This is a genomic window from Sphingomonas sp. PP-CE-3G-477, from assembly GCF_003050745.1.
In the GTDB taxonomy this organism is placed as follows: Bacteria; Pseudomonadota; Alphaproteobacteria; order Sphingomonadales; family Sphingomonadaceae; genus Sphingomonas.
Genome location: NZ_QAOF01000007.1, coordinates 115,344 through 171,025, shown reverse-complemented (window position 1 = coordinate 171,025; position 55,682 = coordinate 115,344). Strand labels below are relative to the sequence as shown.

Below are 55,682 nucleotides of genomic sequence, written 5' to 3'. Positions count from 1 at the left end.
TCGACGGCGTGACCGATCCGCATAACGTCGGTGCGATTCTGCGCTCGGCGGCGGCGTTCGATGCGCTGGGGATCATCACGCCGGATCGCAATGCGCCGCCGGAATCGGGGACGATCGCTCGGGCGGCTTCCGGTGCGCTCGAGAGCGTGCCTTGGATCCGGGTCGTGAACCTGGCGCGCGCTCTGGAAGAGATTGCCGCGGCGGGGTTCTGGCGGATCGGGCTGACGGGCCACGCGACGCAGACGCTGTCGGAAGCGATGGGCACGCAGCGGATCGCGATCGTGCTCGGCGCCGAGGGCGAGGGCATGCGCCAGAATACCGAGCAGCATTGCGACGAGCTGGCGAAACTGCCGATCTCTGAGAAGGTGGAGAGCCTCAACGTCTCGAACGCGGCGGCGATCGCGCTGTACGCGATAACGACGCGGTGACCTGAACTCCCTCGCCCCTACGGGGAGAGGGAAGGGGCCCGCCGCCCTTGCGGTGGGAAGGGAGAGGGGAGTGAGGCTCGGGACTTGGATCCCAACGCCCCTCTCCCTTCCGGCGCAAGCGCGCCTCCCTCCCTCTCCCCGGAGGGACGAGGGAATTAATCTTCCGCTGCGATCTTTACCTTCAGGCCATCGAGCCCATCAGTCAGCTCGATCTGGCACGACAGGCGTGAAAACTCATCCCGATCACTCGTCGAATCGAGCAAATCATCCTCGTCCGGCCCCATTGGCTTCAGTTTGGCCGCAAAGTCCGGGTCGACATGGACGTGGCAGGTGGCGCATGAGCAGCAGCCGCCGCACAGCGCCAGGATCTCGTCGATCCCGGCGTCGCGGATGACTTCCATCACCGAAAGGCCCGCCTCGCCGATGATCTCGCGTTCTTCCCCTTCGCGCGTCACGACGATAAGCTTGGGCATGTCATTCTCCGAAAAACTTCTGCGCGTTCATGCCGTTGCGCGCGCCAGGGATCAAGCATCATGGGCCTGAGCGCAGAGCAACTCGAAACCGCGATGGCGGCATTGTGCGAAATCGAGCCGGCGTTCGCGGTCGCGACCGGCAATGCCGGCCACCCCGCACCCCGGATCAGCGAGCGCGGCTTCGCGACGTTGCTGCGGACGATCGTCGGGCAGCAGGTGAGCGTCGCCTCTGCGGCTGCAGTGTGGAACAAGCTCGACGCGGTAGTCGGCGGCGCAGGGGATCCGGCGAAGATCGCCGCCGCCAGCGACGAATTGCTGAAGAGCGCAGGCCTGTCGCGCCAGAAGCTCGGCTACGCGCGCAGCCTTGCCGACGAGGTGACGAGCGGCCGGCTCGACCTCACAAACCTGCCCGAGGACGACGAGGAGGCGATCGCCGCGCTGGTTCGCGTGAAGGGGATCGGTCGCTGGTCGGCGGAGATCTACCTCCTGTTCGCGGAAGGGCGGACGGACATCTGGCCGGCGGGCGACCTCGCGATCCAGATCGAGGTCGGACGGATTCTTGGCCACGAGACCCGCCCGAGCGAGAAACTGACGCGAGAGGTGGCGGAGGCCTGGCGCCCGCACCGGGGCGCGGCGGCGATCTTCGCGTGGCATCATTATCAGGCGGACATGAAGGTCATTTGAGGCGGCGATGGTCTGCAACTGCGGACGCGCTCCCCCGTACCGCGTTAACCCGATACTGTAGCCTCGGCCGTATTGCGGCGGAAATCAGGAGTCGCGATCATGAAATTCATCGAACTGAAGTCGCATGGCGGCAACTACTACGTCGTGGCGGCAAACGTCGCCTATCTGCGCAAGGACGAGAACGGGCAGACTAAAGTCGGCCTCGTCGGCGGCGACTCGCTGCTGGTGGTGGGGAGCATGGAGGACGTCGCGGCAAAGCTGCTGGCGGGCTGACCCGACGCCGCTGTCGGGGACACATGTCCGGACGACACGCTTGTTCCCCAAGCGCCCTTCCGGCAAAGCGACCTGCGATGCCAGCACCGACCTCAGCCTTCGCCAACTCGCTCGCCGAGAGCCACCGCACCGTCGTCGTTCCCGAAGGCGCGTCGTTCTGGCGGCGCCTGTTCGCGTTCGTGGGGCCGGGGTATCTCGTCGCGGTCGGCTATATGGACCCCGGCAACTGGGCGACCGACATCGCCGGCGGCTCCGCGTTCGGTTACACATTATTGTCCGTCGTACTGCTGTCGAACCTCATGGCGATGGTCCTGCAAGCGCTCTCCGCCCGCCTCGGTATCGTCGCCGGGCTCGACCTCGCGCAGGCCTGCCGCGCGCATTATTCGAAGCCCGTCTCGGTCGCGCTCTGGTTTCTCTGCGAGATCGCGATCATCGCCTGCGACCTCGCCGAAGTGCTCGGCACCGCGATCGCGCTGAAGCTGCTGTTCGGCCTGCCATTGGTCTATGGCGTCGTGCTCACGGCGCTCGACGTGTTCCTGATTCTTGCGCTGCAACGCTTCGGTTTCCGCAAGCTCGAGGCGTTCGTCGTCGCCTTGCTCGTGATCATCGCAGGCTGTTTCATCTTCGAGCTGTTCCTCGCGCGGCCCGAATGGGCGGGCGTGCTTGGCGGGCTCGTTCCGACGACGCAGATCGTGACCAACCCGGCGATGCTCTACATCGCGATCGGCATCCTCGGCGCGACCGTGATGCCGCACAATCTGTACCTCCACTCGTCTATCGTCCAGACGCGCGCCTTCGCCAAGGACACCGCGGGCAAGCGCGACGCGATCACGATGGCGACGATCGACGGCACCGTCGCGCTGGGTCTCGCCTTCTTCATCAACGCGGCGATCCTGATCCTCGCGGCGGCGACCTTCCACGTCGCCGGGCGGACCGACGTCGCCGAAATCGACCAGGCGTACGAGCTGCTGGCGCCGATGCTCGGCATGGGTGCGGCGAGCGTGTTGTTCGCGGTCGCGCTGCTGGCGTCGGGGCAGAACTCGACGGTGACGGGCACGCTCGCCGGTCAGATCGTGATGGAGGGCTTCCTCAACCTGCGCATACCGGTCTGGGCGCGCCGGCTGGTGACGCGACTGCTCGCGATCGTCCCCGCGGTGTTCGTGGTCGGCGCGTCGGGCGATGCGGGCGCGACCAAATTGCTGGTGTTGAGCCAGGTCGTGCTCAGCCTGCAACTCCCGTTCGCGGTGGTGCCGCTGGTCAAGTTCACTGGCGACCGCACGATCATGGGCGACCTGGTCAGCCCGGCCTGGCTGAAGGTCCTCGCCTGGGTGATCGCCGCGGTGATCATCGGGCTGAACGGCACGCTTCTGTACGGCATGCTCTGAACACAAAAACGGCGGCCGATCGCTCGGCCGCCGTTTCGTCGTATCTAGCTTCGGTTGAAGCTCAGCGGCACTTCACGTTGCCGCGGTCGACCGAGCGGCCGAGCAGGGCACCACCGCCGGCACCCGCCAGCGTGCCGAGCGTGCCGCCGCCGATCAGGTTGGCCAGCGCGCCGCCGCCAAGGGCGCCGATCACGAGGCCGGTCGTGCCGTCGTTGCGCTTGCAATAGGCGCGGCCGTCGCGACCACGATAGATCCGATCGTTACGGCCGAGGCGGCGCTCACGGTACTTGCCGTCACGATAGCTGTTCGACGGATCCCAGTTACGATCATCGCCACGCCAGTTGCGATCGTTGCCGCGGCGGTCGTTGTTGAAACGGCGATCGTCACGATCGCGATGGTCGTTGTTGTCGCGGCGATCGTCGTAACGCTGTGCAGTCGCGGCGGTCGGCAGCATGGCCGGCGCTGCGACGGCGACCGACATCAACGCTGCGATAAGATGCTTCTTCATGGGATAATCTCCTGATGCGTGACACGGTAACCCGTGCCGCACCGGAAAAGTTCAAACGGCCAAGTTTAGACTGTAGCCTTGTCCGCCATCGAGCAGTCATGGCCGCTCCCCGTCTCGACCTGCAACGTCGCGTGGCCGATGCCGAATTTATCATGGAGCATCGTCCTGGCGTCGCTGAGGAACCGGTCGCCGGGATGGCCGGCGGGCATCACCAGGTGCGCGGTGAGGACGGGTTCGGTGGTGCTCATCGGCCAGATGTGGAGATCGTGGATCTCGGTGACGCCGGGCAGGCTGCACAACGCCTCGTCGACATGGTCGAACTCGATCCCGCGGGGGACGGCGGACAGCGACATCTCGACGGTCTCGCGGAGCAGGCCCCAGGTCTGCCAGAAGATCAGGACGGCGATGACGATGCTGACGGCCGGATCGATCCAGGTGAGGCCGGTGCGCCAGATCACGAAACCGGCGATCACCACGCCTGCCGACACCAGCGCGTCGGCGGCCATGTGGAGGTACGCGCCACGGATATTGACGTCGGCCTTGCGCCCACGTGCGAACATCCACGCGGTGAACGCGTTGACGGCGATGCCGATGCCCGCGACCATCGACACGGTCAGGCCGGCGGTCGGGGCGGGATCGGAGAAGCGCTGCGACGCCTCCAGCACGATCGCGCCGAGTGCGACCAGCAGCAGCAGCGCGTTGGCCAGCGCGGCGAGGATCGTCGAGCCCTTCAGCCCGTAGGTGTAGCGCTTGGTCGGTGCCGTGCGCGCGAGCATCGTGCCGCCCCAGGCGACGACGAGGCCGAGCACGTCGCACAGATTGTGGCCAGCGTCGGCGAGCAGCGCGACCGAGTCGATGCGCAGGCCGACGATCGCCTCGACGACGACGAACACGATGTTGAGACCGATGCCGATCGCGAACGCCCGGTCGAACGAGGCCGGGGCGTGGCTATGGCCGCCGTGCGAGTGGCCGTGGCCTCCTCCGTGGCTATGCGAGTGACCATGCGAATGGTCATGTCCGTGATGATGTCCGCCCAAAGCCCGCGCTCCGCTAAATCCGGCCGCCGCCTAGCATCGACGTATCGTGAGATACTAGGACGCGACGGAGCGAATTTCCCGCCACATTCGTCACCATAAATCCCGTCACCCCGGCGGAGGCCGGGCCCACCGGCCCGCACACTCAATTCTCTCGAATGTGCGGAGCAGTGGATGCCAGAACGAGTCCGGCATGACGGGGGCTGTACATCGTTGGAGGGCTAGCCCTCGTTCGCCAACGCCTTCAACCGGTACAGCGCGTCCAGCGCATCCCGCGGGCTCATCGCGTCGATATCCAGTTTCGCCAGATCCTCGCGCAGCACGTCGCACGCCGCCTCCTCGACCTGAGCCGCCGCCGCAAACAACGGCAGGTCGTCCAGCCCCGCCGCGAGCCCCCCCGTCCTCGCACGCCCAGCCTCGAGTTTCGCCAGCACGGCTTTCGCACGCGCCACCGTCACCGGCGACATCCCCGCCAGCCGCGCGACCGCGAGCCCGTAACTCCGATCCGCCGGGCCGTCAGCGAGTTCGTGGAGCAGCACCAGCTCCCCCTTCCACTCGCGCGCGCGGACGTGATGCAGCGACAGCGCCTCGCACCGCTCCGCCAACCGCGTCAGCTCGTGATAATGCGTCGCGAACAGGCAGCGGCAGCGATTGTCCTCGTGGATCGCCTCGACCACCGCCCACGCGATCGCGAGCCCGTCATAGGTCGACGTGCCGCGCCCGACCTCGTCGAGGATCACGAACGACCGCGGCGTCGCCTGCGCGAGGATCGCCGCGGTCTCGACCATCTCGACCATGAACGTCGACCGCCCGCGCGCGAGGTTGTCCGACGCACCGACGCGACTGAACAGGCGGTCGACCAGACCCAGGGTCGCTTTGGTCGCGGGCACGTACGACCCCGCCTGTGCGAGCACCGCGATCAGCGCGTTCTGGCGGAGGAAGGTCGATTTACCGCCCATGTTCGGGCCGGTGACGAGCCACAGCCGCGAGCTTTCCGACAGATTGCAGTCGTTGGCGACGAACCGGTCACCCGACTTGGCGACGGCTGCCTCGACCACCGGATGCCGCCCGCCCTCGATCTCGAAGCAGGCGTGATCGACCAGCGAAGGCCGCGCCCAGGCGCCTTCCGCCGCGCGTTCCGCCAGCCCGGCCGCGACGTCGAGCCGCGCGAGCGCATCGGCCGTCGCCGCGATCGCCTCGCGCCCCGCCAGAGCCTGCGCCGTCAGTTCTTCCAGATGCGCCGCCTCTGCCGCCAGTGCATGCGCGCCGGCCTGCGAAACCTTCGCCGCGACCTCGTGCAGGGCAGGGGTGTTGAACCGCACCACGCCAGCGAGAGTCTGGCGATGCGTGAAGCCGCTCTCGGGCTTCATCAACGGATCCGCGGCCCGCGCTGGCACTTCGACATGATAGCCGAGCACGCCGTTGTGGCGGATTTTCAGCGCGGTGACGCCGGTCGCGGTGCGGAACTCCGCTTCCAGCGCGGCAATCGCCCGCCGCCCGCCAGCCCCCGCGTCACGCAGATCGTCGAGCGCCGCGTCATAGCCCGCCGCGATATACCCGCCGTCCGACGCCTCGATCGGTGGCGACGGCACCAGCGCGCGCTTGAACAGGTCGATCAGCGCGCCGTGTCCGCGCAACCTCGGCGCGATGTCGCGTAACAGCACGGGCGGATCGACGATCGCGTCCATCCGCTCGCCGAGGCTCCACGCCCCGTCGAGTCCGTCGCGCAACTGTCCCAGATCGCGTGGGCCGCCACGCCCTGCCGCCAGCCGCCCGAGCGCGCGGCCGATGTCCGGCAAAGCGCGCAACGTCGAGCGCAACCGCTCGCGCGCCGCCTGGTCGTCATGGAATAGCCGCACCAGATCGAGTCGGGCGTCGATCGCCGCCTTGTCCATCAACGGCGCGCCGAGATCCGCGCCGAGCAACCGCGCGCCCGCCCCCGTCACGGTCCGGTCGACCGCGTCCAGCAGGCTGCCTTTACGTACGCCGCCGGTGGTGCAGGTCAGCTCGAGGCTCTCGCGCGTGGCGGCGTCGATCGCCATCGTCTCCGCCGCGCGGCCGATCCGCGGGGGGCGGAGGAAGGGCATCGTGCCCTTCGCATTATGCTCCAGATACGCGACCAGGCCTCCGGCTGCGGCGAGCCCCGCGCGGCCGAATTGCCCGAACCCGTCGAGCGTCGCCACGCCGTACAATCGCTTGAGCCGCGCCTCGCCCGCGCCGCTGTCGAAATCGATTTTCGGCCGCAGCGTGGTCGCTGCCTCCTCGAACGCGCTCGCCTCCGATGCCACGACCTCGGCCGCGCCAAGCCGCGCGAGTTCCGCCTCGACCGCGTCGCCCGCAACCTCGACGATCTCGAACCGCCCCGTCGAAACGTCCGCCGCGGCAATGGCGACAAACCCACCAGCCTCGCCGATCGCCACGCACCAATTGTCCGACCGCGCGTCTAGCAAAGCCTCCTCGGTCAGCGTCCCCGCCGTTACCACGCGGACGATGGCGCGAGCGACGAGCGCCTTCGATCCGCCGCGCGCCTTGGCTTTCGCCGGGCTCTCGACCTGCTCGGCGATCGCGACGCGGTGGCCGGCCTTGATCAGGCGTTGCAGATACACCGTCGCCGCATGCACGGGCACGCCGCACATCGGGATCGGCTTGCCCTCATGCTCGCCGCGCGCGGTCAGCGCGATGTCGAGCACCCCCGCCGCGATCCGCGCATCGTCCATGAACAGTTCGAAGAAATCGCCCATCCGGTAGAACAACAAGCAATCCTGCGCCTCCGCCTTCAGGCCGAGATACTGCGTCATCATGGGGGTAGGGGCGGGGTGCGACATCGGCGTCGATCTAGCGGGAGTTTGCGAGTTCGTCATGCCGGACGTGGCGGTTCCCGCACAAACGTCGTCATTCCCGCGGAGGCGGGAACCCATATTGGCGAACCTTTGAGGTTATGGATCCCCGCCTGCGCGGGGATGACGGGGTCTACCCGCTAGGTCGAAGTGTCCGGGGTGACGAACGGCGACCACCTGCCTAGAAGGTCCTCCAAACCTAACGACCGCGCGAGGCCCGCCCATGTCCGACGAAACGCTGCAATTCTCCGAACGCGAAGCCTTGCTCTTCCATTCGGAAGGTCGCCCGGGGAAGATCGAGATCATCGCGTCGAAGCCGATGGCGACGCAGCGCGATCTGGCCCTTGCCTATTCGCCCGGCGTCGCGGTGCCGGTGCAGGCGATCTACGACGATCCTGCCACCGTCTACGATTACACCGCGAAGGGAAACCTCGTCGCGGTCATCTCGAACGGCACCGCGATTCTCGGCATGGGCAATCTCGGCCCGCTCGCCTCCAAGCCGGTGATGGAAGGCAAGGCCGTCCTCTTCAAGCGCTTCGCCGACGTCGACGCGATCGACATCGAGCTGAAGACCGAGGACGTGAACCGCTTCATCGACGCGGTCGAGCTGATGGAGCCGACGTTCGGCGGCATCAACCTCGAGGACATCAAGGCGCCCGAATGCTTCATCATCGAGCAGGCCCTGCGCGAGCGGATGAACATCCCCGTCTTCCATGACGACCAGCACGGCACCGCGATCATCACCGCCGCCGGCCTGATCAACGCGTGTCTGCTGACCGGGCGGAAGCTCTCCGAGGTCAAGATCGTCGTCAACGGCGCCGGCGCGGCGGCGATCGCCTGCACCGAACTCGTCAAGGCGATGGGCGTGCGGGGCGATAACGTCATCCTCTGCGACCGCAAGGGCGTGATCTACCAGGGCCGCGACGGCGTCGACCAGTGGAAGTCCGCCCACGCCGCGGTCACCGAGACGCGCACGCTTACCGAGGCACTGGTCGGTGCCGACGTGTTCTTGGGGCTCTCCGCGGCAGGCTCGCTGACGCCGGAGATGGTCAAGGACATGGCCCCTGCGCCGATCATCTTCGCGATGGCCAACCCCGAGCCCGAAATCCGCCCCGAACTGGCGATGGCCGCGCGGCCCGATGCGATCGTCGCGACCGGGCGCTCGGATTATCCGAACCAGGTTAACAACGTGCTTGGTTTCCCGTTCATCTTCCGCGGTGCGCTCGACGTCCGCGCCACGGGCATCAATGACGCGATGAAGATCGCCGCCGCCAACGCGATCGCCGAACTCGCCCGCGAACGCGTGCCGGAGGAAGTCGCCGCGGCGTACGGCGTCAGCCACAGCTTCGGCCCGGCCTACATCATCCCCGCGCCGTTCGATCCGCGGCTGATGGAAGTCGTCCCCGTCGCGGTCGCCAAGGCGGCGATGGCCTCGGGCGTCGCGACCAAGCCGATCCTGGACATCGAAGCGTACCGCCATTCACTCCGCGCACGCCTCAACCCAACTACCTCGGTCCTGTCGATGGCCTATGAAGGCGCGCGCGCGCATCCCAAGCGCGTGATCTTCGCGGAGGGCGAGGAAGAAGTCGTCCTCCGCGCCGCGATCGCCTTCAAGGAAGGGGGATATGGCACGCCCGTCCTGGTCGGCCGCGACGACGTACCCGACCGCTTGCGCGCGCTCGGCGTTACCGATCCCGAGAGCTTCGAACTCCACAACAGCCGCGTCTCGCCGCTCGTCCCCCGGATGGTCGACTTCCTGTATTCGCGGCTCCAGCGTCGCGGTTACCTGCGCCGCGATTGCGAGCGGATGGTCAACCAGGACCGCAACATCTTCGGCGCGCTGCTGCTCCAGCTCGGCGAAGGCGACGCGATGATCACCGGCATCACGCGGACGTACGGCGAGACGATGCGCCAGATCTACCGCGTGATCGATCCGGCTGCGGGGAAGACGCCGTTCGGTATCCATCTGCTGGTCGGGCAGAGCCATACGGTCTTCATCGCCGACACCACGGTGAACGAGCGCCCGACCGCCGAGCAACTCGCCGACTTTGCCGAGCAGACCGCGGCAGTCGCGCGGCGGATGGGGCATGAGCCTCGCGTGGCGTTCCTGAGCTATTCGAACTTCGGCAATCCGAAGGGGGAGTGGCTCGACAATATCCGTGATGCGGTGACGGTGCTCGACGGCCGGAAGGTCGGGTTCGAGTATGAGGGCGAGATGGCGCCGGATGTCGCGCTGAACCCGAAGCAGCTAGCGAACTATCCATTTGCGCGGCTGTCGGGGCCCGCGAACGTGCTGATCATGCCGGGGCTCCAGTCTGCGCATATCTCGGCGAAACTGTTGCGGGAATTGGGTGGGGACTCGGTTATCGGGCCGATGCTGATCGGCATGGAAAAGCCGGTCCAGGTCGCCCCTATGACGTCGACCGCCAGTGAGTTGGTAACCCTGGCCGTCCTCGCAGCAGGCGGAATCGCCCGCTAATCTCCCTCGCCCCTCCGGGGAGAGGGAAGGGGCCCGCGGCGCTTGCCGTGGGAAGGGAGAGGGGCGTGAGGCTCGGGACGGTTCATCCCAACGCCCCTCTCCCTTCCGTCGCAAGTGCTCCTCCCTCCCTCTCCCCGGAGGGGCGAGGGATTGATTCAGGCGTCGATGCTTGTGCCTAGCGACGCATGCACGAGGCCGCCGTCTACCGTGATCGTCTCCCCGATCACGTAATCCCCCGCACGGCTGGCGAGATAGATCGCCGCGCCGGCCATATCTTCATCAACGCCGACCCGTTTCGCCGGAATCCCCTGCGCCACCGCGTCCCCATGATCGCGCGCCGCCTTGTTCATGTCGCTCGCAAACGCCCCCGGCGCGATCGACGTCACGTTGATCGAGTCCGTCACCAGCCGCGCCGCCATCCGCTTCGTCAGGTAGATCAGCGCCGACTTGGATGCGTGATAGCTGTACGTCTCCCACGGGTTCAACCGCTGGCCGTCGATCGACGTGATGTTGATCACCTTCGCAGGCTTCTCGCGCGATCCCGAAGCCTTCAGCGCCGCATGCAAAGCCTGTGTCAGGAAGAACGGCGACTTCACGTTCAGGTCCATGACCTTGTCCCAGCCGACTTCCGAAAACTCCTCGAACGGCACGCCCCACGCCGCCCCCGCATTGTTCACCAGGATATCGAGCTGCGACTCATGCTCGGCGAACTGCGCTGCCAGCGCCTTGCACCCCGCCACCGTCGAGACGTCCTGCGGCAACGCGATGCAGTTCGGCCCGAGTTCCGCCGCCGCCGCTTCGCACACATCGGCTTTCCGCGACGAGATATACACCTTGGCCCCCTGCGCGATGAAGCCCGCGGCGATCATCTTGCCAATCCCGCGGCTGCCGCCGGTGATCAGCGCGACGCGGCCGTCGAGCCGGAACAGGTTGGTCGTATCCATCACGCATCCTCCGAATGTTTGCCCGCTTGGTATCGCCCAGCGCCGCCCGCCGCAAACCCGTTTTTCGAACGAGCGCTCATTGACGACTGCAAAGCCCGTACTATGCTCGCCAAAACTAGGAGAGAGCGTGTGAGGTTTTCAGGCAAGCGGGCCGTCGTGACCGGCGGCGCGTCCGGCATAGGCCGGGCGACCGCGCTCCGACTCGCCGACGAAGGCGCCACCGTGCTGATCGGCGACATCGACGAGACCGGCGGCCACGCGATCGCCGACGCGTCCGGCGGGCGGATCCTGTTCCAGCGTACCGACGTGCTCCAGGCCGGCGATATCGAGGCGCTGATGCAGACCGCCGACGACGCAGGCGGGCTCGGCATCCTGTTCAACAACGCCGGCGCGGGTGGTTCGCGCGACCCGATCGGCGAGATCTCCCCGGAGGACTGGGACCGCACGCAGGCGCTCCTCCTCCGCTCGGTCGCGCTGGGTATCCGCTACGCCGCACCCCTGATGGCCAAACGCGGCGGCGGCGCGATCGTCAACACCTCGTCGGTGTCCGCGCTCGGCACCGGCTACGCGCCGACCGCCTATTCCACCGCCAAGGCCGGCGTCCTCCACCTCACCAAGCAGGCCGCCGCCGATCTCGCGCAGCACAAGATCCGCGTGAACGCGGTCGTCCCCGGCTTCATCGTCACCAACATCTTCACGCGCACGCTCGAAATCGACGCCGCCAAGACGTCGCAGGCGGACGCGATGATCGCGCATATCGCTGCCGACGCACAACCGATCCGCCGCCCCGGCACCAGCGAGGACATCGCCGCCGCGGTCGCGTTCCTCGCCAGCGACGACGCGAGCTTCATCACCGGCACGCACATCCTCGTTGACGGCGGCATGACGATCGGCACGCGGCCAAGCTGGGATCCAGCCCAACCCTCGCTGTTTGCGCTGCTCGACAAACTGAAGTGACGGCACCCGCCCGCCGCCTCTCCAACGGTACGATGGCAAGCTACGGCTTCGGTGCGGTCGCGTACGGGGTGAAGGACGCCGGCTTCGGCACGTTCCTGCTGTTGTTCTATAACCAGGTCGTCGGGCTGCCGTCCGCCACCGTCGGGCTCGTCATCATGATGGCGTTGCTGATCGATGCGTTCGTTGATCCGGCGGTGGGCTTCTTCTCGGATCGCACGCGGACGCGGTGGGGCCGGCGGCACCCGTGGATGTACGCGTCTGCGCTGCCGATCATGGTCGGCTGGCTGCTGCTGTGGAATCCGCCTTCGGTCATGTCCGAGCCGCAGACGCTGATCTGGCTGTTCGCGATGGCGGTGATCGTGCGCAGCGCGGTGAGTTGCTACGAGGTCCCCTCGGTAGCGCTGACGCCCGAACTCACGTCGGGCTACGACGAGCGCACGCGGATCATGGCGTATCGCTATCTGTTCGGCTGGGTCGGCGGGCTGCTGATGCTGTTGTCGGCGTACCAGTATTTCCTCGCGCCGACGGCGGCGTTCCCGAACGGCCTGCTCAACCGCGCTGGTTACGGCGGCTTCGCGCTGGCGGGCGCGGTCTTCATTGGCGTTGCGATCCTCGTCTCTGCGCTCGGCACGCACCACGAGATCAGGCATCTGCCGAACCCGCCGATCGCCAAGCAGACCCTGCGCGAGTCTTTCGCCGAACTCCGCCAGACCGTAAAGAACCGCGCCTTCGCGATCCTGATGGCGGCGGGCGTCTGCGCCTACACGATCCAGGGCATCAGCTATGCAATGTCGAACTACCTCTACACCTATGTCTGGGGCTTCAAGGGTCCGGTGTTCGTCTACCTGACGATCGCGTTGTTCTCCGGCGTGTTCCTCGCGTTCCTCGCCGCGCCCCGGCTCGGGAGGACGGGGAGCAAGCCCAAGGCGGCGATGGGCGCGGTGCTGCTCGGCGCGGCGCTCAACACGTCGCCGTACTGGCTGCGGATGCTCGGGATGTTTCCGGAGGTTGGCGAGTCCTCGCTGCTGCCGATGCTGTTCGGGTTCTTCATCCTCGGCACCGCGTCGAACGTCACCGGGTTCATCCTCGGCGCGTCGATGATGGCCGATGTGGTCGAGGACTCGGAGGCGAAGACGGGGCGGCGGTCCGAAGGCGTGTTCTTCGCGGGCTCGTTCTTCGTCCAGAAATGCACGAGCGGGATCGGGATATTCTTCGCGGGCATGATCCTCGCGGTGGCGGGTTTCCCGGCCAAGGCCACCCCGGGGACCGTGCCGGTTGAGACGATCGATCGGCTGACGTTGATCTACGCCGGCCTTTATATCGTGCTAGCGTGCGTCTCCGCGTTCTTCTTCTCGCGCTTTCCATTCGGTCGCGTCGAGCATGAGGCGCGGTTGGCGCGACTGGCAAAGGCACCGGCGCAATTTCCTCCGTCATCCTGACGAGAGTCAGGATCCAGAGTGAAGGATGGCTGCCCTTCGCGGCTCTGGATCCTGACTTTCGTCAGGATGACGAGGATGATGGAAGGCATTGTGCGAGCCGCCCTTCCAGCAACGAGACCCGCACGGTAGGACCGACGCTTGGCCGTCCCGATATCGAGGAACGGCGACATCGGAGTTCCCATGCGCATCCCCGCACTAGCCACCGCCCTGACGCTCGTCCTCGCATCCCCCGCCGTCGCGCAGACGGTCGCCCCGATCCTCACCACCCCCGACGCGCACGACCCGCATAGCTACGCCCGCCCCGCCGAGGCGCGCGTCACGCACGTCGCGCTCGATCTCGCCGCCGACTTCGACACCCACGTCATCCGCGGCATCGCCACTCTCGACATCCTCGCGGCCCCCGGCGCCAAGCAAATTGTCCTCGACGACAACGGCCTCAAGATCGTCAACATCACCGACGCCGCCGGCAAACCGCTCCCCTACTCGGTTGGCGCGGTCGACAAGATCCACGGCGCGCCGCTGACCGTCACGCTCAACGGGGCCAAGAAAATCCGCATCGCCTACGCCTCGTCGCCCGACGCGAAGGCGCTGCAATGGCTGACCCCTGCGCAGACCGCGGGCAAGAAACAGCCGTTCCTGTTCAGCCAGGGCGAGGCGATCCTCAACCGCAGCTGGATCCCGACGCAGGACTCCCCCGGCATCCGCCAGACCTGGGAGGCCAAGATTGCCGTCCCCAAGCAACTCACCGCGGTGATGAGCGGGCTCGCGACCGGCAAGCCGACCTGCGCTGCCGATCGCTGCACGTTCCAGTACAAGATGGACAGGCCCGTCGCGCCGTATCTGATCGCGCTCGCGGTCGGCGACATCGCGTTCAAGTCGACCGGGCCGCGCACCGGGATCTGGGCCGAGCCCGCGACCCTCCCCAAGGCCGCGTACGAGTTCGGCGAGCTCGAGAAGTTCGTCGCCGCCGCCGAGGGGCTGTACGGCCCGTATCGCTGGGGCCGCTACGACGTGCTGGTCCTGCCGCCGTCGTTCCCGTTCGGCGGCATGGAGAACCCGACGCTCACCTTCGCCACGCCGACCGCGATCGCCGGCGACCGCAGCCTCGTCTCGCTGATCGCGCACGAACTCGCGCACAGCTGGTCGGGCAATCTCGTGACCAACGCGACCTGGGACGATTTCTGGCTCAACGAAGGCTTCACCAGCTATTTCGAGAACCGGATCATGGAGGCGCTCTACGGCAAGCGCCGCGCCGACATGGAGGCCGACCTCGCCTGGACCGACATGCTCGCCGCGGTGAAGGACGCCGGTGGCCCCGCCGCCAAGGACACGCAACTCCACCTCGATCTCGACGCCGCGCGCGATCCCGACGACGGCATGACGCAGATCGCCTACGACAAGGGCGCCGCCTTCCTCCGCACGATCGAGAAACAGGTCGGTCGTGCGCGGTGGGATGCGTATCTGCGCAGCTATTTCGACCGTCACGCCTTCCAGCCGCAGACCAGCGCGGGCTTCCTGACCGACCTCAAGTCGAAGCTGCTGACCCCCGCCGAGGCGAAGACGATCGGCGTCGACACCTGGGTCTACCAACCCGGTATCCCGGCGAACGCAGTCCATGTAACGTCGGCTGCGTTCCCCGCGGTCGATGCTGCGGCCAAGGCATACGCAGCAGGCGGTCCGGTGTCCGCCGTTCCGGGCAATGCAACGACGCAGGAGATCACGCGCTTCATCACGCAGCTTCCGCGGAAACTCCCGGCCGAGCGGCTAAAGACGCTCGACACAGCGTTCGGGTGGAACACCACCGGCAATGCCGAGATCCGCTTCGCCTGGCTGCAACTCGCGCTCGCCAATCACTATGCGCCCGCCGACGCCTCGGCCGAGCAGTTCCTGACCTCGCAGGGTCGGCGTAAATTCGTCGCACCGCTGTTCCAGCAGATGATGGACTCGGGCGACTGGGGCCACAAGCTGGCGATGGAGATCTACGGCAAGGCGCGGCCGGGCTATCACGCGGTCACGCAGGTCACGGTGGACCGCATAACCGGTTGGAAACTCATGAACTGAGCCTGTCTGGACGCCATTTCGGGCGTTGGTCGGCGCGGTAACACGCTTCGTCGGATATGGTTCCCGCACGGGTTCCAATTAAATCGAACCTCCCGTAGCCAGAATGTGACAAACGGGTTTTGGCCGGGGGGTCTCGATGAATTTCAAGGCGTTAGCAGCGCGTTTTGCGCTGGTGGTATCGTGCGGCCTGATGACGGCCACCCCTGCTGCGGCTCAGTTCTGGCAGTGCGTGACGTTCGCTCGCTCGGTGTCGGGCATCGAAATCCGCGGCAACGCCAACACCTGGTGGAGCCAGGCCGAGGGTCGCTACGAGCGTGGCCACACCCCGAAGGCCGGCTCGGTCCTCGCCTTCTCGCCGACCTCGCGGATGCGCGTCGGCCATGTCGCAATGGTCTCGAAGGTCGTCAGCGATCGCGAAGTCCTCCTCACCCACGCCAACTGGTCGCGCCCCGGTGCGATCGAGACCAATGTCCGCGCAGTCGACGTCTCGCCGGCGGGCGACTGGAGCATGGTCAAGGTTTGGTACGGCCCGCAGGGCGACCTCGGCACTTCGGCCTATCCGACCAAGGGTTTCATCTATTCGGGCCACGCGCCTGCTGGCGATACGCTCGACGCGCCTGCGTCTTCGTTCCAGATGGCGAGCGCGACCCACACCGTGTCTGCAACGCAGCGCGCCAACGCTGCGCAGCTTGCCAACATCCAGCATGGCCCAACCGATCCGCGCGGAATCTTCACGCTGGTGAACGAGGCGAACTGAGGTTCGTCTTTGTGAGGTGGCGCAGGGCTCGACCCGCCATCTGCGGCACCGAGTCCCCAACTCGCCAGTCTAGCGTTTCGCTACTGACCGCATTCTGACAATTACGCACTTTAGCTTCGCCAAACTGCACCTCCCCGGCGAAGGCCGGGGCCCAATTGGAAAAGTCGCAGTAACAGAACGCTGCCCTCGATAAGCGGCGTTTCCCAATTGGACCCCGGCCTCCGCCGGGGGGGGCAAAACAAGTCGCCGCTCGGCATACATTCTTGTTCTCCCGCGAAGGCGGGAGCCCAGTCTGGACCCCCGCCTTCGCGGGGGAACACTCTATTTGCTCAGCAGTGTCATGCGTCGAACACGTTCAAATGAAAGCCCTCAAGCAGCCTTGAACGTCAGCGCATCGCCGTTCATGCAATAGCGCTTCCCCGTCGGCTTCGGCCCATCATCGAACACGTGGCCCAGATGCCCGCCGCAGCGCCGACAATGCACCTCGGTTCGCCCCATCCCCATCGTCGAGTCCACCCGCGTCCGCACCGCGTTCGGCAACGGCTGCCAGAAGCTCGGCCACCCCGTCCCGCTCTCGAACTTGGTCTTCGACGAGAAGTTCGGCAACGCACACCCGCCGCACGAGAAGATCCCCGCACGATGCTCGCCGTTGAGCGGGCTCGAATACGGCCGCTCGGTGCCCTCCTTGCGCAGCGTATCATACGCATCCGGCGACAGCTTCTTGCGCCACTGCGCGTCGGTCAGCGTCACCTCGAACCGCTCGGCGGCCTGGGCGGGTTGCGACGTGCATCCCCAGAGCGCGAAGCCGGCGACGCCTGCTCCGGCGAGCGTGAGAAAAGCGCGGCGGTCCTGGGTCATGTTCGTCTCCATGGTTCGGATATAGGTACGTTCGAACCACCCGGTAAGGTTACGCCAAGCCTCAGTATTTGCTGATTTCCACCGGCAGCGTGCGATAGCCGTGGACGAAGCACGCAGCGACCCGCGTCGGTTCGGCGAGCACGTTGATCCGCATCCGGCGGGCGGCCATCTCCTCCAGCAAAATTGCGATCTGCATCTCCGCCAGCCGCGCGCCGACGCAGCGATGGATCCCGTGCCCGAACGCCAGGTGCCGACGCGCATTCGGCCGATCCACCACGATCGCGTCCGCATCGTCGCCGAACACGCTCTCGTCGCGGTTCGCCGAGATGTACCAGAGCGCGAGTTTGTCGCCCGCCTTGATCTGCTGTCCCATCAATTCGGCGTCGGCGGTCGCGGTGCGACGCATGTGCGCGAGCGGCGTCTGCCAGCGCAGGATCTCGCTCACCGCGTTGGGGATCAGCGCCGGATCCGCCTCCAGCTTCGTGCGCGATTCCGGAAACTTGTCGAGGCCGTAGGCGAGCGCGGACATCGAACTGCGCGTCGTGTCGTTGCCGCCGACGATTAGCAGGATGAGATTCCCGATGAACTCGTTGTGATCCATGTGGCTCATCGCGTCCGAATGGATCATCATCGAGATCAGGTCGGGCGTCGGCGCCTTGTCGATCTTCGCGTCCCACAAGCCTTTGAAATACGATCCGCATTCGAACATGTGCACGAGCCGCTGGCCGCGCAGTTCCTCATTCTTCACAATCTCGATATCGCCCGCCCAGTCCGACCACAACGTCAGTTTCCGCCGGTCCGCCCAGGGAAAGTCGAACAGGATCGCCAGCATCTGCGTGGTGAGTTCTATCGCGACGGTATCGACCCAGTCGAACGGCGTGTTCCAAGGCAGGCTGTCGAGCATGTCTGCGGTCCGCCTGCGGATATCGCCCGACATCCGCGTCATCTCGCTCGGGGTAAAGGCGGGTGCGACGGTGCGGCGCTGGCCGGTATGCACGGGCCGGTCGCGCGCGATGAACATCGGCATGCGGACGTCGCGCTCTGGGACGAAATCGGCGATCGTGATTCCGCCCGCCTCGGAGGAGTAGAGATCGGGCAGCGACTCGACCTCGACGATGCCCTTATAGGAAGAGACTGACCAATAAGGGCCGTAGTCGGACTGCTCGACATAGTGGACCGGGGCCTCGGCGCGGAGTTGCGCGAACGGTGCCTGCCAGAGGTCGTCGCGGTAGAGTTCGGCGCGGCTCACGTCGAGCGGATCGGCCGTCTGTTGCACCACGTCTCTTACCAGAGTCGCCATCGTTTCTCTCCCGTGCTTTGCCACAGGAGAGGCTTTGCTGACACTTATGTCAATAGACGCCGTTCTCCTGCGAACGCAGGAGTCCAGGGTAACAAACGCCATCCCTCGCGGTCCTGGGCTCCTGCGTTCGCAGGAGAACGGTTAAGCGACTGCCTTCGCCTTCCGCCTCCAGAACGGCCGCGCGCTTCCGGACTGCAGCACACCCCGCCGGAACAGCCTCGCGCCGACGGCAATGAAAATCGTCACCCACAACGCCTGCCAAGCCAGCGCCGCGACATGCGGCCACAGTTCCGGCGAATTCGCCGCACGCCCGGCCATCGCGAACGGCGACGACAGCGGGAACAGTTCCGCGGCGGTCGCGATCCAGCTTCCAGGATGCGAGACTGCCGCCGACGACAGCCCGAACATCGCGACCTGCAGGATCGTGATCGGCAGCGACAGCATCTGGATTTCGCGCATCGTCGTCGCCTGCGCACCGACGCCGAGGAATACCGAGCCGAGGAGGAGGTACGCCATACTGAAATATGCCGCAAATAGGAGGGCGAACATCGGCGCGCCCACCGCGGGCGTCAGGTCGCCTAGCGCGACCGCGGCGGCGGCGGGCATCAGCGACGTGATCTGCGTGACGACAGTCCCCCAGAACGCGACGAACAGCACCGCGACGCCGAACATCCCGATCAGCTTGCCGAAGAACACCGACTCTAGCGGCACCGCGGCGGCGAGCACCTCGATCACCTTGTTGTTGCGCTCCTCGGCCATCGTGCCGACGACCTGGCCCGACAGGAACAGCGTCAGGAAAAAGATCCCGAACACCGCGAAGAAGGCGGATTGGTGCTGGCCACCGACCGAGGTGGTCGAACGCGTGATCTGCGTCTTGGTCGCGGCGATCACGGGCAGCGTTCCGCCGAGCTTCTGCGCGGCGAGCGTCGTCTGTGCGAGCAGTCCGAGATAGTCCGCCGAGCGCTTCCCGCGCGGCCCGTACAGGATCTGCGGCGTATCGAGCGGGCCGTACAGTACTGCCGACGCATCGACGTCCTTCGTCTCGAACGCAGCGCGGGCTTGCGCCGCGGGATCGGCGGTCGGCGCGACGATCGACAGTTCGGGAGGCGCTTTGTCTCCGCGGAACATGCCACGCAGGCGCGTGTCGGCTTCGTCGATCGGCCGCGCGGTAGTGGCGGGGACAATCGCGATGATCCGCGTCTTGTCCTGCGCGCCGCCGCTGACGCTCGCCGCGCCCATGCCCCCGATCGCGCCGAACGATCCCATGATGACCGGCGCGAACAGGAACAGCAGGAATATCGGCGTGAACACCGTGGCGATGAAGTCGCGGCGCGCGATCGTGAACGTCTGGCGGAGGGTGCGACGGAAACGGCTCATGCTGCCTTCTCCACAGGTACATCACCGTGCTGCCCGACGATCCGGACGAACGCCTCGTGCAAGCCGGGCCGTTCGATCGACAGCCCCGAAATCCCGTATCCCGCGTCGATCAGTCTCACGAGCAAGCTCTCGATTCCTTCGTTCGGCAGCTCGAACCGCCAGCTATTCCCGTCCTGCACCGCATCCCCCGGCAAGACGCCGCGTATCGCCGGATCGGGCCGGTGCGGCGTGTAGTGGACGCGTTGCGGCAATATACCCCGAGCGTCCGCCACCGTGCCTTCGAACCGCCGCTTGCCGCCGGCGATGATTGCCAGCCGGTCGCACAGCCGCTCGGCATGGCTCATGATATGCGTCGAGAACAGGATCGTCGCGCCGCGATCGCGTTCGTTGAGGATCAGCTTTTCGAGCCGCTCCTGGTTGACCGGATCAAGCCCTGAGAACGGCTCGTCGAGCACCAGCAGATCGGGTTGGTGGACCACCGAGCCGAGCAACTGCACCAGCTGCGCCATGCCCTTCGACAGTTTTCGGATCTTTTCGTCGACCGCATGGCCGAGCCCGGCGGCTTCCATCAGCACCACCGCCCGCTCGCGCCCAGTCTTCCAGTCTAGCCCGCGCAACGCCCCCAGGAACGCGATCGCCTCGCGCGCCTTCATCGCCGGATACAGTCCGCGCTCCTCGGGAAGATAGCCGACCCGGTCGCTCGCATCGCGCGGATTGTCGTAGCCGAGCAGCGTGCGCGATCCCTCGTCGGGCTCGATGATCCCGAGCAGCATGCGCAGCGTGGTCGTCTTGCCCGCTCCGTTGGGCCCGAGCACGCCGTACACCGAGCCGCGCGGCACCATCATGTCCACCCCGTCGACCACGCGCCGATCGCCGAACCGCTTCACGATCCCGGTCGCGGTGACCGCCCATTCATCGTTCACGCGCAATCTTCCTCCCGAGGGTGGCGTCGTGGTAGCGGGCGGACGTGGCGCAAGACAAGCTGGAACACAGGCTGAAGGCCAAAGCGGCGGAACTCGGCTTCGTCGCGTGCGGGATCGCGCATGCGGGGGCGGCGCCGCGTGCCGGCGAACGGCTGCACCAGTGGCTCGCGGACGGCCGCCACGGCGACATGATCTGGATGGAGGAGCGCAAGCACCACCGCGAGAGTCCCGCCGGCCTCTGGCCTGAGGTGCGCAGCGTGATCGCGCTCGGCATGAGCTATGCGCCGAAGGACGATCCGTTGCGGCTCGCGGACGAGGGCGGGGTAGGGCGCATATCGGTCTATGCGCAGGGCCCCGATTATCACGACGTCGTGAAGCGGCAGTTGAAGGCGCTGGGGCGGTGGCTGGCGGCGGAGGCAGGGCGCGACTTGCCCCCCTTCGACCTGAAGGTGTTCGTCGACACCGCGCCGGTGATGGAAAAGCCGCTCGCCGAAGCCGCCGGGCTCGGCTGGCAAGGCAAGCACACCAACCTCGTCAGCCGCGAGCATGGTAGCTGGCTGTTCCTCGGCGCGATCTACACGACGCTCGACCTGGAACCGGACCGCGGCGGCGTTGACACCTGCGGCAGTTGCGATGCGTGCCAGACCGCGTGCCCGACCGCGGCGTTCCCTCGGCCGTACCAGCTCGATGCGCGCCGCTGCATCTCCTACCTGACGATCGAGCATGCCGGCCCGATCCCGCACGAGTTCCGCGCGGCGATCGGCAACCGCATCTACGGCTGCGACGATTGCCTGGCGGTGTGCCCCTGGAACAAGTTCGCCGCCGCCGCCAACGCGAACCTGGCCTTTCACCCCCGCGCGGAACTGATCGCGCCCGAACTCGCCGACATCCTCGCGCTTGACGACGCAAGCTTCCGCACTGTCTTCGCGGGCTCCCCGATCAAGCGCATCGGCCGTAGCAAGATGATCCGCAATGCGTTGATCGCCGCGGGCAACAGCGGCGATCCCTTCCTGATCGAACCGGTCGTGCGGCTCTTGGACGATCCCGCTTCGGTCGTCCGCGATTCCGCGATCTGGGCTCTGGCCCGGCTCGATCGCGTACGGTTCCTGGACGAACGCCCCGGCCGTGTTCTGTACGAAGCCGACGACGGCATTCGCGCTGCATGGGCGTCTGCCGACGCTATGCCAGCCGATCGGACGCCGTCGACGCCCGCGGATGCGAAGGACGCTGCCGACCTCGCGGCCGACAGCGTCCTCCCCTTTTAGGCGACGTCCCGGTCGCCCTCGGGCGCACCGATGCGGTCGTTCGCCGCGGCCCCCGAGATCTCGATCCGGCGCGGCTTCATCGCCTCGGGCACTTCACGCTTCAGGGCGATGACGAGCAGCCCGTTGTCGAAGCGCGCGTTCTGCACCTGGACGAAGTCGGCCAGCTGGAACCGGCGCTCGAAGGCGCGGGTCGCGATGCCGCGGTGCAGGAACCGGCTCTCGTCGCGGTCGTCCGGACGTCGGCCGGTCACGGTCAGCTGATTGTTCTGGGCGACGATCTCGATGTCGTCGGGACGGAAGCCCGCCACCGCCAGCGTGATCTGGTAGCTGTCCTCGCTCTCGCGCTCGATATCGAACGGCGGGTAGCCTTCCGGGGCGTCCGTCCGTGCGGTGGTTTCGAGCAGATCGAACAGCCGATCGAAGCCGACCGTCGACCGGCGATAGGGAGCGAAATCGAAGTTGGTCCTCATATCCAAATCCTCCTCATGAGCAATCTGAGCACAAGGAACACCGGAGACCGAGCCGGTGCCCTCAGGTGACGCCGGACCGAAAGATCGCGTCCGGCGGCGGCAAGGTGGTTCGACCGAAATCGCATTCAAGAGGTCGCGTAGATTTCCGCGAAGATTTTTTTGACGTTGGGATCGGACCGCAAATCAGGCGGAACGGGCGCTACCGTCCCCCCTCGCGACGGGTAAGCGCCGCCACGCAACTCGCGCGGTCGATCGCGCTGCCGTCCGGTTCGCGCGCGTCGAGATAGGTGACGCGCGGCGCATCCGATCCCTTGGGATAGAGATATGCGTCGAGCACGCAGATCCCGCTCTGGAACTGCAACTTGCGCGCGCTGCCCTCTCGCACGTCGGCGTCGGGCTGGCCGAACAGCTTGGTCAGGCCGGCGGCATCCTGGCCCAACACGCGCTCGAGCCCGACGCTCGTATACGCGATCGCCGGGCGGCCTACCGCAGGCTTGGGGACGGGGGCCGCGCAGCCCGCCAGTCCGCCGCCGAGCGCCAGCGCGATCCCCATCGTCGTCAATCGCGTCATGATCGGCCTTTGCTCGAATACTGGTGGTGGAAATAATGCGTGGCCATCGCGGCCCCCAGGACGGGCGCTGCGATGTTGACGATCGGAACCACGAACAGCCCGGTGTTCGCAAGTCCCAGCACGAACCGCCCCGGCCGCGTCGTCGCACGCCAGCCCCGCATCGCCGCCGCGTCCATATGCCGCGCCGCGACCATGTCCCCCAGGTCGCGCCCGAGCAGCCAGCCATTGATGATGAAGAACGCCGCGGCGGTGCCGACCCCGGTGACGAGCAGCGCGATATAGACCGGCAGCATCACCAGGTTGACGAGCACGACGCGGGCGGCCGACCGGAGCCCCATTGCCAGGCTGCGCGCGAAGGGGACGGGGCGAGCGGTGCGCAGGGCTTCGGGATAATGCCGCGCCTCGACCGCTTCGACGACCTCGTCCGCGAAGATCCCGACGACCGCGATCGCGACCGCGCGGAACAGCAGCCACAGCGCCAGGATCGTGACGAACAGCGCGAACGCCGCCACCAGTCCGTCTGCGTGCACGTCGAGCCACGCGGCCAGCGCGGCCTGCGTTCCCCACCACGTGGCGATGCCGAGCAACGCGAAGACGAGCAGTGTCACGACCATCGACTTGACGAACACGCGCAAGATCGGCGGATCGGTAAGCTGGCCGAGCGACAGGAGGAGGGCACGGATCATCGAGCCGGGATGCCGCGCGGTCGCGCGAAGGTCAACGCGGCTTTGGATAGCGCGCGCCGCAGGACCTGAGAACTAGAGCGTTCCTCCGTGTTCGCGAGGGAGAGATCGCGAGGACAGACCATCGCATGCGAGCCGCCGGCGGGCAGATCGCGCCGAGCGAGCACGCCAGGCGAACCCTCATCTTCGGTCCTCGGCAGCACCCCGTCCGTCCATGTCTCCCGCGGCCGGATGGACAGCCTGTTCGGCGAATACGGTGAGCGACCGGCTTCGGATAGCGCGGCGGCTAGCAAATATCGTCCCGATCCGGCACCAGTTTCCGCCCGGACCTGCTTTGACGCTGCGCAGGATACCCTGCGTCACGATAGCGACCGAACGGAGAACATCATGCCACGTACGATCGTCGATCTGTCGGTATTCCTCGAGAACGACGTGCTGTCGGACCCTCCCGGTCACGGTCCTCATATCGAGTATATCGATCACAAGGCGTCGATACCCGGCATGCTCGGGTTCTTTCCGGGGTTGCAGGCGGCCGATCTGCCCGATGGCGAGGCCTGGGCGATCGAGCGCGTGACGCTCATCACGCATAACGGCACGCATCTCGATGCGCCGTATCATTATGCCTCGACGATGGATGGCAGGAAGCGGGCGATCACGATCGACGAGGTTCCGCTCGACTGGTGCTTCCAATCCGGCGTGAAGCTGGATTTCCGGCATTTTCCCGATGGCTATGTCGCCAGCGCCGCTGACGTCGAGGCGGAACTGCAGAGGATCGGGCACACTCTGTCGCCGCTGGAGATCGTCGTCGTCAACACGCGTGCGGGCATGCGGTTCGGGCACGACGATTATGTTGCCTCGGGTTGCGGGATGGGACGCGACGCCACGCTGTACCTGACCGCGCGGGGCGTTCGCGTCACGGGAACCGATGCGTGGAGCTGGGACGCGCCGTTCGTGCACACCGCCGCCCGATATGCCGAGAGCGGCGATGCGACGCTGATCTGGGAAGGTCACAAGGCGGGGCGTGACATCGGCTATTGTCACATCGAGAAGCTGCACAATCTGGAGCAATTGCCAGCGACGGGATTCACGATCGCCTGCTTTCCGGTCAAGATTCGCGCCGCGTCGGCGGGCTGGACCCGTGCCGTCGCGATCCTGGACGGCTGATCGCGCGGCGTATCTCGGGCTTATCGAGACGTCGCCCGACCGTTAGCTCCAGCAGGAGCTCGGGTTTCGCTTGAGGTCCTCGCGTGTACCTCGCGTCGCGGGCTCGCTTGCCGCGCCGGTTGCGCCAATCCTTCGCGCGATTTACGGCAACGCTTTCCCGTCCGCCCGGAGACTTCCCCTTGTCCACCCCCACCACCGACGCTCCCACCTACGACGTCGTCGCGATCGGCAATGCCATCGTCGACATCCTAAGCACCGCCGATGACGCATTCATCGAAGAGATCGGCGTCGCCAAGGGCTCGATGCAGCTCATGTTCTCGTCCGAGGAAGCCGACGCGCTCTACGCCAAGATGGGCCCGGGCATGGAAATCTCCGGCGGCTCGGCGGCGAACACCGTCGCCGGCATCGCCGCGCTCGGTGGCAAATGCGGGTTCATCGGCCAGGTCGCCGACGATCAGCTCGGCCAGGTCTTCGCGCATGACGTCCGCAGCATCGGCATCGAGTTCGCCACGCCCGTCCGCGCCGGCGACCCGACCACCGGCCGCTGCCTGATCTTCGTCACCCCCGACGGCCAGCGCACGATGAACACCTTCCTCGGCGCAGGGCAATTCCTGCCTGCCGCCGCGATCGACACCGCGATGATTGCCGACAGCGCGATCCTGTATCTCGAAGGCTATCTCTGGGATCCTGAAGAGCCGCGCGCCGCGATGCGCGCCGCGATCGATTGTGCGCGTGATGCAGGCCGGAAGGTCGCGTTCACGCTCAGCGACGTGTTCTGCATCTCGCGCCACGGTGGTGATTTCCGCCAACTGCTCAGCGATGGCCTGATCGACATCCTGTTCGCGAACGAGGGCGAACTCGCCGCGCTCGCAGAGACCGAAGACTTCGACGCAGCGGTCGCCAAGATCTCGGCACAGGTCCCGACTTTGGTCGTCACCCGCGGCGAGCACGGCGCCTGCGCGCTCCAGAACGGCAACCGCGCCGAGGTCAAGGCCGAGCCGATCACCAAGGTCGTCGACACCACCGGCGCGGGCGACCTGTTCGCGGCGGGCTTCCTCCACGGTCAGGCGCAGGGCCACGACCTGCACGCATCGCTCAAGCTCGGCGCGGTCTGCGCGGCCGAGATCATCAGCCATGTCGGCGCCCGCCCGATGGTCGACATGAAGGTGCTCGCCGCCAAGCATATCGGCTGAAGCATGTGTACCCGCGAAGCCGGGGACACAGACTGGGCTCCCGCTTTCGCGAGAGAATAAGCTTTCTAGCGCAGGCAAAAAAAAGGGCCGCGGGAGTTTCCTCCCGCGGCCCTTTCTGCGTCCGGTCTCAGTGCGAGCCCGGCGGCGCTCGGTCGTCCTCTGCTACGCCATCGTCGAGCCCCAGCCCGACATGGCTGCGCGAGCGGCTGTAGAGGAAGTAGATCGCCAACCCGATCGCGCCCCAGCCCGGCAGCACCAGCTTGGCGGTCAGCGGCAGTGACAGATACAGCCCGATGCAGCCGATGATCGCGAGCGGCGCGACGATGTATACTGCCGGCGTGCGGAACGGACGCTTGCGTGCCGGATCGGTCTTGCGCAGCACCATTACCGAGATCGCCACCATCATGAACGCGAACAGCGTGCCCGCGTTCGAATAATCGGCGAGCTTGCCGACCGGCAGCACCGCCGCGGCGATCGCCGCAGCGATACCCGTCACGACCGTCACCACATGCGGGGTACGGAACTTCGGATGGATCGACGCGAGCTTGGCTGGCAACAAACCGTCGCGGGCCATCGTGAAGAACACACGGGTTTGGCCGAACATCATCATGAGCACGACCGACGGCAGCGCCAGCACCGCGGCAAGCCCGACCAGCCGGCCCATGATCGGCCAGTTGATGACCTGAAGCACATGGACGAGCGCTTCCTTCGAGCACACCAGCGGCTCCATCGCGCCGCCTGCGACGATTGCCGCACAACGCCCGGCCATCTCGGCCGAACCCGGTGCCAGCACGCCGCCATCGGCGGTCGTCACCGGGTTCGCACCGATCGCACCGATCGCACCCGATGCGACCAGCAGGTAAAATAACGTACAGATGCCGAGGCTGGCGATCAGCCCGATCGGCACGTTGCGCTGCGGGTTCTTGGTCTCCTCGGCGGCCGTCGAAACCGCATCAAATCCGACATAGGCAAAGAAGATCGACGCCGCCGCACCCAGCACGCCGACACCCGACGAACTCAGCGGGTTGCCGACGCCGTAGGGCAGGAACGGGTGGAAATTGTCCGCCTTCAGAACCGGGATGGTCAGCGCGATGAACGCGGTCAGCGCGGCAATCTTGATCAGTACCAGCACCGCGTTGACGCGTGCGCTCTCGGTCGTTCCGACCACCAGCAGCCACGTGACGAGCGCGATGACGATCACCGCGGGCAGGTTGATAAAGCCGCCGACCGTCATCGCGGTCTGCAAATCGACATTAGGTGTCGCGCCGAACGCGACCTGGACGTTCGCCATCAACGCGTCGGCGTTGCGCAAGGCGTTGGGGATATGGAAGCCGATCCCGTCGAGCAATCCGGCCAGATGGTTCGACCACCCGACCGCAACCGCGCTGGCGCCGACCGCATATTCGAGGATCAGCGCCCAGCCGACCATCCAGGCGAGCAACTCACCCGTCACCGCATAGGTGTAGGTGTAGGCGGAGCCCGACACCGGTACCATCGACGCGAGTTCGGAATAGCAGAGCGCTGCGACCGCACAGACGAACCCTGCGACGACGAAGCTCAGCAACATGCCCGGGCCGGCTTTCTGCGCGGCTTCGGACGTCAGCACGAAGATACCCGTGCCGATCACTGCGCCGACGCCCAGCAGGGTCAGCTGAAACGCGCTGAGCGTTCGTGCCAACCCCTTTTTCTCTGCCGTCGCCAGAATGGCGTCCAGCGATTTTACGCGACCAAAAATCAACGCGGTGTCCCCCGGGGATAGCGAGGGCCAGGTCAAAAGGCCCCCTTGCTCAAGCCCCCGAGCCTAATGGCAATTTTGTTACGTGCAATCCTTTAGTGGCGGCAAGCTGACCTATCGCGCGAGCATCGGCCCGAAAGGGCGGCCGCCGAAGACATGAACGTGCAGATGCGGCACTTCCTGGTTCCCGTGCTGGCCGATATTGGCGAGCAGGCGATAGCCCGGCTCGACCAGCCCCGCCGCGCGCGCCACTGCGCCGACCGCGCGGATGAACCCGGCAATCTCCGCATCGGGCGCGCGTGCGGAAAAATCGTCCCACGACACGTACGCACCCCTGGGGATCACGAGCAGGTGCGTCGGCGCCTGCGGGTTGATGTCGTGAAAGGCGATCGCGAAGTCGTCTTCGTACACCCGCTTAGACGGGATTTCGCCGCGCAGGATCTTCGCGAAGATATTCTGGTCGTCGTAAGGCTGGGTGGCGTCGATCGGCATATGTATTCCCCTCCCGCCTGCGGGAGGGGTTAGGGGAGGGGCTTGCCTTCCCGATCCCGGCGGAGCGTGTGCGTCATGCCCTCCCCCGACCCCTCCCGCAAGCGGAAGGGGGAGCAGGTCACCCCGTCCGCCCGGCCTTTTCGACCAGCCCGCCGACACCCTCGCGTCGTTCCAGTTCCGCGCGCACGTCGTCCAGGCTCAGCCCTGCATCGGCCAGCAGCACCGCGAGATGGAACATCAGGTCCGCCGCTTCCGGCACAATGCTCGCTTCGTAGTTCGAGCACGCCGCGATCACCGTCTCGACGGCTTCTTCGCCGAGCTTCTGCGCGATCTTGGGGCGGCCTTTCGCAAACAGGCTCGCGGTGTACGAGGTGTCGGCGGGCGCATCGCGGCGCGCGCGGATGGTCGCTTCGAGGCGGTCGAATACGGGGTCTGCCATGGCGCGCGTGCTGACGCAGCCGGGCAGGCGGGTCAATCCTTGTTCGGTGGGACCTTGTCCGGCGGGGTCTCGTTCGGCGAGCGCTTCCGGACGACAGCACCATCGAGCCCGCGAGCCTTGGCAAACCGTTTCCGCAACGCGCGTCGCACCTGCCAGACCGCGATGGCGGCGAACACGAACAGCGCGACGTCCGACACTTCATATCCGGTCAACGGATGCGCGACGCCGCTGTGTCCTGACTCGACCGCGAGGACCAGAAGCGCCAGCATCGTTGTCAGCCTCTAGCGAGCGGCGGCACGCCAACCGGCGTTCGTACGGGGATGCCGGCCGCCGCCAGCGCGGCGTGCGCATCGCCGATCGACGCCTGTCCGAAATGGAAGATCGACGCCGCCAGCACCGCGCTTGCATGCCCGTCCCGGATACCCGCGACCAGGTCGTCGAGCCCGCCGACCCCGCCGCTCGCCACCAACGGTACGCTCACCCGGTCCGCAATCGCCCGGATCAGCTCGAGGTCGTAGCCACTGCGCGTCCCGTCACGGTCCATCGACGTGACGAGCAACTCGCCCGCGCCCAGTTCGGCGAGCTTCAGCGCATGCGCGATCGCATCGATCCCGGTCGCGCGTCGTCCGCCATGTGTAAACACTTCCCAGCCTTCGCCAGACCGCCGCGCATCGACACTAGCGACACAGCACTGGCTGCCGAACCGCTCCGCGATATCCGCAACCAGTTCCGGCCGCTCCACCGCCGCGGAGTTGACCGCCACCTTGTCCGCCCCCGCCAGTAACAGCGCACGCGCATCATCCGCCGTCCGCACCCCGCCGCCGACTGTAAGCGGCATGAAGCACACCGCCGCGGTCCGTCTCACGACGTCGAGAATCGTCCCCCGACCCTCATGGCTTGCCCCAATATCGAGGAAGCACAGCTCGTCCGCCCCGGCCGCGTCATACGCTCGCGCCTGCTCGACCGGATCGCCCGCATCGCGCAGTTCGACGAAGTTGACGCCCTTCACCACGCGCCCGTCTGCGACGTCGAGACACGGAATGACACGCGCGCGGACCGTCATGCCCTGTGCCGAAGGTTTTGTTCACGCGGAGACGCGAAGACGCGGAAACGCGGCAAAGCCGCTAAGAATGATTCACGCGAAGGCGCAAAGGCGCGAAGAGTAAGAGTGTGAGGCAGACCTGACTTCTGCTCACTCTTCGCGCCTTTGCGCCTTCGCGTGAAGAAATCTCTGCCTGCGGCGCCACAAGTCGCTCCGCGTCTCCGCGTCTCCGCAGGAATGATCATGCAGCCTTCGCCACGCTCAACGCCGCCGCGAGATCGAGCCGCCCGTCGTACAGCGCCCGCCCCGTGATCACGCCCTCGACCCCATCCCGCACATGCAAAGCCAGCACGTGGATCTCGGCAATCCCCTTGACCCCACCGCTGGCGATCACCGGAATGTCCACCGACCGCGCCAGATCGACCGTCGCGTCGACGTTGCACCCCTTCAGCATCCCGTCGCGCCCGACATCGGTGAACAGCAACGACGCCACCCCCGCATCCTCGAACCGCCGCGCCAGATCGACTGCGCTGGTGGTCGACACGTCCGCCCAGCCCTTGGTCGCGACCATGCCGTCCTTCGCGTCGACCGCGACGACGATCCCGCCCGGAAAATCCTTCGCCACGCCGCGCACGAACTCGGGGTCCTCCAGCGCCGCCGTCCCGATCACCACGCGAGACACGCCGACGTCGAACCAGCCCTCAACGCTCGCCCGCGTCCGGATCCCGCCGCCAAGCTGCACATGCCCCGGAAACTGCGCGACGATCGCCCGAACCGCATCGCCATTGACCGAAGCCCCCGCAAACGCGCCGTCGAGATCGACCACGTGCAGATGCTCCGCACCGGCCTCGGCGAACAGCATCGCCTGCGCCGCCGGATCGTCGCCATAGACGGTCGCCCGGTCCATATCGCCCTCGGCGAGACGCACCACCTGACCCGCCTTGAGGTCGATCGCAGGAAAGATAATCAGGCTCACGGCCGCCACTCCAGGAAACGTTCGAGCAAGGCCAGGCCGTAGCGCTGGCTCTTCTCAGGATGAAACTGCACGCCGATCATCGTGTCGCGACCGATCGCCGCGGTGACCGCACCGGCATGGTCGGTGGTCGCGAGCACGTCAGCGCCTTCGAACGCGAAACTATGCAGGAAATACGCCTCGCCCGGCTCGATCAGCGGATGCGCGACGGACGGAACGACATCGTTCCACCCCATATGCGGCACCTTTGCCTCCATCGTCCCCGGCTCCAGCCGTCGCACGCGTCCCGAAACCCAGCCAAGCCCGTCATGCGTCCCCATCTCTTCCCCTGCATCGGCCATCAACTGCATGCCGACGCAGATCCCGAGAAACGGCGCACCCTCGTCGCGAACCCGACGGTTCAGCGCCTCGACCATCCCCGGCACCGCGCGCAGCGCCGCCGCGCACGCGCCGTACGCGCCAACACCCGGCAAAACGATTCGGTCAGCCTTCGCCACGACATCGGCATCCGCCGTGACGGTCAGATTGACACAACCCGCAGTTCGCAGCGCGTTTTCGACCGAATGGAGATTGCCAGCGCCGTAATCGATCAGCGCGAGCGTCACAGGATCCCCTTGGTCGACGGAATCGCGTCGGCCTTGCGCGGATCGATCTCGATCGCGGTCCGCAGCGCGCGCGCGACGCCCTTGAATGCGGCCTCGGCGATGTGGTGGTTGTTGGTCCCGTACAGCGTCTCGACGTGCAGCGTGATGCCGGCCGCCTGCGCGAAACTGTGGAAGAAGTGCTCGAACATCTCGGTATCCATGCCGCCCAAGCGCTTCTGCGAGAACAGGTCCTTCCACACCAGCCAAGGCCGCCCGGAAATATCCAGCGCCACCCGCGTCAGCGTCTCGTCCATCGGCGACAGCGCATCGCCGTACCGCGCGATGCCCCGTTTATCGCCGAGCGCCTGCGCGAACGCCTGGCCGATCGCGATGCCGGTATCCTCGACGGTGTGGTGCTCGTCGATATGCAGGTCGCCCTTGGTCCGCACGCGAATGTCGATCAGCGAGTGGCGCGACAATTGTTCGAGCATGTGATCGAAGAAACCGACCCCGGTCTCGACGTCGTACACGCCGGTCCCATCGAGGTTCACGGTGACGTCGATCGCCGTCTCGGCGGTGGAGCGGGTGATCGTGGCGGTGCGCATGCCACCTCCCATAACGTCCGCCACGACGCATGCAATCTTGACCGGCATCCGAATGGCGCTACCCAAGGGATATGACCGATGGACTGCCCGATAGCCTGATTCCGTACGACGAGATCGTACAAGAAGCCCTGCGTGCCGTGGTCGGCCGCGTGCTCGGTTCGGTCGCGGAGGCCGGCGGGCTTCCCGGCGAGCATCATTTCTACATCACATTCAAGACGCAGGCGCCGGGAGTCGACATCCCCAAGCGCTTGATCGAGCGCTTCCCGGACGAGATGACGATCGTCATGCAGAACCGCTACTGGGACCTCATCGTCGACGACGAGCGCTTCTCGATCGGGCTGTCGTTCAATCAGGTCCCGTCGAAGCTGGTGATCCCATACTCGGCGATCACTGCGTTCCAGGACCCGGCGGTAAGCTTCGAACTCCGCTTCCAGGCGCAGGAGGGTGCGGACGGCGCGCTAGGCGACCACGACGAAGCCGAAAACGACGGCCCGACGGCGGTCCCAATCGAAGACGGCTCGAACGTCGTAGCCGTGGATTTCAAACGGAAGAAGTGACCCAAACTCCCTCGCCCCTTCGGGGAGAGGGAAGGGGCCCGCCGCACTTGCGGTGGGAAGGGAGAGGGGAGTGAGGCTCGGGACGGTTCATCCCAACGGCCCCTCTCCCTTCCGTCGCAAGCGCTCCTCCCTCCCTCTCCCCGGAGGGGCGAGGGACCCACGCACGCTACGGAAGGTTGACCCCGCATGACCCAAACCCGCACAGAAACCGACACGATCGGCCCGATCGAAGTCCCCGCCGCCTCCTATTGGGGCGCCCAAACCGAACGCAGCATCGAGAACTTCCCCTTCGCCACCCGCGAACGCATGCCGATCGAGATCGTCCACGCGCTTGCGCTCGTCAAACAAGCCGCCGCCCGCGTAAACCGCTCGCACGGCCTCGACGAAACCATCGCCACCGCCATCGACTCCGCCGCGCAGGAAGTCATCGACGGCAAGCTCGACGATCAGTTCCCCCTCGTCATCTGGCAGACCGGCAGCGGCACGCAGTCGAACATGAACGCCAACGAGGTCATCGCCGGCCGCGCGAACGAGGTCCTCACCGGCGCCCGCGGCGGCAAGTCGCCGGTCCACCCCAACGACCACGTCAACATGAGCCAGTCGTCCAACGACAGCTTCCCGACCGCGCTCCACATCGCCGCCGCGATCGCCACCACCCACCGCCTGATCCCCGCCCTCAACAAGCTCCACGCCGCGCTCGACGCGAAGGCCAACGCCTGGGACGACATCGTCAAGATTGGCCGCACGCACCTCCAGGACGCGACGCCGCTGACGCTCGGCCAGGAATTCTCCGGCTATGCGAACCAGCTCTACCGCTGCCGTCACCGCATCGAGCCCGCGATCAGCCACGGCATGGTCATCCTCGCGCAGGGCGGCACCGCGGTCGGCACCGGACTCAACGCCCCCGCCGGCTTCGGCGACGCGATCGCGCACGAACTGGCCGAGATCACCGGCCTGCCGTTCGTCAGCGCCCGCAACAAGTTCGAGGCGCTCGCGTCGAACGATCCGCTCGTGCACCTGTCCGGCACGCTCAACACGCTAGCGGTCGCGCTGACCAAGATCGCCAACGACATCCGTCTGCTCGGCTCGGGTCCGCGCTGCGGCTTCGGCGAGATCGACCTTCCCGCCAATGAGCCCGGCAGCTCGATCATGCCCGGCAAGGTGAACCCCACCCAGTGCGAGATGCTGACGATGGTCGCGGGCCAGGTGATGGGCAACCACGTCGCGGTCACCGTCGGCGGGATGCAGGGCCATCTCGAATTGAACGTGTTCAAGCCGCTGATCGGCGCCAACGTCCTGCGCTCGATCGACCTGCTGGCGACGGCGATGGAAGGATTCGCGGAACGCTGCGTCGATGGAATCGAACCCAATCGCGGCCGCATCACGGACCTGCTCGACCGTTCGCTGATGCTCGTCACCGCGCTGGCGCCTGAGATCGGCTACGATGCCGCCGCGAAGATCGCCAAATACGCGCACGCCGAAGGGCTGACGCTGAAGGAGGCGGGGCTCGCGCTGGGGTTGGTCGATGCCGAGACTTTCGACCGCGTCGTCAAACCCGAATCGATGCTCGGCCGCTAACGCCTCCGCACTCACACCGTCATCCTGACGAAAGTCAGGACCCAGAGCCACGATCGGCCCGCTCAGTAATCCTGGGTCCTGACTTTCGTCAGGATGACGGATGATGGTGGCGCGTGGGAACCCAATCCTCCGCCAAGCGCTAACCCGCCACACGGACAGGAGAAATTACGTGGGCGCAACGACCATAGGCGCGCTGATCGGCGCAGGCATCGACTCGCTCAGCGGCGACGACGGCAACGCGGACGGCGCGATCATCGGTGCGATCACCGCCAACGTACTCAAGGTCGTCGTGCCGCTAGCCGTGACCTACGCGATCGGCTGGGCAGTGCTGCGCGGTGCAGCGGAACTCAAGGACCAGGTTTTCGGGGAGTCAGAAGCATGATCGGACGTATTATCAGTGCATTGGTCGGCCGCGAGATGGGCCGTCGCGACGGTTCGGGCGGCGCATCGGGCGCAGTCAAAGGCGTGGTCGCAATGAGCGTACTGCGTCGCATGGGCCCGCTCGGCATGGTCCTCGGCGGCGGTTACGCAGCCAAGAAGGCCTATGATCGCAACAAGGCACGCAAGGCCGGCTATTAATCCGCCTTCGTAATACCACGCGCGGGCCGCGCATGGGTTGACGCCCATATGCGGTCCGCGGCAAGGGCGCGCATGCCCCACACACTTCCGTCCGACCCACATGGTTTCCGTCGTCGCGGAGTCCTGTTCGTCCTGTCCTCGCCGTCCGGTGCCGGCAAGTCGACCATCGCGCGCAGATTGCTCGCGGACGAGCATGAACTCGAGATGTCGGTCTCGGTTACGACCCGGTCGGTGCGACCCGGCGAAGTCGACGGCAAGGACTATCATTTCACCGATCTCGAGGGCTTCCGCGACATGGTCGCGAAGGACGAGTTCCTCGAATGGGCGCACGTTTTCAACCACCGCTACGGCACCCCGCGCGCGCAGGTCGAGGAACTGCTCGCAGCCGGCAAGGATGTGCTGTTCGACATCGATTGGCAGGGCGCGCAACAGCTGTTCCAGATCGCCGGCGGCGACGTCGTCCGCGTCTTCATCTTCCCGCCCTCGATGGAGGAGTTGCACCGCCGCCTCACCAGCCGCGGCACCGATTCGGAAGAGGTGATCGAAGCCCGCATGTCGCGCGCGGCGAACGAGGTCAGCCACTGGGACGGCTATGATTATGTGCTGGTTAACGACGACGTCGACAGCTGCATCCGCGGCGTGAAGACGATCCTGGCCGCGGAGCGTCTGAAGCGCTCACGCCAGACCGGCTTGATCGGTTTCATCCGCCGCCTGACCCGCTGAGGCTCGACGCAACGCCCCCCAACCCGTCATCCCAGCAAAAGCTGGGATCTCCCCGTTCCGGGTCGCAGTATTCGCCAACGGGGATACCCCAGCTTCCGCTGGGGTGACGAACGTGTTTGAGCGGGGTGCCGGATTTGGCGCCGAGCATACCCCAAGATCCGTCCTCCCAGCGAAAGCTGGGATCTCCTCGTTCCGGGTCGCAGCACCCGCCACCGGGATACCCCAGCTTCCGCTGGGGCGACGAGCGCATTTGAGCGGGGTGCCAGATTTGGCGCTGAGCATACCCAAGATTCGTCATCCCGGCGAAAGCTGGGATCTCCCCGTTCCGCGTCGCAGCATTCGCCAACCGGGATACCCGAGCTTCCGTTGGGCAACGAACTTGGAGAGGGTAGGTACGCTTCTAAAGCTAAAGCAGCCCCAGAAACGCCACCCCGACCCCAAGCTCCTTGCGCTTCAATTCCCGCAACTGAGCCGCCTGCCAGTCTTCGCCCCACATCTCGACCGACCAGTCCTCGTCGATCCCCGCCGCCGCCCAGGCCGCATCGGCATCGATCTCCCCCTCGATCAGCGCCAGCCCGATCACCAGCGACCCGGTCAACGTCACCACCGGCGACAACCCCGCCAGCCGAAAATCGTCATACGCCGCCACAGCTTCATGCAGCCGCGCGACCGTCGCGTCCGGTTGCGCGACGTGCATCACGCCGGTGGTGACCGCGAAGGTCACGTCATACCGCCCCCGCGCCCACGCCAGCAGCGGATCCCACGCCGCCGCCTGCCGCTCGACCAGCTGAGGCGGCCCCTCCGCGCGGTAGCAGAGCAGGTCGCTCTCGCCATACGCCGCCAGCCGTGCGGCGAACTGCGCAGGATCGTTCGAGATCGGATCGGTCGCCGCATTGGCTAGGCCCGTCAGCGGCATCGTCCGCGGATCGATCGTCTCACCGACCGCACGCCATTCCTCCGCGACAGCCTCGGCCAGTGCATCGGTCGGCAACGCAAGCGGTCGCCGCCCGGGCGTCCGCACCGGCTTGCCGTCGAGCGTCACTACCCGGTCCGCATCGATCGCGACGTCTGTCCAGAACCGCTTCATGCGCCCATTCCGTTCATTCAAGCGTGCTCCGCCAGCGATGCGCCAGACTGCGCGGCACGATCGCGATCATCGCCATCGCCGACAGCACGATCGCCGTCCCGAGGATCTTCGGCCCGAGATCATGCGCGCGCGCGATGAGGATCAGCCCGAGCAACGCGCCCGCAACCCCCGCCAGCCGCACGCCGACCAGCACGAACCAGCGCCGCTGCGCCACCTTGTCCGCGTTGGTCATCGTGGCGACACCATATGCAGCAGGTCCGGCACAGCAGCCGCAACGACATCCGCCCCTGCATCGGAAAGCTCGTGCACGTCGTGATACCCCCACGCAACCCCGACGGCGCGCACACCGGCCGCGCGAGCCATCGCCATGTCGAAGCTCGTATCGCCGATCATCGCGGTCGTCTCCACGGCAGCACCTGCCTCCGCGATCGCCGCCAGCAGCATCGCCGGATCGGGCTTCGACGGATGCCGATCCGCGGTCTGCAACGTCACGAACCGCTCGGTGATCCCGTGCGCGGCCAAGATATGCGCGAGCCCGCGATCGGACTTCCCCGTCGCGACGCCAAGCGCCCAGCCGTCATCGGCGAGCGTCCCCAATACCTCGGCAATCCCCTCGAACAACGGTTCGTCCGCCAGTTCGCCACTCGCGCGCATCGCATGGAACGCGTTCTTGTAGTCGGTAGCGAGCGACCGGTGCAGCGTATCGTCCGCCTCCGGCAGCAACACCTGCATCGCCTCGACGAGACTCAAGCCGACGATCCGCCGAATGTCCGCGCGCGGCGGCGGGATCAGCCCGGCGCCCTCGAACGCGCGCTCACACGCGACGCAGATATTCGCCTGGCTGTCGACGAGCGTCCCGTCGCAATCGAATACGGCAAGGCGGATCATGAGATTTTCCAACGCATCGCCGCCTCGTAGATCACGCGTGCACGGGAGGGAACGCCAAACCGGAACGCGCACGTCTGCGAACGGTTCGTGTCGGATAGCTCTGGAGACTCAACGATGGCGCACGCACAGACCGACACCCCGAACATCTGGGCCGCCGCCGCTGCGGGACTCGTGGCAGGGCTCGCCGCCTCGTTCGTGATGGACCGCTTCCAGGCCGGCGTCGCCGCGCTGTCTTCTTCGGAAAGCGATGCCGAGCCTGCGACGGAGAAGGCGGCGGACAAGGTGTCGCAGGTCGTGGTCGGCCACGATATCCCCGACGATCGCAAGCCGCTCGCGGGGCAGGTCGTGCATTATGCGCTCGGGGCAGGGCTGGGGATCGCTTACGCGGTGGCGGCGGAATACCGGCCATCGGTGACCGCGGGCTACGGCACCGCGTTCGCTGCGGCGACGACGGCGTTGCTCGACGAGGCGGCGGTGCGGGCGGCGGGGCTGGGCGATGCGCCGTGGAACACCGCGCCGACGACGCATCTGTATAGCGCGGCGTCGCATATCGTGTTCGGGACGGTTACGGAGGGTGTGCGGCGGTTGCTGCTGGCGTGGCTAAAGTAGGGCGCTAGCTGCGCTCACCTAGTTCCCCCGCGCACGCGGGGGCCCAGGAATCAAGCAGCGTTACGATCGTGGACTGGACCCCCGCCTTCGCCGGTGAACGGCTTACGGTTAGTGTCACGTCCCCACCTCAAGCTCCATCCCGGCGAAGGCCGGGACCCAATTGGGGGAGGTGAGTAACGGAGGACGTCGCTCCGTTACCTCAACCTTTCCAATTGGGCCCCGGCCTTCGCCGGGGTGGAGCGAGAGACGGGGGAAACTGCCAGCGTATCCATTTCTCCCTCTCTTCTCGGGGAGAGGGAAGGGGCCCACGGCCGTTTGGCGTGGGAAGGGTGAGGGCACGTTAGGCGGCAGTCGCCAACTACCGAGTCCCAGGCCCACTCCGAGGCCCAGGCTTCCCAGCTCCACCCGGACGCCCACGCCCAGCCGGCTTGGCCCCCTCAACCCGAGGCCCGCTCCGCGGCGCTCCGAACTTCGACCCAGCCCCGGTCCGAGGCGCACCCGTCTTCGGCGCAGGCTTGCCCGTCGCCTTCTCCTCGACAACCCCACGCCCACGCCGCTCGCCTTTACGGTCTTTCCGCACCGACTTCGCATGCGCCTTAGCCCGCGACTTCATCTGCTCGCGCGTCGGCGCGGTCTTCTCGTCGAGCACCAGGTCGTCGCCCAGCTTCTCCTCGAAACCCAATTGCTTGAGGCTCTCGGCGAAATGCGTCGGCAGTTCCGCGGTTACGTCGATCGACCCACCATCCGGATGATCCACCTTGATGCGGCGAGCATGCAGATGCATTTTCCGCGAGATCCCGCCGGTCAAAAACGCAGCAGCCCCGCCGTACTTCCCATCACCAACGATCGGATGTCCGATCGCCGCCATGTGCACGCGCAACTGGTGCGTCCGCCCCGTAAACGGCTGCAACTCCACCCACGCCGCACGGTTGCCCGCGCGCTCGATCACGCGGTACCGCGTCCGCGCCGGTGCGCCCTCGGCCTCGTCGACATGCATTTTCTCGCCGCCGGTGCCCGGCTGCTTCGCGATCGGCAGCTCGATCATGCCGTCCTCGATCGACGGCACGTCGACCACCAGCGCCCAATAGACTTTCCGCGCGGTCCGCCCCGAAAACGCCTTCGCAAAGAACGCCGCCGCGCGTGAGGTGCGCGCCACCAGCAGCGCGCCGGACGTATCCTTGTCGAGCCGGTGGACCAGCTTCGGCCGACCCTCGTTATCGTACTGCAACCCGTCGAGCAGTCCGTCGACATGCTGCGTCGTCTTGGTCCCGCCCTGCGTCGCCAGACCCGGCGGCTTGTTCAGCACGAACGCCTGGAAATCCTTGTGGATGACCATGGACTGCGCGAGTTCGGTCTCCTCGTCCGACAAAATCACGCGTTCGCGGACGCGCCGGGGCTTGTCCACGTCCGCGGCGGCCTTGTCGGCTTCGGGGGGCGGCACGCGCAGCATCTGGCCCGCCGCGATCCGGTCGCCCGGGGTCGCACGCGCGCCATCGACGCGGAGCTGCCCGGTGCGCGCCCACATCGCCACCGTCGTGAAGCTCGTCTCCGGCAGATGCCGCTTGAACCACCGGTCGAGCCGGATGCCGTCATCGTCGAACCCGACGTTGAACTCGCGGAAACCCGTATCGCTATCGCTTTTGCCCGCAGTCATGCGACGGCCCTTACTGCGGAGAGACCCGCGAACAACGCGGCGACCGAACCGATCACCGACACCAAAACATACCCGAACGCGACGCCGATCGCGCCTCGCTCGATCATCGTGACGACGTCCAGCGAGAACGCCGAAAACGTCGTGAATCCCCCTAGCACGCCCACGCCGAGCAACAGCCGCCACGTTTCCGACGCGGTATTGCGGGCAAGCACGCCAACCAGCACGCCCATCAGCAACCCACCGATCAAATTCACGGCAAGCGTACCAAAGGGATAGTCAGGCCCCAGCAACGACAGCATCGCGCGGCCAGTCAGATAGCGCGCGCCGGATCCGACCGCACCACCGACCATGACATAGAGAAGGGGAAGCATTCTCGCGCCCTAGCGTGAATCGGGCAAAACGGAAAGGTGGGGTTGGTGGAACGGCTTGTGTCTCCCCCCGGTCGGTTCGAAATCATCGTGCCCTGTCCCAAAGCTTGTTTCCCCGCGAAGGCGGGGACCCAGTCTGGGCTCCCGCCTTCGCGGGAGAACAAGGGAGGGAAGAGATAACGCCACCCCAACACGCCACCCCGCGTACCACCACCCCGGCGAAGGCCGGGGCCCAGTTGGAAAGGTGGCAATAACGAAGGACTGCGCTCAGTTAGCGACGTCCCCCAACTGGACCCCGGCCTCTGCCGGGGTGGTGCACCTATCGCAAAACCTCACCGCCCAGCGTTGGAAACCAGATCCACATCGCTCCCGCCACCAGCCCGCGCCGTCACATACACAACATAAGCGTCATTCCCCCGAACACCGCCCAGCACATGCTGCCGCCCATCCGTACTATGCCCAGCCGAATACCCGGCCCCCGTCGCCTTCGTAAAATACCAGTCGAGCATCTTCTGCATCGGCGCAGCGCTCGCGAAACTCACCACGCGAAGCCGACACCCATCCCGGTCCGCCCCCGCAGCCTCGGTCAACCGCGCCGCCGGATACAGCGGCAGGTCCGCCGGCAACCGGTTCGCCCACCCCGCCGAATAGCCGATCTTCTTCGCGCAGGCCCCCGCGTCCGGCGTCGTCTGCCGCTGCGCCAGCGCCCCCAAAGTCAGCGCGCCGTTCGCGGTCTTGCACTCCGGACAGTCGTTAGACGCCGCCGGCGCGGGCTTGAGAGTCCGCGGATCGACCGGATCTGCCTTGAGCGGACCTTCCGGCGGCACCGCGCCGCTATCCGGCCGGGGCGGCGGGCGCACTGCATCGGTGTTCGACGACTGCGCCAGCCGGGGATCGACCATGATCCGCCCCCCAAGAGACGACGTCAGCGCCGGATCGCGCACCGCGCCGTTGGTCAGCTCGGCATCGAGGCTGTTGAGATCCTGCTGGTCGGTCGACGATCGGTTACACGCGGCCAGCGCGAGCGGGAGGAGCAGGGCGGTGCGCAGCGGGATAGTCATCACCCGCATCCTATGCGCGCCCGCTGATGAAGAAAGCGTTTTCCGCACATCCTCGATCCTCCCCCGCCAGGGGGAGGTGGCTGGCGCTTGCCAGACGGAGGGGGAGGGACGCGCCAACGACTGTTTCGTATCCTCCCCCTCCGTCACCTTCGGCGCCACCTCCCCCTGGCGGGGGAGGATCGTAAGGGCCCGCCAAGTCTTGCCCGATCCCCCGCGACTCGCCATGTTCACCCCATGCTGAACATCGTCTCGATCCTCATCGGCCTCGTCACCCTGGTGCTTGGCCTCGTCGCGTTCATCCCGCTGCTCGGCTGGATGAACTGGCTCGTCATCCCGATCGGCATCGTTGGGGCCGCGGTCGGCGCGCTGTCGTCGAGCAGCGGCGGCCGCAACCTCAACATCGTGCTTATCATCATCTTCGCGCTCCGCCTCAGCCTCGGCGGCGGGATCATCTGACGCAAGAAGGGCCCTGCGTTTCCACCGGGCCCTCCTGATTGCGAAAATTACCCGCCGTTATGCGGCGAGATTATGCTCCAGCGTGATCTCGGCGTTGAGTACCTTCGAAACCGGGCAGTTCGCCTTGGCGTCCGCGGCGATCGCCTCGAATTCTTCCTTCGAGATGCCGTCGACCTTGGCGTTCAGCGTCAGCGCCGACTTGGTGATCTTGAACCCGTCGCCATCCTTGTCGAGCGTCACCTTGGCGGACGTCTCGAGCGTCCCCGCCTCATACCCCTTGCCCGCGAGCGCGAAGCTCAGCGCCATCGTGAAGCACGATGCATGCGCGGCCGCGATCAGCTCCTCGGGGTTGGTGCCGGGCTCGTTCTCGAACCGCGTGTTGAAGCCGTACGGGCTGTCGGACAGCACGCCCGACTGGGTCGAGACATGGCCCTTGCCGCTCTTGCCGAGGCCTTCATACTTCGCCGAACCGCTGCGTGTGGTCATCGTTTTGATCCTTCATCGGACAAGAAAAAAGGCGTCGCGGTTTCCCACGACGCCCTTCCACAACGCGCAACTACCGAAATAGCGGCATTGATTTAGCCGATGAGTGTCAGCGGCAACGACGGTTGTTGTTACTCGTGCCCTTGTCGATAGCGCGACCGGCGAGACCGCCGAGGACGGCGCCGCCCAGCGTGCCGACCGTGCGGTCGCCGCGCGTGTCGACCGTGCGGCCGAGCAGTGCGCCGCCGACGCCGCCGATGATCGTACCGGTCGTGCCGTTGCTCTTCTTGCAGTAGACGCGGCCGTCACGACCACGCCATTCGCGACGATCGCGCGCATCGGCGGCCGACACAGGAACGAGGACGGTCGGCAGGACCATTGCGCTGAGGCCCATGGCCAGAACGAACTTACGCATCGTGTAACTCCCTAGTGAATTGATCTGCTGATGTAACGATGACCCTATACCGCCAGTTGCATGAACCGAAAACAACACCGCGTTCATGCTGGCGTTCATCTTCGGGAGCGGCATCGTGCCGTGTTCTAAATAGACGTTGGGCATCATTCCGCGGTCCCGCTTTACGCTGGAAGGCAGGCCGGTTACGCCGCCCCGATGTTGCCCGTGCCCTTGCCCGTCGAGATCCTGCCCGTCGCCGCGCCCTGGTTCGACCTAGCCGGCCTCGCGGTGTTCGCCGCTTCGGGTGCGCTGGCGGCGGCCAAGCGCGGGCAGACGTTCGTGACGCTCGTGTTCTTCGGGCTCATCACCGGCGTCGGTGGCGGTACGGTGCGCGACCTGCTGATCGGTGCGCCGGTATTCTGGGTGCATGACGCGCGCGCCGCGAGCGTGTGCCTGGGCGTGGCGCTGCTGATCTGGGTGACGCCCGAGCGGTGGTGGAAGGACGAAGCGCTCGGCTGGTTCGATGCGGTCGGGCTCGCGGCGTATGCCGTGTACGGCGCGGCGAAGGCTTTGGGGTACGGCGTACCGCCGGTGCCGGCGGCGCTGATGGGGGTAATGACGGCGTGCGTCGGCGGTATCATCCGCGATGTGCTCGCGGGAGAGCCGTCGATCCTGATGCGGCCGGAACTGTATGTGACCGCGGCGGCGCTGGCCGCGGCGAGTTATGTCGGGCTGGTGTTGCTGGGCGTGCCGCTAGCCTTGGCGGCGGTGATCGCGGCGAGTGCCGGGTTCACGTTGAGGGCGGCAGCGATCCGCTTCCACTTGGCGCTGCCGGCGTATGGTGGGCGCCGCTAACTCACGCAGCTTGTAACGCTATCGCTTGTTTCCCCGCGAAGGCGGGGACCCAGCCTGGGCTCCCGCCTTCGCGGGAGAACAAGGAGGGGCCGGCGGTTGGACTTGAACCGACGGCCCACTCTTCGCGTTCTTGTCTGATCGTTAGGCGTCGATCGAAACACCTCCTTGCCGCCACCCCGGCGAAGGCCGGGGCCCAGTTGGGAGACGACGCTGATGTGCGTTGCGCTCCGCTACGCCAGCTTTCCCAACTGGGCCCCGGCCTCCGCCGGGGTGGTGGCCTTCGCCGGAGGGCCGCTCGGTCGCCGGTCAAACCTCCCCGAAAAGCAAACCTACCCCCGCACAACCCCGACATCCGCAAACCGCCGCGGCTCCACCGGTGGCACCGCGGGCTCGTTCAACTCACACTGCCAATGCCCGACATCGATCCACTGCCCATTCTTATACCCGACCTCGCGGTACACCCCCGCGCGTCGAAACCCGACCGCCTCATGCAGCTTGATTGAAGAATCGTTCGGCAACGCAATCGCCCCGATCGCCTGCGTAAACCCCTGAGCCCGCAGCGTATCGATCAGCGCCTCGTACAACAGCCGCCCCGCACCCTGGCGCTGCGCTGCGTCTGCGACATACACCGTGGTCTCGCACGCAAACCGGTACGCCTCACGCTTGTGGAACGCCGACGCATAGGCATAGGCCAGCACGCCACCTTCGGTTCCGATCGTCGCGACCAGCCACGGGTAGAGCCCGTCCGACGCCGCCATCCGCGCGCGCATCTGCCGCGCATCGGGCGCCTCGGTCTCGAACGATACCGTCCCGACCAGCACGTGCGGCGCATAGATCGCCGCGATCGACGCAGCGTCCTCGGGGATCGCCGCCCGGATGACGATCCCGCCGCCGTTGCCAGTTGCGGGGATCGCCATCAGAACCCGATCCGCGCCAGCAGCAGGTCGAGCAGCTTGGCATCGCCGATCCCCACGGTCGTCGGTCCCATCCCGCCACACTCGAGGCAGCGCGCCTGGATCGCGCCCGAGATCGCCAGCCGCTTCATGTCACCGACCGCACGCGCGAGCATCTGGCGCCGGTCCGCCGCGACGTGCGCGAATGCATCGCCGCCACCTGCATCATCGTCGCCATCACTGCCGAAATCCTGCGCGATCGTCGCGAGGAAGCCCGGCTTCTTCTCCAGATACTCGGCATGCACCTTCGCCGGATCGAGCTTGGCGCGCTTGGCGGCCTCGTCGATCGCGTCCTGCAACGTCCCGAACCGGTCGACCAGGCCGATCTGCCGTGCGGTGCCGCCATCCCAGACGCGGCCCTGGCCGATCTCGTCGACCCGCGCCGGCGTCATCTTCCGCGATGCCGCCACGCGCGACACGAACTGGCGATAGCCGTTCTCGATCCCCGCCTGCGCGATCGCGTCGAACATCGGCGTGGTGCCGCCAGTGATGTCGGGCTGGCCCGACAGCGGCGTGGTCTTCACCCCGTCGCTGGTCACGCCGATCTTGGCGAGCGCGTTCTCGAAGGTCGGGATCACGCCGAAGATACCGATCGAGCCGGTGATCGTGCCGGGCTCGGCAAAGATCACGTCGGCCGGCGTTGACACCCAGTATCCGCCGCTCGCGGCCAGCCCGCCCATCGACACGACGACGGGCAGCTTCTGCCGCTTGGCCTCGAGGATCGCGAGCCGGATCTGCTCCGACGCCATCACCGATCCACCCGGCGAATCGACGCGCACCACCAGTGCCTTCAGCGTCTTCTTGGCGAGCCCGTCGAGCACCGCCTTCTCGATCGTCTTGCCCGCCGCCTTGCCGGGGCCGCTCTCGCCGTCGACGATCTCGCCGGCGATTGTCAGCACGCCGATCGCGTCACCCGCGGTCGGCAACGGGTTGGCCTCTACCCACGCATCATACTTGATCGCGGTGTAGTTGCCGGCGGGCTTCTTGTCGTCGGACCCGGCATATTCCGCCACGCGGCGCCCGAACGCGGTCCGGTCGCCGAGCTTGTCGACGATCCCGGCGCTCAGATTGGCCTGCGCGATATTGCCGTTCGCCGCGAGAATGACCTTGTCGGGCGCGCTCATGAACTGCGCGATCTGCGCCTTGGGCCGCGCGTTGGCGATCGCCTCGCGCCACTGCGAGAACAACGTGCCGTACAGCGCCGTGCTCGCCGCCTTCGCGTCCTCGCTCTGGTCGCTCCGCGTGTAGGGCTCGACGAACGACTTGTAGCGACCGACGCGGTAGACGTGCGCGTTGACGCCGAGCTTGTCGATCAGGCCCTTGTAATAGAGCTGGTTGCCGCCCGGACCCATGAAGACCGTGCCGCCCAGCGGGTTGACCCAGATCTCGCTCGCATTCGCCGCGAGGCGGTAGCCGCCATCGGTATAGGCGGTCGCATAGGCCAGCACCGGCTTGCCGCTCGCCCGCACCCGCGCCAGCGCGTCGCCGACTTCGCCGAGCGCCGCCGGATACGCGCCACCGAAGCTGTCGAGATCGAGCACCACCACCTTCACTCGCGCATCGGTGCGTGCGGTATCGATCGAGCGGACCACGTCGCGCAGGCGAAACTGCCGCGTCCGGCTCTGTCCCGAGAGTGCTGCAAACGCGGCCTGTTCCTCGGGCTGCTCGACGATCGAGCCGTTGAGGTCGAGCACCAGCGCGCCATCCTTGATCGCCGTGGTGCTCTGCCGTGCGTTGAGCGCCGCGAAGATCAGCCCGAAGAACAGCAGCATCGCGATCAGGACGAGCGCGTCCTTGATCGCGACAAGGAACTTCCACACGCCCCGCACGAGCCGCCATTTCTTCCGCGGCGGGCGGGCAGGGTCGACATAGGAGGGGGCGTAAGACGGCGCAGCGGTATCGGTCATGGGACGAGAGCTAGAGCATGCGCGGACCGAGGTAAATGCCCTGTATTACGGTGCCAATACAGGCGGGCGTTCGAGTTCTCACATTGACCGCAATCACTACGCAGTCCCCCTCCCGCTTGCGGGAGGGGTTAGGGGAGGGGAGTCCCGCACGCACCCGCCCGAGAAACCCCTCCCCCGACCCCTCCCGCAAGCGGAAGGGGAGCAGAAGGCATCATCGACCCGGCTCTGTTCTCCTGCAAACGTAGGAGTCCAGGATACCAAGCACCGCCCTCCGTCACCCTGGACTCCTGCGTGCGCAGGAGAACGGCAGTGCTCAGCAGCACGATCACCACCCCCTCAGCCACGATGCCCGAATACCACGCCCGCCCGAAAAAAATTCGCCCCCGGAACCTTTGACATGCCGCACCCCGAGGCACATATGCCGTCCGTTGGCACTCGATAACGTCGAGTGCCAGAAATCTGTCACAATCCAAAAGGACATGGACCCCATGAACTTTCGTCCGTTGCATGATCGCGTGCTGGTGAAGCGCCTCGAAGCCGAAGAGAAGACGGCTGGCGGCATCATCATCCCCGACACCGCCAAGGAAAAGCCGCAGGAAGGCGAAGTCGTCGCCATCGGCACCGGCACTCGCGCCGAGAACGGCACGATCACCCCGCTCGACGTCAAGACCGGCGACAAGATCTTGTTCGGCAAATGGTCGGGCACCGAGGTCAAGGTCGACGGCGAAGACCTGTTGATCATGAAGGAATCGGACATTCTCGGCATCGTCGGTTGACCCGACGGGCTCGGGATCGTCGGCGTCATGCTGACGTGAACGGGCCGAGAAATGCTGGCTGCGAATTCTGCGCCAGCGTCTGCACTTCCTGTACTTCACTTTTTTGAAAGGGCAGCTAGCATGGCTTCCAAAGACGTAAAATTCGGCCGCGACGCGCGTGAGCGCATCCTCCGCGGCGTCGACATCCTCGCCGACGCAGTCAAGGTGACCTTGGGCCCCAAGGGCCGCAACGTCGTCATCGACAAGAGCTTCGGCGCACCGCGCATCACCAAGGACGGCGTCACCGTCGCCAAGGAGATCGAGCTCAAGGACAAGTTCGAGAACATGGGTGCGCAGATGCTGCGCGAAGTGGCCTCGAAGACCAACGACATCGCCGGTGACGGCACGACCACCGCAACGGTTCTGGCGCAGGCCATCGTCCGCGAGGGCATGAAGTCGGTCGCAGCGGGCATGAACCCGATGGACCTGAAGCGCGGCATCGATCTCGCCGTCATCAAGGTCGTCGAGGACGTCAAGGCGCGTTCGAAGCCGGTTTCGGGTTCGAAGGAAGTGGCGCAGGTCGGCATCATCTCGGCAAACGGCGACCGCGAAGTCGGCGAGAAGATCGCAGAAGCCATGGAGAAGGTCGGCAAGGAAGGCGTGATCACCGTCGAGGAAGCGAAGGGTCTCGAATTCGAGCTCGACGTCGTCGAGGGCATGCAGTTCGACCGCGGCTATCTGTCGCCGTACTTCATCACCAACCCCGAGAAGATGACCGTCGAGCTTCAGGATCCCTACATCCTGATCCACGAGAAGAAGCTCTCGAACCTGCAGGCGATGCTCCCGATCCTGGAAGCCGTCGTCCAGTCGGGTCGTCCGCTCCTGATCATCGCCGAGGACATCGAGGGTGAGGCTCTGGCCACGCTCGTCGTCAACAAGCTGCGCGGCGGCCTGAAGGTCGCAGCGGTCAAGGCACCGGGCTTCGGCGATCGTCGCAAGGCGATGCTCGAGGACATCGCGATTCTGACCAAGGGCGAGATGATCTCGGAAGACCTCGGCATCAAGCTCGAGACCGTCACGCTCGGCATGCTCGGCACCGCCAAGCGCGTCACGATCGACAAGGACAACACCGTCATCGTCGACGGTGCCGGCGATCACGACACGATCAAGGGCCGCACCGAAGCGATCCGCCAGCAGATCGAGAACACGACCAGCGACTACGACAAGGAGAAGCTCCAGGAGCGTCTCGCCAAGCTTGCCGGTGGCGTTGCCGTGATCAAGGTCGGTGGGTCTTCCGAGGTTGAGGTCAAGGAGCGCAAGGACCGCGTCGACGACGCGCTGCACGCAACCCGCGCAGCCGTCGAAGAAGGCATCGTCCCCGGCGGCGGTACGGCTCTGCTGTACGCAACCAAGGCACTCGACGGCCTCGAGGGTGCGAACGACGACCAGACCCGCGGTATCGATATCGTTCGCAAGTCGCTGACGGCTCTGGTTCGCCAGATCGCGCAGAACGCCGGTCATGACGGTGCGGTGGTTTCGGGCAAGCTGCTCGACGGCAACGACACGTCGATCGGCTTCAACGCCGCGACCGACACGTACGAGAACCTGGTGGAAGCCGGCGTGATCGATCCGACCAAGGTCGTCCGCACCGCGCTGCAGAACGCAGCATCGGTCGCAGGCCTCCTGATCACGACCGAAGCGGCCGTGAGCGAAATGGCCGAAGACAAGCCCGCCATGCCCATGGGCGGCGGCGGCATGGGCGGCATGGGCGGCATGGACTTCTGATTTCGGACGGGGCCAGCGAGAGCTGGCCCCGACACGAAATCAGAACGGCCGGCGGGCTGGGCGGCGCAAGCCCCAGTCCCGTCCGACGAAAAGGGCCGGCTTCGCCGGTCCTCCGTTCCGACCAAGACGACCAACGAAAAAGCCGGCAGGGGATTATCCCTCGCCGGCTTTTTTGTGCCCATTCGCGATCGAACACTCCGGCCTTTTCACCTCGTTAACCTTCGCCGCCTACGCATTCTTTCGGGGTATAAAGGATGCGATTACAATGGACTCCCGGCAGATAAATCTCGTCCAGGACAGCTTCATCCACGTCCTGCCGATCCCCGATGCGGTCGCCGCCGCGTTCTACGCCCGGCTTTTCCAGCTCGCTCCGGATACCCGCCCGCTGTTCCGCGGCGACATGGTCGAACAGGGTCGAAAGCTCGTCCTGACCCTCGCATCCGTGGTGGATTCGCTCGACCGGCTCGACGAACTCCTCCCGGTCGCGCGCGAGCTTGCGATCCGGCATGTCGGCTACGGCGTGCTCGATCGCCACTATGCGGTGGTCGGTGCCGCGCTGCTCGATACGCTGGCCGTGCAGCTCGGCGATCTGTTCGATACGGCTACGCACGATGCATGGGCAGCGGCCTACACGATACTCGCCGACGCGATGATCGAGGCGGGGCACGCCGCCGCGCGCAAATCGGCATGATCCCAGCGGCCGCCGCGGTTCCGACAGGTACGCCTGCATCGGTCGTTCCGCACGCGGCGCTCGACGCCGTGGCCGCGCGGCTGTCCGATGTCGCGTCGATGGTCAGCCAGGAGGCGGCGGCCGCGACCGACATGGTGCGGCTGGCGGCGGAGGACATGCGCCAGATCGCCGCGCTGGTCGTCGAACTCGATACCGCCGCGACGCTGGTCGAACGCAACGTCCGCAAGCAGCTCAAGCTGCTCGCCCGCGCGCAACGGCTCGCGGCGGATCACATGCCGCTGTTCGATACGCTGGGCGAGACCGCGGACAGCATCCTCGTCATCTCCGGCACCATCGGCGGCATCGCGGCACGCAGCCGTCTTCTCGCGCTCAACGCCCGGATCGAGGCGGCACGACAGGATGGTCATGGCGGCGGCTTCGCAGCGGTCGCGGCCGAGATGACCGTTCTGTCCGCGCAGACGATGACCGCGACTGCCGATATCGACGCGCGCACCGGTGCGGTCGGCGATCACGTGGCGCAGGTGCGCGGCGCGTTCGCCGACAGCAGCGCGTTGATCGATCACGAACGTGACATGATCGAGGGTATCGCCGATACCGCGCAGGATCAGCGCCGCAACGCCGGAACGGCTGCCTCACTCACGGGCGAGGCGGTCGACCGGATCGATGCCGCCGCCACGATCATCGGGCGCGTGGCGTCGGCCGCCACGACCGTCAACGTCATTGCCCGCCAACTGAGCCGCGTCGCCGCCGCATCGACCCGCTGACGATCGGGCAAAATCCTTGATGCGGTGAGGCCGGATAGACAGTGCAACCGCTTCGCGTTCGCGCTACCCTCCCGGCATGACCGCAGGACGTATCGATCAGTTGACCGAAGCCCAGCGCGCGTGCCTGCGGCTCGTGCTGACGCATCACAATTCGAAGGAGATCGCGGCGATCTTCGGGGTGTCGCCGTCCGCGATCGACAAGCGGATCGAGCGCGCCATCCAGATCCTCGGCGTCGGCACGCGGTTCGAGGCAGCGCGGCGGCTGCAGGAGCACGAGCACGAGCGTGGCGAAGGCGACGACATCGTCCTGACCCGCGCCGCGCCTCCGTCCGAACAGCCTTTGCCGACGTACGAACGGCTACCATCCGAACCAATCGACGTTCCCATCCCCCCGTCCCACGCCCCAAGGACCGGTCAGACCGAGCCGTGGGGGCTTGTTCGCCGCTTCTTCGGAATCTCCGAAGTGGGTGGATCGACGGGAGTGGCACGCAATCGGTTTTCGGTTGGCGACAGGATAGTCAGACTGATCGCACTCATGGGCCTGATCGCTGTCACGTCGATGGCGCTCGTGAACATGGCGATGACGCTGACCAGCCTGTTGCGATCGAACCGAGACCGCAGCGCTCCCGTACACGGCTCCGCAACGACGGCGCCAACGGGGAGAACGACGATGCTGAAACAACGACGAGACGCGACCGACAAGGTCACCCTGGATTTCCTCAAGGCCGAGGCTGCCGTCGATCACGCGGCGATGCTCGCGGCCTCGTGCGTATCGACGCTGTTGCAACAGCGTGTCGCCGCCAACCTGCCGGTCGGCACCGGCGTTGCCGCGTTGCAGATGATATCGCAGGCGTCGTTCGACATTATCAATGCGCGCCAGCGGTTCGTCGAGGCGCATCGCGCGCTGGTCGACGTCCGCGCCGAGATCGGGCTCGGGCAGTTCTACGGATACGGCGACACCGCGGAATGTCCGCCCAACGAAGGCGTGTTGCGAGCGGAGACTCCGGTTCGCCTTGCGGCAGTGGCCTGAACGGCCGGTTTCGGTCCTGCTTTGGAGGTAAGAGTTGGATCGGGTCTGGCTGTTCTACGCGATACAGGTGGCCGCATCCGGCTATGCGCTCCTGCGGGGCGGAGCACCGGAGCGACTGACGGGGTTGGCCTTGCTGGTCGCGGCACTGTCGACCGGTTTCGTCCAGCGGACCATCCCCGTCCTGTTCGCAGGCGTGGAGAGCGGCGTGATGATCGTCGACTTGATCCTGCTGGCGGTGCTGATCGCGATCACGCTCAAGGCCGATCGGTTCTGGCCGGCCTGGGCCACCGCGCTCCACGCGTTGGGGACGGGGGCTCATCTGGCCCGGGCGATCAGCCCTGACGTGATCCGGCTCGTCTACGCGGTCCTTTCCGCGGCCTGGAGCTACCCCATCGTCCTGCTTCTCGTGATCGGGACAGTCAGGCACTCGCGCAGGATCCGGGCCCATGGCTCGGATCTCGACTGGAGTCGCCAGGACCCGACCTGCCGCTGAAGCATATTCGGAAGACGTATATGACTTACGCAATTGCCATGGCGCCCATTGCCGCTCAGCGTACAGCTTCGCTCGGCGTATCGCCGCTGGTGTTGGTCGACATGGCCAAACGGCTGTACGAACTTCGCAAGGTGCGCGACACGTTGCTCGGCGAGGCGCTATTCTCGGAGCCGGCTTGGGACATCCTGCTGGATCTGTTCATTTCCGATCACGAGCGGCGCCAGCTCAGCGTATCCGCGGTCTGCATCGGTGCGCGCGCGCCGTCGGCCACCGCGCTGCGTTATCTGACGATGCTCCAGGATGCCGACCTGGTCGAACGCACGCGAGACGAACGCGACGGCCGCCGATCGCACGTCCAGCTCACCGCGTTGGGAAGACGCCGCATGACGAGCCTTCTCGGGCGCCTGATCGAAGAATAGGGTGGAGCGGGTAACGGGAATCGAACCCGTGTATTCAGCTTGGAAGGCTGCTGTACTACCATTGTACTATACCCGCGAAGCCGGCGTTGCCGTGGCTTTGCGTCTCCGCTGTAGAAGCGAGAGTGCGTGACCGGCGATAGCGTGCGGCAATCGTCCGTGCAAGCCATGAGGATGGCGCTGAACCCTGCGCCATCCTTGCCGTGCGCTACCGTACGGCCGGAGTTGGCTGACGTGGCGCAACCACCTTCACCAACGTCTTGATGTCCTGCCGCGTGGGCAATGCGCCCGACGCCGTCAGCGTCCCGGACGCGTCGTTCCAGCGGAGGACTGCGCTGGATCCGCCACCCTTCTTGTAGCCATTGGTCACGCCGTCGTCGTCGTACAGCGTGAAGCTCGCGTCACGGCCCGGATAGACTTTGATCATCTCGAGCGCCTGCTTCGTCGCCGTGCTTGGCACCTGCACGCCCATCGGCACGATCGACCCCGCGCGGACGAACAGCGGGATGCGGTCAATCGGAGCCGCGGCAACGATCGTCTGACCGCCGGCATACCGCTGATCGGTCCAATAATCATACCATTCGGATCCAGCCGGGAGGTAGACCTTGCGGGCAGTGGCGCCCTGTTCTGTAACCGGTGCGACCAGGAAGGCCGGGCCGAACATATACTCGTCGCCGATCGTCGCGACGGCGGGGTCGTTCGGGAAGTCCATGAACAGCGCGCGCATGAACGGCGCACCCGTCTTGTAGGTCTGATAGCCGAGCGAATAGATATACGGGATCAGCGAATATCGCAGCTTCAGGAAGCCGGCGAGCACCGGTTCGGCTGCCGCACCATATTCCCAGATCGCCGTCGCCGGACGCTGGCCGTGAATGCGCAGCGTCGGCGTGAAGCTGTTATACGCGAACCAGCGCGTGAACAGCTCGGGATAGTCCGCGTAGCTCGGCGACATCGCGGTTGCACCCGCCGGATCGAGCAACGGCGCATGTTCCGCCTTTGGCCCGTTCGGGTACTGCCAGCCGCCGGTGTCGCTGCTCCAATACGCCATGCCAGTCGCGGTAAAGCCGAGCCCAGCAGGGACCTGGCGGTGCAAGGTTTCCCATGTTGCCTGCACATCCGACGACCAGAACAGCGCGCCGTTACGCTGCGTGCCCAGATACGCCGCACGCGCGAGGATCAGGTTGCGGAAGTCGGGCCGGTCGCGCGCGGAGCCTTCCGCGACGCTGCGGGTGTGCACGAGCGGATAGAGGTTGTGATAGCGATCGCCCGACCCGATCGAGAAGAAATTGCCGTCGGGCACGAGGTCCGGCTCGGTCTCGTCGAGCCAGAACCAGTCGAAGCCCTGGCTCGCGATATTGTCTCGGATCCGATCCCAGAACCAGCCTCGCGCATCCGGGTTGGTCGAATCGAGCAGCGCACCGGCACGATCGGACCGGATCGGCAGGCCGTCCACGACACCGCCGTCCTTGTCCTTCAACAGCCATCCCTTGGTGCCGAGGAAATTGAAATAGCGCGATTCCTTCTCGAACCGCGGCCACACGCTGATGATCGAATGCATGCCCATGCTCTTGAGCGTGTCATTCATGCCCTTGGGATCGGGGAAATAGGTCCGATCGATGTCGAGCTGCCCCATCCGCGACCAGTAGAACCAGTCGAGCACCATCACGTCGAGCGGCAAACCGCGCTTGCGATAGCCGTTGGCGACACCGAGCAGTTCGGCCTGAGTCTCGTAGCGCGCCTTCGACTGGATCAGCCCGAACGCGGCCTTGGGTGGCAGCGGCGTGGCGCCGGTCAGCTTGGCATAGCCGGCGTAAAGTTCGTCGGTGGTGTCGCCGGTGATGACGAAGAACGACACGCGCTCGCCGACGTTCGACTGCCAGTGCGTCGAATTCGACAGGCCGGGCGAGACGGTGGTCGCCGACGCATTGTCCCACACGATGCCGTAGCCCTTGTTGGTCACCATGAACGGCACGCACACCGTCTCGCCCGCCGGCGCGTCGTAATTGTGGCGGCAATCGATCGTGCGGCCCTTGAGATCCAGGACACCTTCCTGGTTCTGTCCGAGCCCGTAATAATGCTCGTTCGGCTGCACCGCGAAGCTCGCGCCGACCCGGAACGTCTTCTCGCCGTTGACGGTCTGCGGTGACATCTCCCAGCCGGTCATCTCGGCGATCACGCGACCGTCGGGCTTGCGCACCGCGATCGACACCGGCGGGAGCGAAGGCGCGAAGTAACGTTCCATCTGGCTAGGCGCCTTGGGCCATGGCTGTGCGTTGACGGTCAGCGATACCGCACCCGAGGCGAACACGTCACCGCTGGCGTCGGTGCGGTGCGTCCAGCCACTTGCATCGGGCTTGGCGTTGGGGCCTTCGCCCGGCGGCGCGTCGGCGAGCGTGCGGTCGAGCGAGATAGTTACGCGGACGATGTTGGGCGAGTAGGGCTCGATCGCGACCAAGCTGCCGTTGCGGTCGAGCGTCGCTAGCGGGTCGGCGTTCGCCTGCATCGCAATCGCAGACGTCAGGCACGTACCGGCCAGCAGGAGGCGCGCGGCGGAAAGGAAAGTCGGCATAGGGTCGGGGTTTCCGTCAACGGGGAGGCGCGAGCGCGTGCAATGGTTGCGCGCGAACATGCTCGTTTCGCGGTCGGAATGCCAGAACGACGTGGTCGTATAAATGAGCTCGGTTGGACTCTCGCAAGTGAATCTTACGGAGCGGAGACGATCGCCGCGGTGTCGCCGTTCAGCGCCAGGCGGAACGACGGCGCCACCGTGCCGCCGAACTTCGTGCGGCGAAGCGAAGCGCTGACCGTAGCGTCGGCGCCGCCCAGATCGGCGTAGTCGACGAAGCTGATCATTTCGAGTTCCCCCGTGACCCACCAGCAATAGGCCTGGAAAGGCTCGGCGGAAGGATTGGCTGCGACCAAGCCGGAGCCGTTCAATGGTCGCCACGGTCCCGAAATCGCGTCGGCGACCATACCGTACAAGCCGGTCGGTGCATCGACCCCCGCGGCGAACCGCTTCGCCTGGGTCGACCAGAACAAATAATAGAGATCCTCGTGCAGCACGATATGCGGCCGTTCGAGTTCGCTGTTGACGTCGATCGCGTGGACGAGTGGTAGCCGCAGGCTCCAGTTCGCGCTGCCGATGGCGCGCGCGGCGACTCCGATCACACCGTCGTCCACCGCGTCGACCCAACCAGCGGACCCCGCGAACAGCAGATACTCGGTGCCATCGGCTGGGTCCTGGAAATAGCCGGGGTCGCGGAAACCCTTGATCCTGCCGTCGACCGCCTCGCGTTGGTCCGCCTGCCGATAGAGAGCGCCGTCCGCCGCGATCGATTCGATCGGCGCGCTCCAGTCGACGATCCGGCCGTCGACGAACCGCCCGCGTGTCTCGAACAGGCGTTGTTCGAAGCTGCGAGGTTCACCGCGACGCCCGGCGGCCGTCAGATACATCATCAGCGTCTCGCCATCGTCGTCGAGCACCGCGGAGCCGGACCATTCGCGACTGCCCGGCGTGAACCCGTCGGCAAACACATCGCCATGATCGCGCCAGCCATCGGCGCCCAAGCTGGTCAGGCGGATGCGCGCGGCGTCGTGGCGGTCCTCGGGATCGTCGAACTGCGGTGTGGCCAGGAAGAACCACCAGCTACGATCGTCGACGAT

The 55,682-nt window shown here is 66.2% G+C and carries 59 protein-coding genes and 1 tRNA gene (2 of these 60 cut by a window edge); 27 read left to right on the top strand and 33 right to left on the bottom strand.

Annotated features, from left to right (window positions below):
- Positions 1–428, top strand: the 3' portion of a protein-coding gene (rlmB, locus tag C8J45_RS14525) for a 23S rRNA (guanosine(2251)-2'-O)-methyltransferase RlmB (protein ID WP_056055070.1). Its footprint begins 316 nt before the window's first position; only the last 428 of its 744 coding nucleotides appear in the window; the start codon falls outside the window, past its left edge; it ends in the stop codon at positions 426–428.
- Between the two features lie 155 nt (positions 429–583).
- Here rlmB and C8J45_RS14520 read toward each other — a convergent pair whose 3' ends face one another.
- The gene (locus C8J45_RS14520) at positions 584–901 is read right to left on the bottom strand and encodes a 2Fe-2S iron-sulfur cluster-binding protein (protein WP_107963842.1); all 318 of its coding nucleotides are present in this window, start codon (positions 899–901) and stop codon (positions 584–586) included.
- A 60-nt stretch (positions 902–961) separates the two neighbouring features.
- Between C8J45_RS14520 and C8J45_RS14515 the strand changes: the two genes are divergently transcribed.
- From C8J45_RS14515 to C8J45_RS14510, 3 genes are all read left to right on the top strand, one after another.
- The gene (locus tag C8J45_RS14515) at positions 962–1,585 is read left to right on the top strand and encodes a DNA-3-methyladenine glycosylase (protein ID WP_107963841.1); all 624 of its coding nucleotides are present in this window, start codon (positions 962–964) and stop codon (positions 1,583–1,585) included.
- 99 nt (positions 1,586–1,684) lie between these two features.
- The gene (locus C8J45_RS19295) at positions 1,685–1,858 is read left to right on the top strand and encodes a hypothetical protein (RefSeq protein ID WP_165911340.1); all 174 of its coding nucleotides are present in this window, start codon (positions 1,685–1,687) and stop codon (positions 1,856–1,858) included.
- Between the two features lie 77 nt (positions 1,859–1,935).
- Positions 1,936–3,243: an Nramp family divalent metal transporter gene (locus C8J45_RS14510; RefSeq protein WP_107963840.1), complete on the top strand. Its 1,308-nt coding sequence runs from the start codon at positions 1,936–1,938 to the stop codon at positions 3,241–3,243.
- 61 nt (positions 3,244–3,304) lie between these two features.
- On the opposite strand, the gene C8J45_RS14505 is transcribed toward C8J45_RS14510, so the two are convergent.
- The 3 genes from C8J45_RS14505 to mutS all read right to left on the bottom strand — a co-directional run bounded on the left by C8J45_RS14505 (position 3,305) and on the right by mutS (position 7,586).
- Positions 3,305–3,751, bottom strand: a complete 447-nt coding sequence (locus C8J45_RS14505) for a hypothetical protein (RefSeq protein WP_107963839.1) — start codon at positions 3,749–3,751, stop codon at positions 3,305–3,307.
- A 65-nt stretch (positions 3,752–3,816) separates the two neighbouring features.
- Positions 3,817–4,788 carry a cation diffusion facilitator family transporter gene (locus tag C8J45_RS14500; protein WP_107963838.1) on the bottom strand — a complete coding sequence of 324 codons (972 nt, stop codon included), beginning with the start codon at positions 4,786–4,788 and terminating at the stop codon, positions 3,817–3,819.
- Between the two features lie 218 nt (positions 4,789–5,006).
- Positions 5,007–7,586 carry a DNA mismatch repair protein MutS gene (gene mutS / locus C8J45_RS14495; protein WP_107963837.1) on the bottom strand — a complete coding sequence of 860 codons (2,580 nt, stop codon included), beginning with the start codon at positions 7,584–7,586 and terminating at the stop codon, positions 5,007–5,009.
- Between the two features lie 259 nt (positions 7,587–7,845).
- On the opposite strand from mutS, the gene C8J45_RS14490 reads away from it, so the two are divergent.
- Positions 7,846–10,101: an NADP-dependent malic enzyme gene (locus tag C8J45_RS14490; protein WP_107963836.1), complete on the top strand. Its 2,256-nt coding sequence runs from the start codon at positions 7,846–7,848 to the stop codon at positions 10,099–10,101.
- Between the two features lie 155 nt (positions 10,102–10,256).
- On the opposite strand, the gene C8J45_RS14485 is transcribed toward C8J45_RS14490, so the two are convergent.
- Complete coding sequence (locus C8J45_RS14485; RefSeq protein WP_107963835.1) at positions 10,257–11,045, bottom strand: SDR family oxidoreductase; 789 nt, start codon at positions 11,043–11,045, stop codon at positions 10,257–10,259.
- A 129-nt stretch (positions 11,046–11,174) separates the two neighbouring features.
- Here C8J45_RS14485 and C8J45_RS14480 point away from each other — a divergent pair, with 129 nt between their 5' ends.
- The 4 genes from C8J45_RS14480 to C8J45_RS14465 all read left to right on the top strand — a co-directional run bounded on the left by C8J45_RS14480 (position 11,175) and on the right by C8J45_RS14465 (position 16,259).
- The gene (locus C8J45_RS14480) at positions 11,175–12,002 is read left to right on the top strand and encodes an SDR family NAD(P)-dependent oxidoreductase (protein ID WP_107963834.1); all 828 of its coding nucleotides are present in this window, start codon (positions 11,175–11,177) and stop codon (positions 12,000–12,002) included.
- Positions 11,999–13,441 (top strand): MFS transporter, encoded by a 1,443-nt coding sequence (locus C8J45_RS14475; RefSeq protein WP_308811352.1) that lies wholly within the window; start codon positions 11,999–12,001, stop codon positions 13,439–13,441. Before C8J45_RS14480 ends, C8J45_RS14475 begins: the two co-directional genes overlap by 4 nt.
- A 180-nt stretch (positions 13,442–13,621) precedes the next feature.
- Positions 13,622–15,502, top strand: a complete 1,881-nt coding sequence (locus tag C8J45_RS14470) for a M1 family metallopeptidase (RefSeq protein ID WP_107963833.1) — start codon at positions 13,622–13,624, stop codon at positions 15,500–15,502.
- Positions 15,503–15,638: 136 nt separating this feature from the next.
- Positions 15,639–16,259 (top strand): CHAP domain-containing protein, encoded by a 621-nt coding sequence (locus C8J45_RS14465; protein ID WP_107963832.1) that lies wholly within the window; start codon positions 15,639–15,641, stop codon positions 16,257–16,259.
- 369 nt (positions 16,260–16,628) lie between these two features.
- On the opposite strand, the gene msrB is transcribed toward C8J45_RS14465, so the two are convergent.
- The 4 genes from msrB to C8J45_RS14445 form a co-directional block, all read right to left on the bottom strand.
- Positions 16,629–17,129 (bottom strand): peptide-methionine (R)-S-oxide reductase MsrB, encoded by a 501-nt coding sequence (gene msrB / locus C8J45_RS14460; protein ID WP_107963831.1) that lies wholly within the window; start codon positions 17,127–17,129, stop codon positions 16,629–16,631.
- Between the two features lie 49 nt (positions 17,130–17,178).
- The gene (locus C8J45_RS14455; protein ID WP_107963830.1) at positions 17,179–18,417 is read right to left on the bottom strand and encodes a cytochrome P450; all 1,239 of its coding nucleotides are present in this window, start codon (positions 18,415–18,417) and stop codon (positions 17,179–17,181) included.
- Positions 18,418–18,558: 141 nt separating this feature from the next.
- Positions 18,559–19,794, bottom strand: coding sequence for an ABC transporter permease (locus C8J45_RS14450; RefSeq protein WP_107963829.1), 1,236 nt, complete (start codon positions 19,792–19,794; stop codon positions 18,559–18,561).
- Positions 19,791–20,717, bottom strand: a complete 927-nt coding sequence (locus tag C8J45_RS14445; RefSeq protein WP_107963828.1) for an ABC transporter ATP-binding protein — start codon at positions 20,715–20,717, stop codon at positions 19,791–19,793. The genes C8J45_RS14450 and C8J45_RS14445 overlap by 4 nt, the downstream gene beginning before the upstream one ends.
- A gap of 44 nt (positions 20,718–20,761) precedes the next feature.
- On the opposite strand from C8J45_RS14445, the gene queG reads away from it, so the two are divergent.
- A complete protein-coding gene (gene queG, locus C8J45_RS14440) occupies positions 20,762–21,982 on the top strand; it encodes a tRNA epoxyqueuosine(34) reductase QueG (RefSeq protein ID WP_107963827.1) in 1,221 nt (406 codons plus the stop codon).
- Here the strand turns inward: queG and C8J45_RS14435 are convergent.
- The 3 genes from C8J45_RS14435 to C8J45_RS14425 form a co-directional block, all read right to left on the bottom strand.
- On the bottom strand, positions 21,979–22,452 hold the full coding sequence (locus tag C8J45_RS14435; RefSeq protein WP_107963826.1) for an Hsp20 family protein: 474 nt from the start codon (positions 22,450–22,452) through the stop codon (positions 21,979–21,981). The genes queG and C8J45_RS14435 overlap by 4 nt on opposite strands.
- Before the next feature lie 199 nt (positions 22,453–22,651).
- On the bottom strand, positions 22,652–23,023 hold the full coding sequence (locus C8J45_RS14430) for a hypothetical protein (protein ID WP_374956449.1): 372 nt from the start codon (positions 23,021–23,023) through the stop codon (positions 22,652–22,654).
- Positions 23,020–23,709, bottom strand: a complete 690-nt coding sequence (locus C8J45_RS14425) for an EI24 domain-containing protein (RefSeq protein ID WP_107963825.1) — start codon at positions 23,707–23,709, stop codon at positions 23,020–23,022. The genes C8J45_RS14430 and C8J45_RS14425 overlap by 4 nt, the downstream gene beginning before the upstream one ends.
- Before the next feature lie 384 nt (positions 23,710–24,093).
- On the opposite strand from C8J45_RS14425, the gene C8J45_RS14420 reads away from it, so the two are divergent.
- Positions 24,094–24,870, top strand: a complete 777-nt coding sequence (locus C8J45_RS14420; protein ID WP_107963874.1) for a cyclase family protein — start codon at positions 24,094–24,096, stop codon at positions 24,868–24,870.
- A 179-nt stretch (positions 24,871–25,049) separates the two neighbouring features.
- Positions 25,050–26,063: an adenosine kinase gene (locus C8J45_RS14415; RefSeq protein WP_107963824.1), complete on the top strand. Its 1,014-nt coding sequence runs from the start codon at positions 25,050–25,052 to the stop codon at positions 26,061–26,063.
- A 127-nt stretch (positions 26,064–26,190) separates the two neighbouring features.
- On the opposite strand, the gene C8J45_RS14410 is transcribed toward C8J45_RS14415, so the two are convergent.
- From C8J45_RS14410 to hisB, 8 genes are all read right to left on the bottom strand, one after another.
- Positions 26,191–27,801, bottom strand: a complete 1,611-nt coding sequence (locus C8J45_RS14410; RefSeq protein ID WP_107963823.1) for an amino acid permease — start codon at positions 27,799–27,801, stop codon at positions 26,191–26,193.
- A 111-nt stretch (positions 27,802–27,912) separates the two neighbouring features.
- Complete coding sequence (locus tag C8J45_RS14405; protein ID WP_107963822.1) at positions 27,913–28,290, bottom strand: HIT domain-containing protein; 378 nt, start codon at positions 28,288–28,290, stop codon at positions 27,913–27,915.
- A 118-nt stretch (positions 28,291–28,408) separates the two neighbouring features.
- Entirely contained in the window at positions 28,409–28,729 is a 321-nt protein-coding gene (locus C8J45_RS14400) for a phosphoribosyl-ATP diphosphatase (protein WP_107963821.1), read from the bottom strand.
- Positions 28,730–28,761: 32 nt separating this feature from the next.
- Complete coding sequence (locus C8J45_RS14395; protein ID WP_107963820.1) at positions 28,762–28,998, bottom strand: hypothetical protein; 237 nt, start codon at positions 28,996–28,998, stop codon at positions 28,762–28,764.
- Between the two features lie 5 nt (positions 28,999–29,003).
- Positions 29,004–29,792 (bottom strand): imidazole glycerol phosphate synthase subunit HisF, encoded by a 789-nt coding sequence (gene hisF / locus C8J45_RS14390; protein ID WP_107963819.1) that lies wholly within the window; start codon positions 29,790–29,792, stop codon positions 29,004–29,006.
- Between the two features lie 220 nt (positions 29,793–30,012).
- Entirely contained in the window at positions 30,013–30,747 is a 735-nt protein-coding gene (hisA, locus tag C8J45_RS14385; protein ID WP_107963873.1) for a 1-(5-phosphoribosyl)-5-[(5-phosphoribosylamino)methylideneamino]imidazole-4-carboxamide isomerase, read from the bottom strand.
- Positions 30,744–31,349 (bottom strand): imidazole glycerol phosphate synthase subunit HisH, encoded by a 606-nt coding sequence (gene hisH, locus C8J45_RS14380; protein WP_107963818.1) that lies wholly within the window; start codon positions 31,347–31,349, stop codon positions 30,744–30,746. The genes hisA and hisH overlap by 4 nt, the downstream gene beginning before the upstream one ends.
- Complete coding sequence (gene hisB / locus C8J45_RS14375; RefSeq protein WP_056052090.1) at positions 31,346–31,933, bottom strand: imidazoleglycerol-phosphate dehydratase HisB; 588 nt, start codon at positions 31,931–31,933, stop codon at positions 31,346–31,348. Before hisB ends, hisH begins: the two co-directional genes overlap by 4 nt.
- A gap of 71 nt (positions 31,934–32,004) precedes the next feature.
- Here hisB and C8J45_RS14370 point away from each other — a divergent pair, with 71 nt between their 5' ends.
- From C8J45_RS14370 to gmk, 5 genes are all read left to right on the top strand, one after another.
- Positions 32,005–32,490 carry an SspB family protein gene (locus C8J45_RS14370; RefSeq protein WP_107963817.1) on the top strand — a complete coding sequence of 162 codons (486 nt, stop codon included), beginning with the start codon at positions 32,005–32,007 and terminating at the stop codon, positions 32,488–32,490.
- Positions 32,491–32,676: 186 nt separating this feature from the next.
- Positions 32,677–34,068, top strand: a complete 1,392-nt coding sequence (gene fumC, locus C8J45_RS14365; protein WP_107963816.1) for a class II fumarate hydratase — start codon at positions 32,677–32,679, stop codon at positions 34,066–34,068.
- Positions 34,069–34,237: 169 nt separating this feature from the next.
- Positions 34,238–34,450: a hypothetical protein gene (locus tag C8J45_RS14360; RefSeq protein WP_056489740.1), complete on the top strand. Its 213-nt coding sequence runs from the start codon at positions 34,238–34,240 to the stop codon at positions 34,448–34,450.
- Positions 34,447–34,647 carry a hypothetical protein gene (locus tag C8J45_RS14355; protein ID WP_056065647.1) on the top strand — a complete coding sequence of 67 codons (201 nt, stop codon included), beginning with the start codon at positions 34,447–34,449 and terminating at the stop codon, positions 34,645–34,647. The genes C8J45_RS14360 and C8J45_RS14355 overlap by 4 nt, the downstream gene beginning before the upstream one ends.
- Before the next feature lie 72 nt (positions 34,648–34,719).
- A complete protein-coding gene (gene gmk, locus C8J45_RS14350; protein ID WP_056489738.1) occupies positions 34,720–35,370 on the top strand; it encodes a guanylate kinase in 651 nt (216 codons plus the stop codon).
- A 406-nt stretch (positions 35,371–35,776) separates the two neighbouring features.
- On the opposite strand, the gene C8J45_RS14345 is transcribed toward gmk, so the two are convergent.
- From C8J45_RS14345 to C8J45_RS14335, 3 genes are read right to left on the bottom strand one after another with little or no spacing between them, the layout of a single operon-like run.
- Positions 35,777–36,457: an ATP12 family chaperone protein gene (locus C8J45_RS14345; RefSeq protein WP_107963815.1), complete on the bottom strand. Its 681-nt coding sequence runs from the start codon at positions 36,455–36,457 to the stop codon at positions 35,777–35,779.
- Between the two features lie 13 nt (positions 36,458–36,470).
- Positions 36,471–36,689 (bottom strand): hypothetical protein, encoded by a 219-nt coding sequence (locus tag C8J45_RS14340; protein WP_107963814.1) that lies wholly within the window; start codon positions 36,687–36,689, stop codon positions 36,471–36,473.
- Entirely contained in the window at positions 36,686–37,345 is a 660-nt protein-coding gene (locus C8J45_RS14335) for an HAD-IA family hydrolase (protein ID WP_107963813.1), read from the bottom strand. The genes C8J45_RS14340 and C8J45_RS14335 overlap by 4 nt, the downstream gene beginning before the upstream one ends.
- 114 nt (positions 37,346–37,459) lie before the next feature.
- On the opposite strand from C8J45_RS14335, the gene C8J45_RS14330 reads away from it, so the two are divergent.
- Positions 37,460–37,954 carry a DUF1440 domain-containing protein gene (locus C8J45_RS14330; protein ID WP_107963812.1) on the top strand — a complete coding sequence of 165 codons (495 nt, stop codon included), beginning with the start codon at positions 37,460–37,462 and terminating at the stop codon, positions 37,952–37,954.
- A gap of 358 nt (positions 37,955–38,312) precedes the next feature.
- Here C8J45_RS14330 and C8J45_RS14325 read toward each other — a convergent pair whose 3' ends face one another.
- The 3 genes from C8J45_RS14325 to C8J45_RS14315 form a co-directional block, all read right to left on the bottom strand.
- On the bottom strand, positions 38,313–39,608 hold the full coding sequence (locus C8J45_RS14325) for an RluA family pseudouridine synthase (RefSeq protein WP_107963811.1): 1,296 nt from the start codon (positions 39,606–39,608) through the stop codon (positions 38,313–38,315).
- Entirely contained in the window at positions 39,605–39,979 is a 375-nt protein-coding gene (gene crcB / locus C8J45_RS14320; protein WP_056489728.1) for a fluoride efflux transporter CrcB, read from the bottom strand. Before crcB ends, C8J45_RS14325 begins: the two co-directional genes overlap by 4 nt.
- Before the next feature lie 329 nt (positions 39,980–40,308).
- On the bottom strand, positions 40,309–41,037 hold the full coding sequence (locus C8J45_RS14315) for a hypothetical protein (RefSeq protein ID WP_258191467.1): 729 nt from the start codon (positions 41,035–41,037) through the stop codon (positions 40,309–40,311).
- A 234-nt stretch (positions 41,038–41,271) separates the two neighbouring features.
- Between C8J45_RS14315 and C8J45_RS14310 the strand changes: the two genes are divergently transcribed.
- Positions 41,272–41,493 (top strand): hypothetical protein, encoded by a 222-nt coding sequence (locus tag C8J45_RS14310; protein WP_056052052.1) that lies wholly within the window; start codon positions 41,272–41,274, stop codon positions 41,491–41,493.
- A gap of 57 nt (positions 41,494–41,550) precedes the next feature.
- Here the strand turns inward: C8J45_RS14310 and C8J45_RS14305 are convergent, their stop codons facing one another.
- Positions 41,551–41,979: an OsmC family protein gene (locus C8J45_RS14305; RefSeq protein ID WP_056065668.1), complete on the bottom strand. Its 429-nt coding sequence runs from the start codon at positions 41,977–41,979 to the stop codon at positions 41,551–41,553.
- 106 nt (positions 41,980–42,085) lie between these two features.
- Positions 42,086–42,391, bottom strand: coding sequence for a glycine zipper 2TM domain-containing protein (locus tag C8J45_RS14300; RefSeq protein WP_056065671.1), 306 nt, complete (start codon positions 42,389–42,391; stop codon positions 42,086–42,088).
- Positions 42,392–42,586: 195 nt separating this feature from the next.
- Between C8J45_RS14300 and C8J45_RS14295 the strand changes: the two genes are divergently transcribed.
- The gene (locus tag C8J45_RS14295; protein WP_056066054.1) at positions 42,587–43,225 is read left to right on the top strand and encodes a trimeric intracellular cation channel family protein; all 639 of its coding nucleotides are present in this window, start codon (positions 42,587–42,589) and stop codon (positions 43,223–43,225) included.
- Positions 43,226–43,554: 329 nt separating this feature from the next.
- Here the strand turns inward: C8J45_RS14295 and C8J45_RS14290 are convergent, their stop codons facing one another.
- Positions 43,555–44,142, bottom strand: coding sequence for a GNAT family N-acetyltransferase (locus C8J45_RS14290; RefSeq protein ID WP_107963809.1), 588 nt, complete (start codon positions 44,140–44,142; stop codon positions 43,555–43,557).
- On the bottom strand, positions 44,142–46,085 hold the full coding sequence (gene sppA / locus C8J45_RS14285) for a signal peptide peptidase SppA (protein ID WP_107963808.1): 1,944 nt from the start codon (positions 46,083–46,085) through the stop codon (positions 44,142–44,144). The genes C8J45_RS14290 and sppA overlap by 1 nt, the downstream gene beginning before the upstream one ends.
- A 488-nt stretch (positions 46,086–46,573) precedes the next feature.
- On the opposite strand from sppA, the gene groES reads away from it, so the two are divergent.
- The 7 genes from groES to C8J45_RS14250 all read left to right on the top strand — a co-directional run bounded on the left by groES (position 46,574) and on the right by C8J45_RS14250 (position 52,022).
- Entirely contained in the window at positions 46,574–46,861 is a 288-nt protein-coding gene (gene groES / locus C8J45_RS14280; RefSeq protein ID WP_056052039.1) for a co-chaperone GroES, read from the top strand.
- A 120-nt stretch (positions 46,862–46,981) separates the two neighbouring features.
- Positions 46,982–48,625: a chaperonin GroEL gene (gene groL / locus C8J45_RS14275; protein WP_056065680.1), complete on the top strand. Its 1,644-nt coding sequence runs from the start codon at positions 46,982–46,984 to the stop codon at positions 48,623–48,625.
- 265 nt (positions 48,626–48,890) lie between these two features.
- Positions 48,891–49,316, top strand: a complete 426-nt coding sequence (locus C8J45_RS14270) for a globin family protein (protein ID WP_107963807.1) — start codon at positions 48,891–48,893, stop codon at positions 49,314–49,316.
- Positions 49,313–50,080 (top strand): methyl-accepting chemotaxis protein, encoded by a 768-nt coding sequence (locus C8J45_RS14265; RefSeq protein WP_181321229.1) that lies wholly within the window; start codon positions 49,313–49,315, stop codon positions 50,078–50,080. Before C8J45_RS14270 ends, C8J45_RS14265 begins: the two co-directional genes overlap by 4 nt.
- Positions 50,081–50,156: 76 nt before the next feature.
- Complete coding sequence (locus tag C8J45_RS14260; RefSeq protein WP_107963805.1) at positions 50,157–51,110, top strand: sigma factor-like helix-turn-helix DNA-binding protein; 954 nt, start codon at positions 50,157–50,159, stop codon at positions 51,108–51,110.
- Between the two features lie 34 nt (positions 51,111–51,144).
- Positions 51,145–51,603, top strand: a complete 459-nt coding sequence (locus tag C8J45_RS14255) for a hypothetical protein (protein WP_107963804.1) — start codon at positions 51,145–51,147, stop codon at positions 51,601–51,603.
- A gap of 20 nt (positions 51,604–51,623) precedes the next feature.
- Positions 51,624–52,022 (top strand): winged helix DNA-binding protein, encoded by a 399-nt coding sequence (locus C8J45_RS14250; protein ID WP_244655482.1) that lies wholly within the window; start codon positions 51,624–51,626, stop codon positions 52,020–52,022.
- 2 nt (positions 52,023–52,024) lie between these two features.
- Here C8J45_RS14250 and C8J45_RS14245 read toward each other — a convergent pair.
- From C8J45_RS14245 to C8J45_RS14235, 3 genes are all read right to left on the bottom strand, one after another.
- A tRNA-Gly gene (locus C8J45_RS14245) sits at positions 52,025–52,098 on the bottom strand.
- Positions 52,099–52,227: 129 nt separating this feature from the next.
- Positions 52,228–54,522, bottom strand: a complete 2,295-nt coding sequence (locus C8J45_RS14240) for a TIM-barrel domain-containing protein (RefSeq protein WP_258191471.1) — start codon at positions 54,520–54,522, stop codon at positions 52,228–52,230.
- 200 nt (positions 54,523–54,722) lie between these two features.
- Positions 54,723–55,682: the 3' portion of a glycoside hydrolase family 68 protein gene (locus C8J45_RS14235; protein ID WP_107963803.1), read on the bottom strand. The gene runs 168 nt beyond the window's last position; the window shows 960 of its 1,128 coding nt (coding positions 169–1,128); the start codon falls outside the window, past its right edge; it ends in the stop codon at positions 54,723–54,725.

Bases quoted from the DNA above. Each gene is read 5' to 3' on its own strand.
- C8J45_RS14485 (WP_107963835.1), bottom strand. From the start codon at position 11,045: ATGGATACGACCAACCTGTTCCGGCTCGACGGCCGCGTCGCGCTGATC.
- C8J45_RS14490 (WP_107963836.1), top strand. From the start codon at position 7,846: ATGTCCGACGAAACGCTGCAATTCTCCGAACGCGAAGCCTTGCTCTTC.
- C8J45_RS14510 (WP_107963840.1), top strand. From the start codon at position 1,936: ATGCCAGCACCGACCTCAGCCTTCGCCAACTCGCTCGCCGAGAGCCAC.
- C8J45_RS14455 (WP_107963830.1), bottom strand. From the start codon at position 18,417: ATGGCGACTCTGGTAAGAGACGTGGTGCAACAGACGGCCGATCCGCTC.
- sppA (WP_107963808.1), bottom strand. From the start codon at position 46,085: ATGACCGATACCGCTGCGCCGTCTTACGCCCCCTCCTATGTCGACCCT.
- C8J45_RS14260 (WP_107963805.1), top strand. From the start codon at position 50,157: ATGACCGCAGGACGTATCGATCAGTTGACCGAAGCCCAGCGCGCGTGC.
- C8J45_RS14425 (WP_107963825.1), bottom strand. From the start codon at position 23,709: ATGATCCGTGCCCTCCTCCTGTCGCTCGGCCAGCTTACCGATCCGCCG.
- C8J45_RS14505 (WP_107963839.1), bottom strand. From the start codon at position 3,751: ATGAAGAAGCATCTTATCGCAGCGTTGATGTCGGTCGCCGTCGCAGCG.
- msrB (WP_107963831.1), bottom strand. From the start codon at position 17,129: ATGGAGACGAACATGACCCAGGACCGCCGCGCTTTTCTCACGCTCGCC.
- C8J45_RS14450 (WP_107963829.1), bottom strand. From the start codon at position 19,794: ATGAGCCGTTTCCGTCGCACCCTCCGCCAGACGTTCACGATCGCGCGC.
- C8J45_RS14330 (WP_107963812.1), top strand. From the start codon at position 37,460: ATGGCGCACGCACAGACCGACACCCCGAACATCTGGGCCGCCGCCGCT.
- C8J45_RS14240 (WP_258191471.1), bottom strand. From the start codon at position 54,522: ATGCAGGCGAACGCCGACCCGCTAGCGACGCTCGACCGCAACGGCAGC.
- C8J45_RS14420 (WP_107963874.1), top strand. From the start codon at position 24,094: ATGCCACGTACGATCGTCGATCTGTCGGTATTCCTCGAGAACGACGTG.
- hisF (WP_107963819.1), bottom strand. From the start codon at position 29,792: ATGACGGTCCGCGCGCGTGTCATTCCGTGTCTCGACGTCGCAGACGGG.
- C8J45_RS14405 (WP_107963822.1), bottom strand. From the start codon at position 28,290: ATGCCGATCGACGCCACCCAGCCTTACGACGACCAGAATATCTTCGCG.
- C8J45_RS14465 (WP_107963832.1), top strand. From the start codon at position 15,639: ATGAATTTCAAGGCGTTAGCAGCGCGTTTTGCGCTGGTGGTATCGTGC.
- C8J45_RS14515 (WP_107963841.1), top strand. From the start codon at position 962: ATGGGCCTGAGCGCAGAGCAACTCGAAACCGCGATGGCGGCATTGTGC.
- C8J45_RS14435 (WP_107963826.1), bottom strand. From the start codon at position 22,452: ATGAGGACCAACTTCGATTTCGCTCCCTATCGCCGGTCGACGGTCGGC.
- groL (WP_056065680.1), top strand. From the start codon at position 46,982: ATGGCTTCCAAAGACGTAAAATTCGGCCGCGACGCGCGTGAGCGCATC.
- C8J45_RS14250 (WP_244655482.1), top strand. From the start codon at position 51,624: ATGACTTACGCAATTGCCATGGCGCCCATTGCCGCTCAGCGTACAGCT.
- C8J45_RS14300 (WP_056065671.1), bottom strand. From the start codon at position 42,391: ATGCGTAAGTTCGTTCTGGCCATGGGCCTCAGCGCAATGGTCCTGCCG.
- C8J45_RS14310 (WP_056052052.1), top strand. From the start codon at position 41,272: ATGCTGAACATCGTCTCGATCCTCATCGGCCTCGTCACCCTGGTGCTT.
- C8J45_RS14345 (WP_107963815.1), bottom strand. From the start codon at position 36,457: ATGAAGCGGTTCTGGACAGACGTCGCGATCGATGCGGACCGGGTAGTG.
- C8J45_RS14355 (WP_056065647.1), top strand. From the start codon at position 34,447: ATGATCGGACGTATTATCAGTGCATTGGTCGGCCGCGAGATGGGCCGT.
- C8J45_RS14370 (WP_107963817.1), top strand. From the start codon at position 32,005: ATGACCGATGGACTGCCCGATAGCCTGATTCCGTACGACGAGATCGTA.
- C8J45_RS14400 (WP_107963821.1), bottom strand. From the start codon at position 28,729: ATGGCAGACCCCGTATTCGACCGCCTCGAAGCGACCATCCGCGCGCGC.
- C8J45_RS14520 (WP_107963842.1), bottom strand. From the start codon at position 901: ATGCCCAAGCTTATCGTCGTGACGCGCGAAGGGGAAGAACGCGAGATC.
- C8J45_RS14290 (WP_107963809.1), bottom strand. From the start codon at position 44,142: ATGGCGATCCCCGCAACTGGCAACGGCGGCGGGATCGTCATCCGGGCG.
- hisB (WP_056052090.1), bottom strand. From the start codon at position 31,933: ATGCGCACCGCCACGATCACCCGCTCCACCGCCGAGACGGCGATCGAC.
- fumC (WP_107963816.1), top strand. From the start codon at position 32,677: ATGACCCAAACCCGCACAGAAACCGACACGATCGGCCCGATCGAAGTC.
- mutS (WP_107963837.1), bottom strand. From the start codon at position 7,586: ATGATGACGCAGTATCTCGGCCTGAAGGCGGAGGCGCAGGATTGCTTG.
- C8J45_RS14470 (WP_107963833.1), top strand. From the start codon at position 13,622: ATGCGCATCCCCGCACTAGCCACCGCCCTGACGCTCGTCCTCGCATCC.
- crcB (WP_056489728.1), bottom strand. From the start codon at position 39,979: ATGCTTCCCCTTCTCTATGTCATGGTCGGTGGTGCGGTCGGATCCGGC.
- C8J45_RS14270 (WP_107963807.1), top strand. From the start codon at position 48,891: ATGGACTCCCGGCAGATAAATCTCGTCCAGGACAGCTTCATCCACGTC.
- C8J45_RS14335 (WP_107963813.1), bottom strand. From the start codon at position 37,345: ATGATCCGCCTTGCCGTATTCGATTGCGACGGGACGCTCGTCGACAGC.
- C8J45_RS14430 (WP_374956449.1), bottom strand. From the start codon at position 23,023: ATGACGCGATTGACGACGATGGGGATCGCGCTGGCGCTCGGCGGCGGA.
- C8J45_RS14325 (WP_107963811.1), bottom strand. From the start codon at position 39,608: ATGACTGCGGGCAAAAGCGATAGCGATACGGGTTTCCGCGAGTTCAAC.
- C8J45_RS14295 (WP_056066054.1), top strand. From the start codon at position 42,587: ATGTTGCCCGTGCCCTTGCCCGTCGAGATCCTGCCCGTCGCCGCGCCC.
- C8J45_RS14315 (WP_258191467.1), bottom strand. From the start codon at position 41,037: ATGACTATCCCGCTGCGCACCGCCCTGCTCCTCCCGCTCGCGCTGGCC.
- groES (WP_056052039.1), top strand. From the start codon at position 46,574: ATGAACTTTCGTCCGTTGCATGATCGCGTGCTGGTGAAGCGCCTCGAA.
- C8J45_RS14265 (WP_181321229.1), top strand. From the start codon at position 49,313: ATGATCCCAGCGGCCGCCGCGGTTCCGACAGGTACGCCTGCATCGGTC.
- C8J45_RS14305 (WP_056065668.1), bottom strand. From the start codon at position 41,979: ATGACCACACGCAGCGGTTCGGCGAAGTATGAAGGCCTCGGCAAGAGC.
- C8J45_RS19295 (WP_165911340.1), top strand. From the start codon at position 1,685: ATGAAATTCATCGAACTGAAGTCGCATGGCGGCAACTACTACGTCGTG.
- C8J45_RS14340 (WP_107963814.1), bottom strand. From the start codon at position 36,689: ATGACCAACGCGGACAAGGTGGCGCAGCGGCGCTGGTTCGTGCTGGTC.
- gmk (WP_056489738.1), top strand. From the start codon at position 34,720: ATGCCCCACACACTTCCGTCCGACCCACATGGTTTCCGTCGTCGCGGA.
- C8J45_RS14395 (WP_107963820.1), bottom strand. From the start codon at position 28,998: ATGCTGGCGCTTCTGGTCCTCGCGGTCGAGTCAGGACACAGCGGCGTC.